Raw genomic sequence first — 57,671 nt, 5'->3', positions numbered from 1 at the left:
AAATCCGCTCGGCCTATCTGATGACCGAGCCTGATGTCGCCTCGTCCGACGCCACCAACATTTCGATGCGCTGCGAGAGGCAGGGCGACGATTATGTGCTCAACGGCGAGAAATGGTGGGCCTCGGGCGCCGGCGACCCGCGCTGCGCTATCTACATCGTCATGGTGCGGACCGGCGGCGACGACGAGCCTGAGCACCGCCGCCATTCGATGATCCTGGTGCCTTCCGACACAAAGGGCGCGACCAAGGTCCGCGCCATGCAGGTCTATGGCGACGACGACGCGCCGCATGGCCATATGCACCTGCGCTTCGACAATGTCAGGGTACCGGCAGCGAACCTGATCCTCGGCGAGGGCAGGGGGTTCGAGATCGCGCAAGGGCGGCTCGGTCCCGGCCGCATCCATCACTGCATGCGTGCCATAGGCCAGGCCGAGATGGCGCTGGAGATGCTGTGCCAGCGCTCCGTGCGCCGCGAGGCCTTCGGCCAGAAGCTGGCGAAACTCGGCGCTAATTTCGACATCATCGCCGAATGCCGCATGGAGATCGAGATGGCCCGGCTGCTCTGCCTCAAGGCGGCGTGGATGATCGACCAAGGCGATGCGCGCGCCGCTGCGCCCTGGATCAGCCAGATCAAGGTCATCGCGCCGCGCGTCGCGCTGAGGATCACCGACGAGGCGGTACAGATGTTCGGCGCGCAAGGCATCAGCCAGGACACGCCGCTGGCGCGGTCGTGGACGCATCTGAGGACATTGCGCCTTGCCGACGGCCCTGACGCCGTGCATCGCCGGCAGGTGGCGCGGTCGGAGCTGAAAAAGTACACGCAGGAGAAGCTGTGAGCAGCAGCCGCTAGACCATGAGTGTTCTGTCAACAACCAAGGAGTGTCGCCGATGACCATTCCCTCCGAAATGAACGCGTTGCTCCTGGTCGGCGACGGCTACACCAAGACGCCAAGCGGCAGTGCGCTTGAGGCGATGGAGCCCTATCTCGTGCCGGGCCGCATCGCGGTGCCGGTGCCCGGACCGAGCCAGGTGCTGATCAAGGTCAGCCTGGCCTCGATCAACCCCTCCGATGTCGCCTTCATCAAGGGTCAGTACGGCCAGCCGCGCGCCAAAGGCCGGCCGGCCGGCTTTGAGGGTGTCGGCACGATCGTCGCCGGCGGTGACGAGCCCTATGCCAAGAGCCTCGTCGGCAAGCGCGTCGCCTTCGCCACCGGCCTCAGCAACTGGGGCTCGTGGGCTGAATATGCCGTCGCCGAGGCGGCAGCCTGCATTCCGCTGCTCGATACGGTGCGCGACGAGGACGGCGCGGCGATGATCGTCAATCCGATTACCGCCATCGCCATGTTCGACATCGTCAAGCAGGACGGCGAAAAGGCCTTCGTCATGACCGCCGGCGCCAGTCAGCTTTGCAAGCTGATCATCGGCCTGGCCAAGGAGGAAGGGTACCGGCCTATCGTCACCGTGCGCCGCGATGAGCAGATCGCGCTGCTGAAGGAGATCGGCGCTGCCCATGTGCTCAACGAGAAGGCGCCGGATTTCGAGGTCACGCTGCGCGAGGTGATGAAGGCGGAGCAACCGCGCATCTTCCTCGATGCGGTCACCGGGCCGCTGGCCTCGGCCATTTTCAATGCGATGCCGAAACGGGCGCGCTGGATCATCTATGGCCGGCTCGACCCTGACGCCACCATCATCCGCGAGCCCGGCCAACTGATCTTCCAACACAAGCATATAGAGGGTTTCTGGCTGAGCGAATGGATGCGGCAATCTAGGGAGCGGCGCGGTCCGGCGATCCTTGAAGCGCAGAAGCGCTTTTCCGACGGGCGCTGGTCGACCGACGTGACGGCCGTCGTGCCGCTCGCCGAGGCGATCGCGCGGGTGCCGGCGGAACTGGCGAAGCCCAACGGCAAGGTTTTCATCCGGCCTTGATGCTATTCGAAGCCACGCCGGAAGCCCGAATACGAGGCTTTCGGCGCGTCTTTCCTGTTAGGACGCCCGCGCGTCCGGCCATCCGCAGCGGCCCGCCGAGATCACAACCGCGCTCTTCAGCCCCCTATGCCTCGCCGCTTTGTCCGTGATATGCCGCCGCCATCGAATGCCGGGACGGTGCTGGACTGAGCCTGTTCCGGGTGTTGTGGGGTGTCTTGATGACGATATCCAAGCCGGTTTTCGACCGTTTGGGATTTGGCCTGTGGATCGGGGCGTTCCTGATCGTCCTTGTCCTGGTCTTGTGGTCTCCCCACACGCGGACGGTCTGGCAAGCCTACATAGACGGCAGCGAGGCGTTGCTGGCCCGACAGCCGCTCTACAATATCCAGTCCGAGATGGGATATCTCTACGCGCCGGCCTTTGCCGCGCTCTACGTTCCGTTGGTGAAACTCGGTCCGCATCTGGGCGGCCTGGTATGGCATACTATCGGCTTCGCGGTGCTGACCTTTGCCGCGATACGGCAGGTGCGCAAGCTCGGCGGCGGGGAATTGCCGTGGCTGCTTTCCTTCGGGCTGTTTCTCGCCCTGCCGATGGCTTTGGCGGCGATCCGCAACGGCCAGGCGACGATCCTTTTGACTGGCGCCTGCTGGCTTCTCACTTTGTCGGCGCTGGAAGGACGGCGTGCCGAAACCTTCTTCTGGGCCTCGGTCGCCATCATCGCCAAGCCGACCGCGATCATCATGCTTTTGTTGGTCGGCGCCCTGCGCCTGCGGCTGATACCGGTGCTGGTGCTGGCGGTGCTGTTCGTGCTCGCCTTGCCCTATGCGTTCGCACCCGCTAGCTATCTCAACGACCAGTATCGTGTTTTTGGCGGGATGCTGACCTCGATGGCCGTCGACAACACCAGCCACTTTGTTCCCACCGATTTCACGGCCCCCTTCACCAAAATCGGGCTGCCCGTGCCGGAATCCGGCGCAACCATCGTGCGCGTCGTCATGGCCCTGTTCACGCTCTCATTCGTCATCTGGTTCGATCGCAAGCTTGAACGCGGGACGGCTGGTCTCGCCATCTTCCTGACGGCGACATTTTACATGTGCGTCTTCAACCCGCGCGTCGAGCCCAACACCTATGCCATGATCGCCGTGCCTGCCGGTCTCGCTATTGCCTTGTTGTGGCGCGAGGAACGAGGCGGTGTCCTGGCTTCGGTGCTGTCCGTGATGCTGTTCCTGACAGGATTGACCGGAGTCGAGCGTCATATCCAAGATTTAACGTACCCCTGGTTCCGGCCGATTGCGGTCACCGTTATCGCTGGCTTCCTGATCTGGTGGTTCTGGGCCAAGGCGGGAGGCAAGGTCATGAATGAAAGGCCTGTCGCAAATGGCTGAGTCGCGGCCCGTTCTCGATATTGTCGCGCCGTTCTTGAACGAGGCGCAGTCCGCATCGGCCTTTGCCGCATTGCTTGACAAGCTCGAAGCCGAGGTGTCGCAGCGCTTCGGCATGGAAGTCCACAAGATCCTCGTGGATGATGGCAGCAGCGACAATGGCGCCGAGCGGTTTTCACAGGCGCTGTCGGGTTCCTGGGAGATCGTCCGGCTCAGTCGCAATTTCGGCAAGGAGGTCGCGGTGCTCGCCGGTCTCGACCAGTCGCGCGGCGACATGGCGCTGGTCATGGACGCCGACCTCCAGCATTCCATGGACACCAGCCTGAAGATGATCGCCGAACTGGTGGAAAATCCCGATATCGATGTCGTCTACGCACAGAACGACCGCCGCGAAGCCAGTTGGCGGCGCAGCCAGCTGGCGAAGCTGTTCTACAGCCTGATCAACAGCAGCCAGCGGTTCGACATCCCAGAAAATGCCGGCGACTTCCGCGTCATGCGCGGCGCCGTAGTGCGCGCGCTGACCAGCCTGCGTGACAAAAGGCGCTTCAACAAGGGCCTGTTCGCCTGGGCCGGCTTCCGCCAGAAAGCCATAGCCTATTCACCGGAGAACCGTGTCACCGGCAAGTCGAAATGGAGCCGGCTCAACCTGATCGCGTTCTCGCTGGAAGGGTTTACGTCCTTCTCCGTCATCCCGCTGCGCATCATCAGCCTGAGCGGGATGCTGGCGGCGTTGGCGGGCATCTTCTACGGAGCCAAGGTGTTCTTCGAGGTGCTGTTCTACGGCATCGCCGTCCCCGGCTATCCCAGCCTCATGGTCGCCGTCGTCCTCCTCGGCGGCCTCAATCTCACCTTGCTTGGCCTGATCGGTGAATATGTCTGGGTCACGCTTTCGGAAAGCAAGGATCGGCCTGTCTATATCGTGCGCGACGTCGTGCGCGGCGTTCCGGACAGGCCGCCAGGCGCATCCGGCGCATGACGCGGCGCATTCGCCTGATCGCCGACGATTACGGCCTGGCGCCCGGGGTTTCCGCTGGAATTCTCGACTTGCTCGATCGCGGCCGCCTGACCGGCACCAGCTGCATGACCGGCTTTCCGGAATGGCCCGATGCGGCGGCGCGTATCAAGCCGCTATGCGGCCGCGCGGCGGTGGGGCTGCACCTGACCCTCACCGACCAGCCGGCCGTCACCGGCCGGTCGAGCCTGGCGCCGCAAGGCCGGCTGCCGCCGCTGCGTTCGCTGGCACTGCCGGTCCTGCGCGGCAGCATTGACGAGCGGGATGTCCGTGCCGAGCTCGACGCGCAGTACAGCCGCTTCGTCACGGCGCTTGGCCGCCGACCTGACTTCATCGACGGGCACCAGCACGTGCATTTCCTGCCTGTCGTGCGCAAATGGCTGCGGGCGCATTTTTCCGAAGCCGGCGGCCAGCCGGCGCTGCGTGGCGCTCCGGCGTTGGGCGATGCCGTCGTCGCGCCGAAGGTCGCGGCAATTGCCGCCGTGGCCGCCGGCTTCAACCGCTCTATGGCGCGCGCCGGCTTCACTCTTTTCGAGCCGCTCGCCGGCATCTATGACTGGCGGCAGCCCGAACGGTTCGCGCCGGTTCTGCAGGCCGCCCTCGAGGCGCTGCCGGAACGGGGCCTGTTCATGTGCCATCCCGGCCATGTCGACGAGACTCTGCGGGCGCGCGACCCGATGCAAGGCGTGCGCGAGGTGGAATACGCGGTGCTGGCCTCCGACGCGTTTGGTGCAAGCCTCGCCCGCGCCGGCGTCGAGATCATGGACGGCAAGGGATGAGCGGCGCCGACCAGCCTCGCCGTTCGACCGGCAGCAAGATCGTGCGCTTCGCTATAGTCGGGCTGGCGAACACGGCCATCGACCTCGCTGGCTTTTTCCTGCTGCTCAAACTGCATGTTGCGCCGCTGCCGGCCAACGTCATCTCATGGTCGATCGCCGTCATCTTCTCTTTCGTGGCGAATGGCTTCTGGTCGTTCGAGCGCAACCAGGCCATCCGGCTGCATGACGCCTTCCTGCGTTTCGTCTCGCTCGGGGCGTTGATTTCGCTCGGCGTCTCCAGCCTGTCGATCGCCCTCTTCGCCGGTGTTGCCGGCGTGTGGCCGGCGAAGATCGGCGGTGTCATCGTGGCGGCGGTGCTGAATTTCCTTGCCGCGCGCTGGTCGATCGAAGGCCGGTTGCTGAAATAGCAGCTACTGCGCCGGCTCCACACCGACATAGGCGGCTTCCTCGAGCTCACGCTTGAGGCGTGTTTCCTCATGGGTCTTCGGGGTGACGAAGCGGCCAAGCAGGAGATAGGCGACCGGCGTCAGGAACAGTGTCGAGACGGTGGCCAGCCCCAGTCCGCCGACGATGACCCAGCCGAGCGCCACGCGTGCCTCGGCTCCCGCGCCCGCCGCCAGCACCAGCGGCACGCCGCCAAGTATGGTGCAGATCATCGTCATCATCACCGGCCGCAGGCGGATGGTCGAGGCCTGCTCGATCGCCTCGCGCACGCCAAGCCCGCGATCGCGCAGCTGGTTGGCAAACTCGACGATCAGGATGCCGTTCTTGGCCATGACGCCGACCAGCAGCACCAGGCCGATCTGGCTATAGGCATTGAGGCTGGTGCCTGACAGCAGCAAGGCGAAGATGGCGCAGGCCAGCCCAAGCGGCACCGTCGCCATGATGATGACGGCGCTGACGAAGCTTTCGAACTGGGCGGCCAGCACCAGGAGGATGATGACCAGCGCGAAGCCGAAGATGGTGACCATGGCGCTGTTGGTTTCGCCCAGCGTGGCGGCTTCGGCCAGCGGCAGGATGCGGCTGCCCGGCGGCAAGAGCGGCGTGGCGATCTCCTCGGCGCGGCTCAGCGCGTCGCCAAGCGCGAAATTACCCGAGAGGTTGGAGGTGATGGCAACCGATGGCTGCTGCTGTTCGCGCGACAGCGATGGCGGCACGGCGCGCTCGGTCAGCGTGGCTATGGTCGACATCGGCACGAAGCGGCCGTCTCCCGTCTTCAGGAAGACGTTTTCCAGATCGGTCGGATCGTTGATGGGATTGGTGGTCGAGACCAGTTTTACGCCATAGCTGCGGTCGGCGATGTAGACGTCGACGACATCGTTGCCGTCGAGCATGGCCTGCATGGTGTTGGCGAGCCCCGTGATGTCGATGCCGAGGTCGGAGGCGCGCTCGCGGTCGATGGCGACGGCCAGCTGCGGCTGCGTCGGGTCGATCGACAGGCGCGGCGTCTGGAAGCGCGGGTCCTTCTGCATCTCGGCGATGATCTTCACCGCCGCGTCGCCGAGCGCCTTGCGGTCGTTGCCGACCAGCGCGAATTGCAGGCCGTTGCCGGCGCCACGGATGCCGAGGCTGTTGGGCTGCACCGGGAAGATGCGCACACTCGGCACCTGCTTGGTGAGCTGGCTGATCTCGGCCATGATCTCCTGCTGGCTGCGGCTGCGCTCGTTCCAGGGCGCCAGCGTCATCACCATGAAGCCGGAATTGTAGGAGCCGTTCTGGCCGGCATTCTCGAAGGTCGAGCGGATCTCGCCGGAATCGCGCATCGGCTGGATCAGCTTCTCGATCTTCTGCATCTGCTGCGTCGTATAGTCGAGGCTGACGCCTTGCGGCGCATTGATGCGCAACAGCACGGCCGCGCGGTCCTCGGTCGGCGTCAGTTCCTGGCGGATGGTGCCGAACAGGGTGAAGGCGGTGCCGGCAAACAGCACCGCGACCAGAACCACGATCCAGGGCGCATCGAGGCAAGCGTGCAGGGCGCGCTTGTACGCGGTATTCAGGACGCCGCCGATACGGGCGCCGATGCCGTGGCCGCCCTCGTGGTGAAGCGAGGCGCCGGTCAGCATGCGCGAGGCGAGCATCGGGCATAGCGTAAGCGCCACCACGCAGGACAGCAGCACCGACATGGCAAGCACGAAGCCGAATTCGCGGAACAGGCCGCCGGTTTGGCCGGGCAGGAAGGAGATCGGCACGAAGACGGCGACCAGCGTCAGCGTCGTGGCGACGACGGCGAAGAACACTTCCTGCGCGCCGAGCACGGCGGCCGCACGCGGCCCCATGCCCTCGTTGCGCCGTCGCACGATGTTTTCAAGCACCACGATGGCGTCGTCGACGACAAGGCCCGTCGCCAGCACCATGGCAAGCAGCGTCAGGATGTTGACGGAGAAGCCGGCCAGATAGATGGCGGCGATGGTGCCGATCATGGCGACCGGCATCGACAGGCCCGGGATCAGCGTGGCGCGCCAGTCGAGCAGGAAGATGTAGATGACGATCAGCACCATGGTCACCGACAGGCCGAGCGCGATCTCGACCTCGTGGACCGCGCCCTTGACGAAGACGGCGTCGTCGCTGGTGATCTTGATCGCCATGCCCTTGGGCAGGTTTTCCTGCAGTTTGGCGACGGCTGCCTGAACGCCGGTCGAAATATCAAGCGTGTTGGATTCCGCCTGGCGGATGATGCCGATGCCGATGCCGGTCTTGCCATCGGAGCGCAGCGTGGTCTGGCCGACATCGGGACCGAGCGTGACGGTGGCGACGTCGCGTATGCGCGTCGTGCCGCCGATGATGATGTTTTCGAACTCCTCGGGCGTGGTCACGTCGGCCGTGGTGCGGACGATCAAGTCCTGGTTGGTCGTGGTGATCGACCCGGCAGGGGAATCGAAGGCGACCGAGGCCAGGGCTGTCCTGAGGTCGGCCACGGTGAAGCCGAGGCTGGCGAGCTTGTTCTGGTCGACGTCGATGCGGAAGATCTTGTCGCGGTCGCCATAGACCTGAACGTCGGCGACGCCGGGCACGGCTGCCAGTTCGTCCTCGATCTGGTCCTGCACCACCACGGTCATGTCCTGGACCGACATGTTGTCGGACGTCACAGCCAGCCGCATCACCGCATCGGAATTGGCATCGGCCTTGACGATGCGCGGCGGATCGGCGGTGTCCGGTATCTGGTTGGCGACGCGGCCGACGGCATCGCGCACGTCGGAGGCCGCGACGTTGAGGTCGACGCCGTCGTTGAACTCGATGGTGACGCGGCTCTGGCCGAAGGAGGAGGAAGACGAGATCGACTTGACGCCGGAGACGCGTGCCACCGCACCTTCGATCGTGTCGGTCAGCTCGCGGTCGACGGTTTCGGCCGCGGCGCCCTGGAACGTGGTGGAAACGGTGACCACGGCGCGGTCGACGTCCGGAAGTTCGCGGATCTCGACGCCGTAGAAGGCGGCGAGGCCGGCAACCGCGATGAGGACGTTGAGCACGAAGGCCATGACCGGCCTGCGGATGAACAGCGCGGTGAAGCCGGTATCGCTGGCGGCGTTGACGGATCCGGTCATGAGCCTTCGGCGGTGTTGGCGGCGCGCTGCTCCTGGCCGGCGATGCGGACCTCGCCGCCCTCGCTGACGCTCTGCGTGCCTTCGGTGACCACCATGTCGCCGCTGTCGATCTCGGCATCGATCAGCACGGTCTCGGTGTTGCGCTGGATGATGCGCACCGGCACGCGCTTGGCCTTGCCGTCCTCGATCTGCCAGACATAGGCGCCGTCCGAGCCCCACAGGATCGCCAGCGGGCTGACGGCGGGATAGGTCTCGCCGGGGAATTTCATGGTGATGGAGAACGACATGCCGGCGCGCAGCGAATCGGCGGGATTGGCGATCTTGGCCTTGACCAGCAGCGTGCGGCTCTTCTCGTCGATGTGGTTGTCGATGGCCGACACCGTGCCGGTATAGGAGCTGCTCGGATTGGCGATCGGCGTCGCCGTCAGTTGCGCGCCGACCTTGACGGCGGCGGCAAAGCGCTCGGGCACCTGGAAATCAACCAGGATCGAGGAGCGGTCATCGAGCGTGGCGATGGCCGACTGGTTTGTCACATAGTTGCCGGCGGAGATCGGCAGGATGCCGACAGTGCCTGATATCGGTGCCAGGATCGACCGGCGCTGCAGCGCAAGCTCGGCGTCCTGCAGCGCCAGCTTGGCGCCCGCCAGAACCACCTCTGCATCGGCCACCGCTACCGGCGTCGCGGCATTGGAGGCGCGCAGCGATTTGACGCGGTCGAGCTTGGACTGCGCATCCTGCAAAGCGAGCTTGGCCCGGTTCTGCGCGATGATTTCGGTCTCGGAATCGAGCGTCGCAATGATCTGTCCCTTGTCGACATGGCTGCCGGATTCGACCAGCAATTCGGCAAGGCGGCCGGAACTGTAGGGATTGACGGTCACGGAAGCGTTGGCGCGGCCAGTGCCGATCGCCTGGAGGCGGTCGTTGATGACAGCCGAGGCGGCCGGCGATGCAACGATGGTGGCAATCCGGGCGCCGTTGCGCGCCGCCTGACGGGAGCCAGCCGCCGCCGTGTCCTTGGCAGGAGGTGTGGCGCCATAGGCCCAGTCGATGCCCCAGCGCGCCAGCACTTGCGGAGCGCCGGGGTAGAAGCGCGCCCACGCCGCCGTGGCGGCGACCACGATCACAAACGCAAGGACAATCTGTTTCCAGCTCGGCATCGACACTCCAGCGGCAAGAATCGCCCGCCGGTTCCAGGTGGAAGCGGATGCAGCGACGATACGGGCTGGCGGCGAAAACCGGCCACGCCACATCCCGGTATCACCGGTTTATGGCAATTATCACGCAATCGTGCACATTAAATCTCGGTAACGTGAATTCGAGATGCCCGCCTAGCGCGGATGCGATTGGCTGGTGACTAGCGCAGGCCTTCCATTTCACGGATGCGCCGGGCGCCGTCGGCCTCGAGCTGTCTGGTGACGGCGCCGATCAGCGTTTCGACGACGACGAAGAGCGCGGCCGAGGAATCCCACGCGGACGGCACCGCGGTTCGTCCGGCGATGACATGGCGGGCAAACCGGGCGATCGGCGAAAGCCACTGGTCGGTGAACAGCACGATCTGGACGCCGCGCTGATGCGCCTTCTCGGCGAAACGGACGAGGCTGTCCTGGTAGCGCCGGATGTCGAAGATCACCAGTACGTCGCGCTTGCCCATGTCGATCAGCCGGTCGCGCCACATGCTCTCCTGGCCGGCGAGGTGAAAGACATCGGGCTGGATGACGGCAAGGTGGGCGGCCATGTAGCGCGCCAGCGGATCGGTGAAGCGGCCGCCGATGAGGAATGTCTTGCCACGCCGGTCGGCAAGCCGTGCCGCGATGTCCGTCAGCTGCTTGTCGGAGAGGTGGCGGAACGTCTCGCGCATATTGTCGAGCGTCGCTTCCAGCATTGGCGAGACCGTGCCGCCGCCGGGCGAGGGCGGGTTGAGCGTTCGTATGGCCGGAGACTGCAGCTGCGCCGCCAATTCGTCCTGCAGGCTCGACTGGAACTCCGGATAGTTCTGGAAGCCGAGCCGGGCCACGAAGCGCAGGATCGTTGGCGAGGAGACGCCGGCCGCGGTCGAGAATTCGGCGACCGTCTTCAGGCCGATCATCGGATAGCTGGCGATCAGCGTCTGCGCCGCTCGCCGCTCGCCGGCCGGCATCGTGCCGATGCGGTCGGCGATCAGTTCGGCAATGCTGGAAATCATCTTTTCCCCCACCCCTTGGCTTGGCCCATGAGATCGCATTTGACAAAGCCGGGTAAACTGTATGAAATCATCCATAGGGACGCAATGAGGCAAAATACGTAACATACGATACAGCGCTCCCCGGGGACGGCAGACTATGGAGAAAGCACGGCCCGCCAGCCTTGCATCGTCCGATACCGTGAGGGTGACGAACCCGGGCGGATCGAGCCCTTTCGTGCTGACCTGCGACCACGCCTCCAATTTCCTGCCCGCCGAATTCGGCACGCTCGGCCTTGCCGCTGAAGACCTGTCCCGCCACATCGCCTGGGATCCAGGTGCGCTGCCGGTGGCAACGCGCATGGCGCAAGCGCTCGATGCGACGCTGGTCGAAACCCGCATTTCGCGCCTCGTCATCGACTGCAACCGGCCGCTCGACGCGCCGGACCTCGTGCCGCCGATCAGCGAGACGACATCCATACCGGGCAATGCCGGCCTGTCGGAAAAGCAGCGCGCGGAACGGATCGCCCTGTCATGGCAGCCGTTTCACGGCACCATCGAACGCATCGTCGAGGAACGGCTGGCGCGCGGCCAGGAGACCCGCCTGGTGTCCGTGCATTCTTTCACGCCGGTCTACAAGGGTCACGACCGGCCCTGGCATATCGGCATCATCCATGACGACGATCGCCGGCTGGCGTCGCCGCTGATATCGGCGCTCAAGCGACTTGCCGGCATCACCGTCGGTGTCAACGAACCCTATTCGCCGGCCGATCGCGTCTATTTCACGCTGGAGCGGCATGCGCGCTCGCGCGGGTTGCCCTGCGCGATGATCGAAATCCGCAACGATGAAATCTCCGGTGAGACCGGGCAGCGGAAATGGGCGGATCTGCTCACAGGCATTTTTTCGGATCTGGAACCAGAGGAGGCCACGCGGCCCAGATCGCATTCAGTCAGAAAGTCAGTCCAATCGGCCAGCTGAGAAACAAACAGGGGACTTCCAATGGCAGCACCGGGTTATACAGACGTTGACAAGGCGGAGGACGTAAAGCACCTCCACAGCATGGGCTATGCCCAGGAACTGGAGCGGCGTCTCAGCCGCTTTTCGAATTTCGCGGTTTCCTTCTCCATCATCTGCATCCTGTCGGGCGGCATCAATTCGCTGGCGCAAGGCACGTCGGGCGCGGGCGGCATCGGCATCGGCATCGGCTGGCTGGTCGGCTGCTTCGTGTCACTGACCTTCGCTGTTGCCATGTCGCAGATCAGCTCGGCCTATCCGACGGCCGGCGGCCTCTATCACTGGGGTTCGATCCTTGGCAACCGCGGCACCGGCTGGGTGACGGCCTGGCTCAACCTGCTCGGCCTGATCACCGTGCTCGGCGCCATCAACGTCGGCACCTGGACGTTCTTCGTCGGCGCCTTCGGGCCGGCACTCGGCATCGAGGGCACGCTGACCAACCAGATGATCTTCCTGGTCGTGGTCACCGGCCTGCAGGCGCTGATCAATCATCTCGGCATCAAGCTGACGGCAAAGCTGACCGACTTCTCGGGTTATTTGATCTTCTTCGGCGCGATCCTGATCGCGGTGGTCTGCCTGATCTCGGCCGAACATTGGGATTTTAGCCGCCTGTTCACGTTCCACAACTACTCGGGTGACGCAGGCGGCGGTGTCTGGCCGTCGGTTTCGAATGCCTGGGTGTTCGCACTTGGCCTGTTGCTGCCGATCTATACGATCACCGGCTACGACGCTTCGGCACACACGTCCGAAGAAACCATCAAGGCGGCGTCTTCCGTGCCGCGCGCCATGGTGATGTCGGTCGTCTGGTCGGCGCTCTTCGGCTATCTGTTCCTGGTCGCTTTCGTGCTGATGATCCCGAACATGGACGACGCCGCCAAGCAGGGCTGGAACGTGTTCTTCTGGGCTTTCGACCAGCGCGTCAGCCCCGGCGTCAAGGAATTCGTCTATCTCGTCGTGTTCGTGTCGCAGTTGCTGTGCGGTCTGGCCACAGTGACGTCGGCATCGCGCATGATCTTCGCCTTCTCGCGTGACGGCGGCCTGCCCGGCTCGGCGGCACTCGCCAAGGTCAGCCCGACCTATCGCACGCCGGTGGCGGCGATCTGGACGGCGTCGATCCTGTCGGTGCTGTTCGTCTGGGGCTCGACGCTGGTTTCGGTCGCCGGTACCTCGGCCTACACCATCGTGGTGTCCTGCACCGTCATCTTCCTGTTCCTTTCCTTCACCGTGCCGATCGTGCTCGGCATGCTGGCCTGGGGCACGCCGAAGTGGGACAAGATGGGGCCGTGGAACATGGGGCGCGGCGTGTTCATGCTGTTTGCCTTCCTGTCGATCGTGTCGATGATCCTGATCTTCGTCATCGGTATCCAGCCGCCGAACGACTGGGCGCTCTACATCACCGTCGGCTTCTTCATCCTGACGGCGATCGTCTGGTTCGGCTTCGAGCGCAACCGCTTCCAGGGCCCGCCGCTCGGCGACATCATCGCGGCACGCCAGGCAGCGATCAAGGCAGCGGAACAGGCGGTCGGCGAAACCGGTCACTGACATCTCCCATCAAGGCCATGGCCGGCACGTGCCGGCCATGGTTTCATTTATCCCTTTCAATGACCAAGCGCTGGAGTGCCACAGGAATGGCCGGAAATTTCTCGTTCGATCAGTTGAAGAAGGCGGTCTCCAGCGGTGAGATCGACACGGTGCTGGCCTGCATCGTCGACATGCAGGGGCGGCTGGCGGGAAAGCGGTTCCTGGCGCAGTACTTCGTCGATTCCGCGCATGACGAAACGCATGGCTGCAACTATCTGCTGGCCGCCGACATCGATATGGAACCGGTGCCCGGCTACAAGGCGGCAAGCTGGTCGAAGGGCTATGGTGACTTCGTCATGAAGCCGGATCTGGCGACGCTGCGGCGCATTCCGTGGCTGGAGAAGACAGCGCTCGTGATCTGCGACGTGCTCGATCACCACACCCATGACGACCTGCCGCATTCGCCGCGCGCCATCCTGAAGAAGCAGGTCAAGCGGCTCTCCGAGCGCGGCTATATCGGCTATTTCGCTTCCGAACTCGAATTCTATCTGTTCAACGAGACCTATGATTCCGCCCGCAAGAAGCACTGGCAGGGCCTAGATACCGCCTCGCCCTATATCGGCGACTATCAGATCGGCATCACTACCAAGGAAGAAGGCGTCATGCGCCGGCTTCGCAACGAGATGGAAGCCGCCGGCATCCCGATCGAGAATTCCAAGGGGGAATGGGGCCCGGGCCAGGAAGAGATCAATGTGCGCTATGCCGAGGCGCTCGACATGGCCGACCGCCACGTCATCCTGAAGAACGGCGCCAAGGAAATCGCCGAGTCCGAAGGCAAGGCGATCTCCTTCATGTCCAAATACAATTACGGGCTCGCCGGCAACTCCAGCCACATCCACAATTCGCTGTGGAGCGCCGACGGCAAGACGCCATTGTTCTTCGACAAGAAGGCGGACTGGACGCTGTCGACGCTCGGCCAGCAATGGGCGGCGGGGCAGTTGAAATACGCCAAGGAGTTCACCTGGTTCCTGGCGCCCTACATCAATTCCTACAAGCGCTTCCAGGCCGGCACCTTCGCGCCGACCAAGATCATGTGGAGCGAGGACAACCGCACCGCCGGCTTCCGCCTGTGCGGCGAGGGCACCAAGGGCATCCGCATGGAATGCCGCATCGGCGGCGCCGACCTCAACCCCTATCTCGCCTTCGCGGCGCTGATCGCCGCCGGGCTCGCAGGCATCGACGAGAAGCTCGAACTGCAAAAGCCGTTCGTCGGCGATGCCTACCAGGCGTCTCGTCTGCCTGAGATTCCGAAGACGCTGCGCGACGCCACCGAGACGCTGGCCAAGTCGAAGATGCTGAAACAGGCGCTCGGCGAGGACGTGCTCGAGCATTATGTCCACACCGCCAAATGGGAGCAGTTCGAATACGACCGCCGCATTACGGATTGGGAACTGCACAGGGGGTTTGAGCGGTACTAAGCAATGTCGGCGCCGCCCCCTGGCCATCGCAGGATGGCGGGCGGCGTCAAAACCAAGATTTCATGAAGTGCGAGGACTGAAGGAATGACCGAAACGGTCAAGTTGAAATCCCCCATCGATGGCAAGATCTACGCCGAGCGGCCCGTGGCAACGGACCAGGCGGTCAATGCCGCGGTCGAGCGCGCCAAGGCGGCGCAGGAGAAGTGGGCCCAGGTACCGATCGTCGAGCGCGGCAAGTACATGCTGGCGATGCTCGAAGCGCTGGTGGCGATGACCGACGAGATCGTGCCGGAGATCGCCTGGCAGATGGGGCGGCCGGTGCGCTATGGCGGCGAGTTCGGCGGCGTCAAGGAACGTACCAATTACATGGTCGAGATCGCCGAACAGGCGCTGAAATCCGTGCCGGCCTCAAACCCGAAGGATGGGTTTCGCCGCTATGTGAAGAAGGATGCGCTCGGCGTCGTCATGGTGATCGCGCCGTGGAATTATCCTTACCTGACCGCCGTCAACACCATCGTGCCGGCGCTGATGGCCGGCAACGCCGTCATCCTCAAGCACGCGGCGCAGACGCTGCTCGTCGGCGAGCGTTTTCAACAGGCCTTCGACAAAGCGGGCCTGCCAAAGGGCGTGTTCCAGAATGTCGTGCTCAACCATGCGCAGACCGAAAAGCTGCTCGGTTCCGGCAAGATCGACCATGTGAACTTTACCGGTTCGGTCGGCGGGGGCCGCGCCATCGAAAAGGCGGCGGCAGGCACTTTCATGACGCTCGGCCTCGAGCTTGGCGGCAAGGACCCGGCCTATGTGCTGCCCGACGCCAAGATGGACCATGCGGTTGCCAATCTGGTCGACGGTGCCTTCTACAATTCCGGCCAGTGCTGTTGCGGCATCGAACGCGTCTATGTGCACGAGAAGGTCTATGACGAATTCGTCGAAGGCTTCATCGCCGAGACGAAGAACTATGTCGTCGGTAATCCGCTGGAACAGGCAACGACGATGGGGCCGATGGCGCAGGCGCGCTTTGCCGACCTGATCCGCGAGCAAAAGGCCGAAGCGCTGCGCAAGGGCGCCAAGGCGCACATCAACATGAAGGTGGCTGACGACAAGGCCGGTTCGCCCTATCTCGCGCCGGAAGTGCTGACCGAAGTCGACCACCAGATGAGCGTCATGCGCGAGGAAAGCTTTGGCCCGATCGTCGGCATCATGAAGGTGCGCAATGACGAGGAGGCGATCGCGCTGATGAACGACAGCGCCTATGGGTTGACCGCCTCGATCTGGACCCGCGATACCGAACACGCCGTGGCGATCGGCAACCGCGTCGAAACCGGCACGGTGTTCATGAACCGCTGCGACTATCTCGATCCGGCGCTGGTCTGGACCGGCGTCAAGGACACCGGCAAGGGCGCGGGACTGTCGGCCATCGGCTATGACAATCTGACCCGGCCGAAATCCTTCCACCTGCGCGAAGCCATCTGATTTATCGAAAGACAAAAATGTCCAAGCTCATCTCCAAATGGAACTACCCCACCACCGTCCGCTTCGGCGCCGGGCGCATTCAGGAACTGCCTGAGGTGCTCGCGGCCGCCGGTATCAAGCGGCCGCTCTTCGTCACCGATCCGGGCCTGGCGAAACTGCCGGTCGTCGCTTCGACGCTGAAAATCCTCGACGATGCCAAGGTGCCTTACGGCGTGTTTTCCGAGGTGAAGCCCAACCCGGTCGATTCCAACCTCACCGCCGGCATCGCCGTGTACAAGAAGGGCAAGCATGACGGCGTCATCGCCTTCGGCGGCGGCTCGGCGCTCGATCTCGGCAAGCTGATCGCCTTCCAGGCCGGCCAGACGCGGCCGGTGTGGGATTTCGAGGATGTCGGCGATTGGTGGACGCGCGCCAATTCGGATGCGATCGCGCCGATCATCGCCGTGCCGACCACGGCCGGCACCGGCTCGGAAGTCGGCCGCGCCGGCGTCATCACCAATGAGGAGACGCACACCAAGAAGGTCATCTTCCATCCGAAGCTCCTGCCGGCGATCGTCATCGCCGATCCGGAACTGTCGGTCGGCATGCCCGCCTTCATCACCGCCGGCACCGGCATGGATGCGCTTGCCCACTGCCTCGAGGCCTATTGCGCGCCGGGTTACCATCCGATGGCCGACGGCATCGCGGTGGAAGGCATCCGGCTGGTGTTCGAGAACCTGCCGAAGGCCTATGCCAACGGCAAGGACTTGGTCGCGCGCGCCCATATGATGAGCGCGGCCGCCATGGGCGCGGCCGCTTTCCAGAAGGGACTGGGTGCCATCCACTCGCTGTCGCACCCGATCGGCGCGCTCTACGACACCCATCACGGCATGACCAATGCGGTGTTCATGCCCTATGTGCTCGCCTTCAACCGTGACTCCATCGAGGAGCGTATCGCCCGGCTCGCCGCCTATTGCGGCATCAAGGGCGGCTTCGACGGGTTCGCCAAGGCGATCATCAAGCTGCGCAAGGAGTTGAAGGTGCCGCACGCGCTGCCGGGCCTGATCAAGGGGCTCGACATGGACAAGAAGCGCAAGGCGCTGATCGCCGACATGGCGGTGGTCGATCCGACGGCTGGCGGCAACCCGGTCAAGCTGACCAAGAAGGCAGCGCTGACGCTGCTGGAAAACGCTATCGCCGGCACGATCTGACGGCATCGTCATTGCCGAAAATTGATTTGGAAATCAGGGCTAACCAAGGGGGAAAGGATGAAATGCAAGGCGGAAAGTGATTAGCCGGAAAAATAAGTGATGGCTAATTGCTACAGCCCGTTAAAAAGAGTTAACTTTTTCTGCTGCCGGCCAATGGTTTCATAAAGCTTTCATCTGGCTGTCACATGAAAACGATACCGCATCGCAGGCGTCCAACGGCGTCAGTTCAACGGAGAGAACACATGTTCAAATTCACGGGGAAGGTGCTTTCCCTCTCGGCCGCGACCCTTATAGTGTCGTCGGTGATTTCGTCCGCGGCTTCGCTGGACGATCTCGTCAAGGCCGCGAAGGCTGAAGGCCAGCTCACCACCATCGCGCTGCCGCATGACTGGTGCGGTTACGGCGACGTCATCGCCGGCTTCAAGGCGAAGTATCCGGAAATCACCATCAACGAGCTCAACCCCGATGCCGGCTCCGGCGACGAGGTCGAGGCGATCAAGGCCAACAAGGACAACAAGGGCCCGCAGGCTCCCGACGTCATCGACGTCGGCCTGTCCTTCGGCCCGACCGCCAAGGCCGACGGCCTGCTGATGCCTTACAAGGTATCGACCTGGGACTCGATCCCAGACAGCGCCAAGGATGCCGATGGCGCCTGGTACGGCGACTATTACGGCGTTCTGTCGTTCATGGTGAACAAGGACCTGATCAAGGAATCGCCGAAGGACTGGGCCGATCTCCTGAAGCCGGAATTCGCCAACGCCGTAGCCGTCGCCGGTGATCCGCGTGCTTCGAACCAGGCCATCCAGGCGGTGTACGCCTCCGGCCTGTCGACGGGCGCCGCTGCCGGTGAAGCCGCCGGCAAGGCTGGCCTCGACTTCTTCAAGAAGCTCAACGCCGCCGGTAACTTCGTCCCGGTCGTCGGCAAGCCGGCAACACTCGCCCAGGGCCAGACGCCGATCCTGATCAACTGGGACTACAACGCGCTTGCTGGCCGCGACACGCTGAAGGGCAACCCGCCCGTCGACGTCATCGTGCCGAAGACGGGCGTCGTCGCCGGTGTCTACGTGCAGGCGATCAGCGCCTTCGCGCCGCACCCGAACGCTGCCAAGCTGTGGATGGAATACCTCTATTCCGACGAAGGCCAGATCGGCTGGCTGAAGGGCTATTGCCACCCGATCCGCTTCAACGATCTCGCCAAGAACGGCAAGATCCCGGCGGATGTGCTGGCCAAGTTGCCGCCGGCGGAATCCTATGCCGCCGCCGCGTTCCCGACGCTCGACGAGCAGGGCAAGGCCAAGGAAGCCATCAGCAAGAACTGGGACGCCGTTGTCGGCGCCAACGTCAAGTAGCACTTGAAATCCACCGGGCGGTCGCAAGGCCGCCCGGCCTTTCCTCGAAGACGGTAGCCGGCGCATGACCGATCTTACGCTTTCAAATCGAACGATTGCCTCCAAGCCCGCGCCGCCCAACGAGGCGACCGCATTTCGTCTGCCGACGCAATGGATCGGCGTGGCGCCCTTCTTCATCTTCGCGCTGATGTTCCTGATCCTGCCCACGATCTATCTCGTGATCGGGGCTTTCCAGAACAGTGATGGTCAGCTTACGTTCGACAACATTCTGCAGCTGGTCAGCGATCCGTCGATCAGCAGTTCCTACTGGGTTTCGATCAAGATCAGTTTCTGGTCGGCCATCATCGGCGCGTTTGCCGGGCTGGCAATAGCCATCGCCATCGTGCGCGGCGGACTGCCAAGCTGGACGCGCTCCGCGACCCTGACTTTCTCCGGAGTCGCCTCGAATTTCGCCGGCCTGCCGCTGGCCTTCGCCTTCCTGGCCACGCTCGGCCGCGTCGGCATCGTCACGACGCTTCTGCGTGATGTCCTCAACATCAACATCTACGCAATGGGCTTCAATTTCCTCACCACATCGGGCCTGATCGCGGTCTACCTGTTCTTCCAGATCCCGCTGATGGTGGTCATCATCGTGCCGGCCATCGACGGGTTGAAGAAGGAATGGGGCGAGGCGGCGGCCACGCTCGGCGCTACGCAGGCGCAGTATTGGCGCATGGTGGTCATCCCGGTGATATGGCCGAGCTTCCTCGGCACCGTCATTCTTCTCTTCGCCAATGCCTTTGGCGCCATTGCCACGGCCTACGCGTTTGCCGGCCCGGCGCTCAACATCGTCCCCATCAAGCTCTACTCGCAGATCAATGGCGACGTGTTGCACAATCCGCAGCTCGGCTACGCCATCGCCTTCGGCATGATCGTCATCACCGGCCTGGCCAATGTCTTCTACATCTGGTTCCGGACTCGCTCCGAAAGGTGGCTGAAATGAAGTCGGGAAAATTCTGGGCCTGGGTCGTCTTCATCGTGGGTGCGGCGTATTTCTTCATCCCGCTGGCGGCGACGGTCGAATTCTCGCTGCGCATGCGCCGCGGCGTCCATTCCTTCGATGCCTATCAGATCGTGCTGGGCGACGCGCGCTTCCAGTCGACCTTCCTGTATTCGGTGGTCGCCGCGATCTTCACCATCATCCTTGGTGTGCTGGTCGTCGTGCCGGCGGCCTACTGGATCCGGCTGCGTCTGCCGCAGCTCAGGCCGGTCGTCGAATTCATCACGCTCTTGCCGCTGGTCATTCCGGCCATCGTCATCGTTTTCGGCTATATCAGGATGTACGGCTCGAATTCGCCGCTGCCGTTCCTTGGTAGCAACATGGGCGCCAATGCCTTGCTGGTGATCGGCTATGCAACGCTGGCACTGCCTTACATGTATCGTGCCGTCGATACCGGGCTGCGCACCATCGACGTGCGGACCTTGACGGAAGCAGCGCAGATCCTGGGCGCCGGCTGGGGCACGATCATCGGCCGCGTCATCCTGCCCAATGTGCTGATCGCCGTGCTGTCGGGTGCCTTCCTGACCTTCGCAATCGTCATTGGCGAGTTCACCATGGCCAGCCTGCTCAACCGCCCGGCCTTTGGGCCGTACCTGCAGAACATCGGCGCGAACCGCGCCTATGAACCGGCAGCCCTTGCCATCATCGCCTTCGCCATTACCTGGGGCTGTATGTCGCTCATCCAGATCCTGTCCCGGTTCGCGCCGAAGTCGTCGAACCGCCCGAATTGACCTGAGAGAAAAGCCATGGCCGAGCCATTCCTGTCCATCCAGCACGTGCGAAAGTCCTACGGTTCCAACACCGTGGTCCAGGACTTCAGCCTCGATGTCGAGCCGGGCGAGTTCGTCTCGTTCCTCGGACCGTCCGGTTGCGGCAAGACCACCGTCCTGCGCATGGTTGCCGGCTTCGAGGATCCGTCGGCCGGCAAGATCGTCGTCGCCGGCAAGGACATTACGCGGCTGAAGCCCAACCAGCGCAATGTCGGCATGGTCTTCCAGGCCTACGCGCTGTTTCCCAACCTGACCGTGGCGCAGAACATCGCCTTCGGGCTGAAGGTTGCCGGCATGAACAAGGCCGATGCCGACAAGCGCGTCGCCGAGATGCTCGACATGATCAAGCTGCCGCAGATGGCCGACCGCTATCCCTACCAGCTCTCGGGCGGCCAGCAGCAGCGCATCGCGCTGGCGCGTGCGATCGCGCCGAAGCCGAAGCTGCTTTTGCTCGACGAGCCGCTGTCGGCGCTGGATGCCAAGGTGCGCGTGTCTCTGCGCGAGGAAATCCGTTCGATCCAGAAGAAGCTCGGCATCACCACCATCTTCGTCACGCATGACCAGGAAGAGGCGCTGTCGATCTCCGACCGCATCGCCGTCATGTATGGCGGCAAGGCCGAGCAGGTCGCCACGCCGTTCGAGATCTACAACCGGCCGGCGACCAAATTCGTCGCCAATTTCGTCGGCACGCTCAACGTGCTCGAAGGCAAGGTCACCGATGCCGCGGCCGGCACGGTTCAGGTCAACACGCAGGAAGTCTCGCTCAAGGGCAAGCTCAACGGCTCGAAGTCCGGCGACACGCTGTCGCTGGCGCTGCGGCCCGAGGCGATTTCGCTCGGCCGCCAGCCCGGCCGTGACTCCAGCCTGACCGGAGAGATATCCGAAGTGCACTTCCTCGGCTCGGTGATCCGGGTCCGCGTCGGCATCGGCGGCAATACGGTGTCGCTCGACACATTCAACAACTCGGCCACGCCGCCACCGGCGGTCGGCGAGAAGGCCGAGATTTCGTTCTCATCGGGCGACATGCTGGTCTTGCACTAGCGGAGCCAACGTCATTCCGCGGCGGTCTCTGATGCGCCGAACAACGCATCTTGATCGTCGATGCTCGCAACCCTCGATGCCGTGGGTTCGGTGTCTGTCATAACCAACCGTCGGCACCGCCCCTCAGTTGGTCACTTTTAAATCCCTGGGCAGGCCAAGGCTTCGACAATCAACAGTATCCTGCCTCGGGGTACTGCCAACCGTTGCTCTTCGCCGCTACGATGAGCCATGGCCCTTTTTGAACTCACCCTTGTCCTGCTTTTGACGGCTGTCGCGCTGACGGCGCTGTCGCGGCGGCTGGAGGTCCCCTATCCGTCGCTACTGGCACTGGCCGGGGTTGGCATCGCCTTCGTGCCTGGCGCACCGATGATCGAGATCGATCCGGAACTGGCGCTTGCCCTGTTCATCGCGCCGGTGCTTCTCGATGCAGCCTATGACACGTCGCTGCGCGACCTGAAGCGCTACCGGCTGTCGCTGCTGCTCTTGGCGCTTGGCGCCGTCATCTTCACCACTGTCGTGGTTGCCTTCGTCGGCTGGAAGATGGCCGGCTTGCCGATCGCGGCGGCGATCGCGCTCGGCGCCATCGTCGCGCCGCCCGATGCGGTGGCGGCGAGTGCCGTTCTCGGGCAATTCAAGGTGCCGCACCGCATCACCGCCATCCTGCAAGGAGAAAGCCTGCTCAACGATGCCACCGCGCTCTTGATCTACCGGCTGGCGGTTTCGGCGGCACTCGGCTCCATCATGCTGAGCAACGCCATTCCGGTGATCCTGCTGTCGACGATCGGCAGCCTGATAGCCGGTTATCTGCTTGGCCGCCTCTCGCTGCTGACGCTAACCCGTATCGAGGATGCGGCGAGCAGCACCGTGGTGCAGTTCGCCGGGACGTTTGGCGTGTGGATACTGGCCGACAAGCTCGGTCTTTCCGCCATCATCACCATCGTCGTCTACGCCATCACGATTGCGCGCAGGGCGCCGCGCCGCATGTCGGCGAGACGTCGTGTCAGCACCTATTCGGTCTGGGAGTCGGCGGTGTTCGTTCTCAACGTGCTGGCTTTCGTGCTGATGGGCCTGCAGGCACGGTCGATCGTCGGCCGGCTTTCGGGCGAAGGGCAGGGCGAGGCCTTTCTGTTTGCCGCGACGGTGCTGGTTGTCGTCATCGTGGCGCGCCTCGTCTGGGTGGCGAGTTATGTTGCGATCATCCGATGGTTTGCCCGTCTCGGCGGCGAAGACAGCAAGCGGGATTTGCCGACATTTGGCGGCGCCGTGCTGGTCGGCTGGTGCGGCATGCGGGGGCTGGTGACGCTGGTGGTGGCCATTGCCCTGCCGGCCGGCTTTCCCGGACGCGACCCGATCGTGCTTGCCGCCTTCGCGGTGGTTCTGGGCACGCTGGTGCTGCAGGGGATGACGCTGAAGCCTCTGCTGCGGATACTCAACTTCGATCCCGACAGAACCGTCGACAATGAGGTTGCGCAGGCGCGCGTTGCCGTCATGCAGGCCGCACTCGACGTGCTGAGCCGCAAGACATCGGCCGCGGCGGCTGTCGTGCGCGAGCAGTACGAGGCTCAGCGCGTGATCGCGGAAAACCCGGAAGACGCACAGGCGGCAACCGAATACGACCGGCTGCGCCTCTACGCCATCAACCGCCAGCGCGACACGCTGGAGGAATTGCGCAGCAACGGCACGATCGGCGACGAAGCCTATCACCGGCTGGAGGAAGAGATCGACTGGGCGGAACTGGCGGCATCGCCAGCGGGCCGATTCCAGCCATTGACCACCGATTAGGACGGTTCTTCGACGGAGCTGAACCGCTTGCGTTGGTTGGATGCCTCGCGGCGTTTTCCGGCGGGCGGAGGATACCGGAGCGGTCCGGAATCGGTACATGATCGCGCGGCGGGGCATGGGGGACGCTTCTGGCACAAGCCGCTTGCATTCTCCTGCACATTGCAAGCAATCCACTGAGCGGCTACTGCCATCACCGAAGGTGAGCCGGGTAAGCAATGAAGCTGGTCAGCTACAACATCCAGTACGGGTTCGGCAGCGACGGCCGCTACGATCTTTCGCGCGCGGCGCGCATCGTCGACGGCGCCGACATCATTGCCTTGCAGGAGGTCGAGCGGCACTGGCAGCGCAGCCATTTCGACGACCAGCCGGAGCTGCTGTCGCGCCTGCTGCCGGACTATCACTGGGTCTACGGCCCGGCCTTCGACATGGACGCCAGCGAGCGACGGGATGGTCGCCTGGTCAATCGGCGCCGGCAGTTCGGCACCATGGTTCTGTCGAAACTGCCGATCGTCTGGTCGCGCCTGCATGTGCTGCCGATGCACCGGACGCTCAGGCCGCTCAACACACGCAACGCGGCGCTCGAATGCATGATCCGTACGCCGGTCGGCCCGGTGCGGGTACTGTCCTTGCATCTCGCCCATATCGCCGCCGAGGAGCGGCTGGAGCAGATCGACTATCTGCTGGCCGAGCACCGCCGTGCGCCGTCAGACAGCGGGCCGTGGAGCGGTATCGATGACGAGCCTTCGCGCAACTGGACCAGCGGCGAAGCCGAGCCGGAAAATCCGCTGGCGGCGATCTGGATGGGCGATTTCAACATGGAGCCGGGCAGCGCCGAATACCGCCGCATCGTCGGCAGCACGCCCTATCATCGGGGTGCTGCCTATCTCGACGGCTTCGTCGATGCCGCCGTCGTGGCGATCGAACCCGCTGATGACTTCCACACGCATGAGAAGATCATCGACGGCAGGCTGGCAAAGCGCCGGCTCGACCACTGTTTCGTCGGCGGGATGTTCGCGGGGCGGGTCCGCTCGGTCGCATCCGACATAGGCGAAGTGGCGTCCGACCATTTCCCGGTCCGAGTCGACATCGATCTCGAAACGCCGCTCGGCTTGGGAGGTCGATAGACCCGAATGACGCTTTTCGTCTTCTTCGCGGTGCTTGCCGCAGCCGCCATGCACGCGATCTGGAACGCGCTGGTCAAGGTGCATCTCGACCGCTTCCTGTCGATCACGCTGATGACATTGGGCATGGGGTTTGCCGCGCTGTTCGTGCTGCCTTTCGTCGAATTCCCGAAGGCCGAGGTCTGGCCATTCATTCTCGCTTCGGTGGTCTTCCACATGGGCTACCGAACCTTCCTGATCGGCGCCTACAAGGCCGGCGATTTCGCCCAGACCTATCCTCTGGCGCGCGGCACGGCACCGCTGCTGGCAGCACTTGGTGGCATCGTGGTGGTGCAGGAGGTGCCGGCACCGTTTGCCATTCTCGGCATCCTGCTTTTGTCGGCCGGCACGCTGGTGATGTCGTTTCGCGGCGGCGCGCATCTGGAGAAGCTCAACCTGCGCGCCGTCGGTTTTGCACTCGGCACGTCGATCTTCATTGCCAGCTACACACTGTCGGACGGCAGCGGCGCGCGGCTGGCGGCGACGGCGCAAAGCTACGCGGCCTGGCTGTTCGTCTGCGACGCGACATGGGCGCTGGTGCTGTGCCTCATCTTCCGCGGGCCGCAGTCACTGCCCGTGCTGGCGCGCGACTGGAAGGCCGGGCTGTTCACCGGCGTGCTCAGCGGCGCGGCCTACTGGATCGTGATGTGGGCGATGACCAAGGCGCCGATCGCCTCGGTGGCATCGCTGCGCGAAACCTCGATCCTGTTCGCCATGCTGATCTCGGTCTATGCGCTTGGCGAGAAGATGACGGGCTGGCGCGGCGCTGCCGCGCTCAGCATCGTTGCCGGGGTTATCGCGCTGCGGCTGGGTTAGGCCGCACTCAACCCAGGACTGTCATCACCTGGCCGCGTCGTTCCGGGCTGAAGCGGATGACGACGATGATGCAGACGGCGACCACGCCGGCGAAAAGCGCCAGCGCATAGCCGTAGCTGCCTCCGGCCGCCTCCGCTATGCCCGCCTGATACGGTCCGCCATAGGATGCGGCAAGGTTGCCGGCCTGATAGATGAAGCCGGGCAAGGTCGCGCGGACCGCACCCGGCGACAGTTCGTTGAGATGAACCGGGATGACGCCCCAGGCGCCCTGGACGGCCACCTGCATGACGAAAGCGCCGATGGCCAACATGAAGGGCGTGGTGCTGTAGGCCCATAGCGGGATCGACGGCAGGGCGATCAGGCAGGCAAGTGTGATGGCGTTGACGCGGCCGATCCTCTCCGACAGCGCGCCGAAGGCCAAGCCGCCGACGATGGCGCCGATATTGGCGACGATGGTGATCCAACTCACCGTGTGAGGATCGAAGCCATGCTGCTTCTTCAGGAAGGTCGGGTAGAGGTCCTGCGTGCCATGGCTGAAGAAATTGAAGAACATCATCAGCACGACGGCATAGAGCGCGACGCCCCAGTGCTTCTGCAGCGTTTCCAGGAGACCCGGTCTGACCGATTTCCGCGCCTCGACGAAGGCCGGCGATTCCGGCACGTGCGAGCGGATGAAGAGCACGATCAGCGCCGGCACGAAGGAGAGCAGGAACATGGCGCGCCAGCCGATCGTGTAGCCGCCGATCGTCTGCTGGTAGAGCAGGCCGTAGACCACCGCCGCTAGGAGGTAGCCTGCGGGATAGCCGCATTGCAGGATGCCCGATACGAAGCCGCGCGCGCTGGGCGGGATGGATTCCATGGCGAGCGAACTGCCAAGCCCCCATTCGCCGCCCATGGCTATGCCGAACAAAGCGCGCAGGGCGAGGAAAATGCCGAGATTGGGCGAGAAGGCGGCAAGCGCGCCGATCACCGAATAGCTGACGATGTTGAGCATGAGGATGGGCTTGCGCCCATATTTGTCGGCGAGCATGCCAAAGAAAAACGCGCCGATGAAGCGCGTTGCCAAGGTCAGGAACAGTGCCTTTGAGACTGCCGGGACATCGGTGTGGAATTCACTCGCAATATCGGTGAGCAGGAATGTCAGAAGGAAGAAATCAAAAGCATCGAGCGTCCAGCCCAGGAATGATGCCAGAACGGTTTTCTTCTGCTCGACGGTGAGATTCAAGGCGTCCTCCTTTGGTGCCCCCAAAGGAACGATATGTCGCCCCGCTCGCAAAAGAGAACAGCGATCAGCCGGCTTTCGAAGAACCGGCGGTCACTTTTTCGTAAGGTCGAGGTCGAAGACCATCAATCCGTCCGTGCCGCCCTCAAGTGCGGCGACCAGCCGGGCGCCGGCGCGCTGATGAGCTTCATGGACGAGATAGGCGTCGCGGGCGGCGGCATCGCGGAAATCGATGGTGAAGCCATGGCCGAAGCCGCGCGCGAAAGGCTCGGGACTGACATTGGCACTGAAGTGGACGGTGTCCATGCCGTCGATCACCTTTCGAAGCGCCTCGAGGTCGGCATGGATCGCCGCGCGCTCGCTTTCGGGGACATCGCCGCGAAACCGGGCGAACACACAGTGCCTGATCATTCTTTCATCCCCTTCAAGCAGCCCGGTTTCCGGAAAACACCGCCGGCGGCAGCGGTTCACGGCCGAGGATCAGGTCGGCACCCTTTTCACCAACCATGATGGTCGGTGCATTGGTGTTGGAGGAGGGCACGCGCGGCATCACCGAGGCGTCGCAGACGCGCAAGCCTTCGATGCCGCGCAGCCGCAGATCCGGCGTCACGACGGCCATCTCGTCATGGCCCATGCGGCAGGTGCCGACAGGATGGTGATCGGTCTTTGACGTGCGGCAGGCGTAGTCGAACAATTCGTCATCGCTGGTGAGCGATGGGCCGGGCAGCACTTCGCGCAGCACGTAGGGCTGAAGTGCCTTCTGCCGCATGATCTCGCGCGCCAGCCGCAACCCCTTGATCGACATGGCGCGGTCATAAGGATCGGACCAGTAGTTCGGATCGATCAGCGGATGGTCGGCCGGGTCGGCGCTCTTCAGCCGCACCGTGCCGCGCGAGCGCGGCCGCAGGAAGGCCGAGTTCAAGGTGACGCCGGGATTGTTCAGCTTCTCGACGCCGGCCTCGATGCCGGAGCCCAGGCCGAGGTGGAACTGGATGTCGGGCGAGGCGGCTGTGGGGTCGGCGTACCAGAAGCCGCCGGTCTCGAACAGGCTGGAGGCGACCGGCCCCTTCTTCAGCAGCAGATATTGCAGGCCCGCCCAGGCCGTGCGGTGCAGCTTGGCGTAATTGTCATAGGTGTGGTCGCCGGTGCATTCGGCGATGACGAACAGATCGAGATGGTCCTGCATGTTGGAGCCGACGCCGGGCAGGTCATGCATCGGCGTGACGCCCACCGATTTCAGGTGGTCGGCCGGGCCGATGCCCGATTGCATCAACAGCTTCGGCGAGCCGATGGCGCCGGACGAGACGATCACCTCGCGCCCGGCGCGCAGGATATTCTTCTCGCCGCCCGGCCGGTCAACGACTTCAACGCCGACGGCGCGGCCTTTCTCGACGACTATGCGGGTCACCAGCACATCGGTTCTGACCGTCAGGTTCTTGCGCGGGCGGATCGGCTTGAGATAGGCCACCGAGGCCGAGGAGCGGCGGGCGTCCTTCTGGGTGAGCTGGTAATAGCCGACGCCTTCCTGGTTGGCGCCGTTGAAGTCCGGGTTGAAGGGGATGCCCATCTCCTGGCCGGCACGGAAATAGGCTTCGCAGATCGGTAGCGGCGAGATCGGGTTCGACACGCCGAGCGGCCCCTGGTCGCCGTGAAAATCGTTGGCGAAACGCTGGTTGTTCTCGGCGCGCTTGAAATAGGGCAGCACGTCGCGATAGCCCCAGCCGGCGAGACCCTCTTCCTTCTCCCAGGCGTCGTAGTCGCGGGCATTGCCGCGCGTGTAGATCTGGGCGTTGATGGAGGAGCCGCCGCCGACCACCTTGGCCTGCGTGTACCAGAAGACGCGGTCCTTCATGTTTTTCTGCGGCACGGTGGACCAGCCCCAGGACGCAATGCCCTTGGTCATCTTGGCGAAGCCCGCCGGCATATGGATGTAGGGATGCCAGTCCTTGCCGCCGGCTTCCAGCAGCAGCACGGAATTCAAGGGATCCTCGCTCAGCCGGTTGGCCAGAACACAGCCGGCCGGGCCGGCGCCCACGATGATGTAGTCGGTCATGTCGTTTCCACCTATAGCCGCGGCACGGAGAGCGCGCCGTCGACATTGATGATCGAGCCGGTCGAAAAGCCGAGCCTGCCGGCGGCAAGCGTCGCCACCACCGCGCCTATGTCTGACGCTTCGCCCCAGCGTTTGGCCGGCACCAGCCCGCTGTCGATCAAGGCATCGTATTTGGCGGTCACGCCTGCCGTCATGTCGGTGCGGATGATGCCTGGACGCAACTCGAACACGCCGATGTTCTCGGGCGCGAGCCTGAGCGCCAGGTTCTTCACCCACATGGAAAGCCCGGCCTTCGATATGCAGTATTCGGAGCGCTCCGGCGAAGCCATCTCGGCACTGACCGAGGTGACGGTGATGATCGATCTTGTGTGGCCTCCGGGTGTGGCCAGCATTGCCTTGGCGACGGCCTGGCTGAGGAAGACCGTGCCGCGCAGGTTGATGCCCAGCGTGCGGTCGAAATTTTCGGGCTTCAGTTCCAGCAGATCGCCGCGCACCACGGCGCCGACGCCGGCATTGTTGACGAGGCAGTCGATGCGGCCGAAGACGCGCATCGCGGCATCGATCAACACGGCGTGGCTGTCGAGGTTGGCGACGTCACAACTGACATAGGCGAGTTTTGCGCCGCGCGCCGAGATGTCTGCGTCGAGCCCGTCAGGCGCCTGTTCGGCAAGGTCGGCAACCAGGATGTCAAAGCCGGCATCGGCTAAAGCCTCGGTGCAGGCCAGCCCAATGCCGCGCGCGCCGCCGGTGACGATGGCCGCGGGGCGGGTCATTGGACGCTAGCCTTGCGGAGGTCAGCGCTGCCCCTCATCGCCCTGCCGGGCACTTCTCCCCGTATAGTGACGGGGAGAAGGAAGATGCGATCGGCGATTTCGCCAATTGTTGGCGTGGTAGAAGAGGTACCAGCGTTGAGGCCAAGCCCCTTCTCCCCGTTTCTTACGGGGAGAAGGTGCCGGCAGGCGGATGAGGGGCGGCACCGACCGATCATGCGGCAAGCTCCACCGTGCGAATATGGTCAGCCACCCGCAACGCCTGCGCGGCGATCGACAGCGCGGGATTCACCGCAGCCGAGTTCGGCAAAAAACTGCCGTCGACGACGAACAGGTTCCGGTGGTCGAACGACCGGCAGAACGGGTCGAGCGGCGATGTCGCCGGATCGTCACCCATCTTCACCGTGCCGCATTGGTGCGATGGCGTGCGCTTGTCGAAGGGACGTGACAGCACGATGGGGTAGCCGCAGGCGCGGAAGTTTTCGCGCATCACCTTGGTCAGGCCGTCGAGCGACTGCATGTTGGAGCGCCGCCACTGCATGACGATATCCTTGCCGTCGACCATGATGCGGCTTTCGGGATCGGGCAGGTCCTCGCACATCAGGTACCAGTCGACGGCGTGGCCGGCCATGTAATCGAGCGCGAATTTGGGCATCGTCTTCACATTGGCCTTGAGCATGTTGCCGTCGATCTTGCCGAGCAGCTGGACATTGCCGAGCGGTTTGCCGCCCTTGCCGTCCGACAGATAATAGTCGTTCAGCATCAGCGTCTTCTGGTAGACGGCATCGTTCCTGCGGCGCGGATCGATGGCCAGCATGGCGCTGGAATTGTGGTTCATGAAATTGCGGCCGACCTGGTCGGAGCGGTTGGCGAGGCCCTTGCCATCGGGTGAGGGCGAGCGCAGCAGGATGACGGCGGAATTGACCGCGCCGGCGGAGAGGATGACCAGCTTCGGCGACACTTTCTTCGCCTCGCCGTTCTGCCGGTAGTGGATCGCGACGATGCTTTTGCCATCAGGTGCCGCCTCGAGATACTCGACGTAGCAGCCGGTCTCGAGCCGGATGTTGCTATCCCTAAGCGCCGCCGCCAGTGGCGCTGTCTGGGCGTCCATCTTGCCTTGGCCGGTGTTGGGGAAAGCGTCCCAGCCGGTTCTGCCTTCCTTCAGCCAGGTATCGATGTCGACGCCGAGCGGCAGTGAGGCCGGATGCAGGCCGAGGCCCTTCAGTTCAGCGCGCGCGCGCGCGATCGGCGCTTCGTCGGGCACCGGCTTGAAGGCGTAGGGGATCGAGTGGAACGGTTCGGTCGGGTCCTCGCCCAGCGCGCCGCGCACGCGAAACAGCTGCTCCGCCTTGGAATACCAGGGCTCGAACGCATCATAGGAAAACGGCCAGGCGGGCGAGACGCCGCCGAAATGCTCCATGGCCGAAAAATCTTGCCTGCGGTAGCGGATCAGCACCGCGCCGTAGAATTTTGAATTGCCGCCGACATAGTAGTAGTTGCCGGGATTGAAGGCGGCACCGCCGGCTTCGCGCCACATCTCCTTCGGCCGGTAGTGGCCGTCGACGAAGATCGAGCGGGTGTCGCGGGCATGCGGGGTTGCCGGCAAGGGCTCGCCACGCTCCAGCATCAGGATCGAGGCGCCGCCGCCGGCCAGGCCGGAGGCGATCGTGGCGCCGCCAATGCCGGAGCCGATGATGACGATGTCCGGATTTGCCATGGCCGTCAGCGGATGCGGTTCTCGGTCGCCGGATCGAAGAACACCGCCTTGGTCAGGTTGAAGGCGAGCGGCGTGCTGGTGCCAGGCTGAATGTTGGCGTCGGCGCGCAGCCGCGCCACCACGCCCTTGCCGCCGAGATTGGTGACGGCGAAGGTGTCGGAACCTGCCGGCTCGACGACCTCGATATGCAGGTCGGCGGTGGCGATGTTCGAGGCGTTGCGTTCGGCGCCCTCCGGATCGGTCAACGCTTCCGGCCGCACGCCGAAAATGATCGGCTTGCCCTGGAATGCCGAGAGACCCGCCGGCGCATTGGCCATCGGCAGCGTGATCGGCTCGCGCGCCTCGCGCTGCAGCACGACAGACAGCGCATTGCCCGATGTGGCGATGGTCGCCGGGATCAGGTTCATGGCCGGCGAGCCCATGAAGTCGGCGACGAACAGGTTGGTGGGGTTGTTGTAGATCTCGGCCGGGGTGCCGAACTGCTGCACCTCGCCGTCGCGCATGACGGCGATCTTGGTCGCCAGCGTCATCGCCTCGATCTGGTCGTGGGTGACGTAGACGATGGTGGTGCCGGTCGTGGCGTGCAGGCGCTTGATCTCGATGCGCATGTCGACGCGCAGCTTGGCGTCGAGGTTGGACAAAGGCTCGTCGAACAGGAAGAGTTTGGGGTCGCGCACCAGCGCCCGGCCCATGGCGACGCGCTGGCGCTGGCCGCCCGAAAGCTGGCTAGGCTTGCGCTGCAGGAGATGGCCGATCTGCAGCACCTTGGCCACCTTGTCGATCGCCTTCTGGCGCTCGTCGGCCGGCACACCGCGCATTTCCATGCCGAAGGAGATGTTCCCGGCCACCGTCATGTTCGGGTACAGCGCGTAGCTCTGGAACACCATGGCGATGTCGCGCTTCGAAGGATGAAGATCGTTGATGGCGCGGCCGTCGACGCGAATCTCGCCCTCGGTGATCTGCTCCAGGCCGGCGATGGTGTTGAGCAGGGTTGACTTGCCGCAGCCGGACGGGCCGACCAGCACCAGGAAGCCGCCCTTTTCGAGCTCGACATCGATGCCCTTCAGGATCTCAACATTCCCGAAGCGCTTCTTCAGCCCATCAATTTCCAGAAAAGCCATGGTCGTTCCTTCTGAATTGGTCAGCCTTTGACCGCGCCCGCCATCAGCCCGCGCACGAAATAGCGGCCGGCGACGACATAGACGATCAGGGTGGGCAGAGCCGCGATCATCGCGGCCGCCATATTGACGTTGTATTCGACGACGCCGGTCGAGGTGTTGACGACATTGTTCAGCGCCACCGTCATCGGCATGGCGTCGCCGGTGCCGGCATAGGCGGAAGCGAACAGGAAGTCGTTCCAGATGTTGGTGAACTGGTAGATCACCGTGACGACGAAGATCGGCATAGAGTTCGGCAGCATGATGCGGCGGAAGATCTGGAAGAAGGAGGCGCCGTCGACCTGTGCCGCCTTGATCAATTCGGTGGGGAAGGCCTCGTAATAGTTGCGGAAGAACAGCGTGGTGAAGCCGATGCCGTAGACGACGTGGACGAAGACGAGATTGACCGTCGAATTGCCGAGGCCGAAGCTGGTTCCGACGGAGTTCTGCAAGGTCACCCCGAAGCGGCCGACGCTGCCAAGGATCGTCGCCATCGGCAGCAGCACCGACTGGAACGGAATGAAGCAGGCGAACAGCATCAGCCCGAACACCAGCGTCGCGCCGCGAAAGCGCCATTTGGTCAGCACGTAGCCGTTGAGGGCGCCGAGCATGGTCGAGATCAGCACGGCCGGAACCACCATCTTGATGGAGTTCCAGAAATAGCCCTTGATGCCGGCGCAGGTGAGGCCGACGCAGGTCTCGCCCCAGGCCTTCAGCCACGGGTCGAAGGTCGGCGCCTTGGGCAGCGCCAGCATGTTGCCGTTCTGGATCTCGTCCATGGTCTTGAACGAGGTGACCAGCATGACGAACAGCGGCATCAGGTAGAACAGCGCGAAGAGCGCCAGAAGCCCGTAGATGACGATACGGTTGACGAGCTTGGTGTTGATGCCGCCGGAGGCCTGGCGGGCAGGGGTGGCGACAGCGCTCATCGCGGCTTCTCCCTGAGTTCCGAATAGAGATAGGGCACGATGATGGCGACGATGGTCATCAGCATGATCACCGCACTGGCCGATCCGACAGCCATCTCGTTGCGCTTGAAGGTGTATTCGTACATGAAATTCGAAGGCAGCCAGGCCGAGCCGCCGGGGCCGCCGGAGGTCAGCGCCACGACAAGGTCGTATGACTTGATGGCGAGGTGGGCGAGCACGATGAAGGCCGACAGGAAGATTGGCCGCAGCAGCGGGATGACGATGCGGCGGTAGAGCTGGAAGGTTGTGGCGCCATCGATCTGCGCTGCCTTCATGATCTCGCCGTCAATGCCGCGCAGGCCGGCCAGGAACATCGCCATGATGAAGCCGGAGGCCTGCCAGACGCCGGCGATGACCACCGTGTAGATGACGAAATCCTTGTTCTTGATCCAGTCGAAATGGAAGCTCGTCCATCCCCATTGATGCAGCGTCTGCTCGAGGCCGAGACCGGGATCGAGGAACCATTTCCAGGCGACGCCGGTGACGATGAAGGACAGCGCCATCGGATAGAGGTAGATCGGCCGCAGCACGCCTTCGCCGCGGATCTTCTGGTCGAGCAGGATGGCCAGGAACAGGCCGAGCGCCAGGCAGATCAGGATGTAGAGAAAGCCGAAAATACCCATATTGGTTATCGACGTGTACCAGCTCGATGGCGGGTCGGTGTCGAAGGTCCAGCCCCACAGCCGCTGATAGGCGCGCGAACCTGTGATGACGTAGGACGGGAAGGTCTTGGAATTGGTGAAGGACAGATAGATCGTCCACAGGATGAAGCCGTAGACGAAGACGATGGTGATGGCGAAGCTCGGCGCCAGAACGATCTTCGGCAAGGCGTCCTGCAGGCGCGAGCGCACAGAGGTGCGTGACCGCTCCGGCGTCAGCTTGATCTGGCTTGTTGCTACTGTGCTCATGAGCTCCTCCCGTTTCGGGTCGTCCGTGCTGCGCCGTCAGGCGGCAAGGCGGCCCCGTGTATACGGGTCTTGGGTCGGCATGGTGTCGAGCCGGCCAATCCTGAGATAAAACCTTCCCCGCCGAGGCGGGGAAGGTGATTTCGAGCGTTGCGCTTACTTGGCGTCGTCGATCGCCTTGACCAGTTCGGTCACGGCCTCGTCCGAGGTCTTGATCTGACCATGGACGAACTTCGAGACCACGTCCTTGTAGGCATTGGCGACAGCCGGCGGGGCGCCATAGCCCTGGGCCAGCGAGCCGAACAGCGTGCCGCCTTCATTGGCCTTCTTCAGGTCGGCGATGCCCTTCTTGCCGCAAGCGTCGAAGTCGGTGTCCGGAACGTCGGTACGGGCCGGAACCGAACCCTTGACGACGTTGAAGGCCGACTGGAAGCTCTTCGACAGGGTGGCGGTGGCCAATGCGACCTGGGCGGCCTTACGGTCGTCCGGAACGTTGAACATGCCGAACATGTCGGAGTTGTAGATCACGGAGCCGTCGGTGCCCGGGAAGCGATAGCACAGGAAGTCGGTGCCCGGGGTCTTCTTAGCGGCGTGGAATTCACCCTTGGCCCAGTCGCCCATGACCTGCACCAGGGCATCGCCCTTGATGACCATGGCGGTGGCAAGGTTCCAGTCGCGGCCCGAGAAGTTCGGGTCGACATAGGTGACGAGCTTGGCGAGGTTGTCGAACGACTTCTTCATCGTGTCGGACTTGAGCGAAGCGTCGTCGAGGTCGTTGAAGGCCTTTTTGTAGAACTCGGGTCCGCCGGTCGACAGGACGACCGAATCGAACATGGTGGCTTCCTGCCAGTTCTGGCCGCCGAGAGCGAGCGGGATCACACCCGCGGCCTTGGCCTTGTCGAGCAGGGCGACGAAGTCGTCGAAGGTCTTCGGCTCGGTGCCGCCGATCTTGTCCATGACGGCCTTGTTGATCCACAGCCAGTTGACCGAGTGGACGTTGACCGGAGCCGCGACCCACTTGCCGTCATAGACCGAGAATTTCTGCAGGGCCGCCGGAACCGACTTGTCCCAGCCTTCCTTCTTCGCCGTCTCGGTCAGGTCGCCCATGACGCCGGCCGCGGCATAATCGAGCACGGTGTAGCCGAGCATCTGCGAGGCGGTCGGATAGTTGCCGGCCGCGACCATCGCCTTCAGCGCGGTCATGGCAGCATCACCGCCGCCGCCGGCGACAGGAACGTCCTTCCAGGCATAGCCTTCCTTGGCCAGGTCGCCCTTCAGCACGTTGAGGGCAGCCGCTTCGCCGCCCGACGTCCACCAATGCAGCATCTGCACTTCCTTGACGTCCGCGGCGTGCGCCGAGAAGGCAAAGCTCGTCGCAAGAGCCGTTCCGATAAGCAGTTTGCGCAACATGTACTTCCTCCCTTGTTGCATTACACGACCGGTGGAAGCCCACCGGGTTCTTCCCAACTCAGCCGACCCACCATCCGGTGCGCTGGCCGCGATGAAACTGGATTGTCTTTTCCTCGGTATAGTCCTCAACGGCGCGTTTGCCGAGTTCGCGTCCGAGACCGGACTGCTTGTAGCCCCCGAAAGGCAGCTCGGGATAACCTTCCATGAATGTGTTCACCCAAACCGTCCCCGAACGCACCCCACGCGCCACCGACATACAAGTGTCGATGCTGGCGCTCCACACGCCTGCAGACAGACCATAGGGCGTGTTGTTGGCGATGTGCAACGCCTTTTCAATCGATTCAAAAGTGAGCACGGAGAGCACCGGGCCGAACACTTCCTCGCGCGCAATCGCCATGTCCTCGGTGACGTAGCGTAAGATGGTCGGGTCGAGATATTGGCCGGCATTAGAGGCCAACTGCTTGCCGCCGCTGAAGACATTGCTGCCTTCGCCTGCCGCTGCCGCAACGTAATCCGTCACCTTGGCCAGATGGTCGGACGAGATCATTGCGCCGACCTTGGTTTGCTCGTCGAGCGGGTCGCCGACTTTCACCCTGGCGGTGAGCGCCTTGACGGCATTGAGAAAATCGTCGGCGATCGCCTCGTGCACGATCAGCCGGCTGCCGGCATTGCAACACTCGCCGGCGTTGAAGAAGCCGCCGAACACCGCCGCGTCGGCGGCGGCCTGGAGGTCGGCATCGGGAAAGACGATCTGGCCGTTCTTGCCGCCAAGTTCCATCGAGACCTTCTTCAGCGACTGCGCGGCGGACGCCATGGTCATCTTGCCGACGCGGGTCGAGCCGGTGAACGACACCATCTCGACCAGGGGATGGCTGACCATCGGTGCGCCGACATCGGCGCCCAGACCGGCGAGGATGTTGACGACGCCGGCGGGCAGGCCGGCTTCGAGCAGGATGTCGCCCAGCACGAAGGTCGAGGCCGAGGTCATTTCGCTGGGCTTGACCACCGCCGTGCAGCCGGCGGCGAGCGCGAAAGGCAGTTTCTGGCTGACGATGAGGAACGGGAAATTCCACGGCGTGATGATCGACACGACGCCGATCGGCTCGCGCACGACCACGCCCAGCATGGCGTCGCCGAGATTGGCGTAGCTCTCGCCATGCAGCGTGCGGGCGAGCGAGGCGGCATAGCGCCAGATGTCGACGGCGCCGCCGATCTCACCGCGCGCCTGGGCAATCGGCTTGCCGGATTCGAGCGCGTCGAGCCGGGCGATGTCTTCCAGCCGTGCCTCGATCAGGTCGGCCGCCTTGAAGAGGATCGCGGCGCGCTCGCCGGCCTTCATGCGTGGCCACGGCCCGGTCTCGAACGCCTTGTGCGCGGCCTGCACGGCCGCTTCCACCTCGGCTTGGCCGGCTTGCGCATAGCGCGAAACGGTGAAGCCGTGGCCGGGGCTCTTGCGTTCCAGCGTGCGGCCGTCGCGAGCATCGACGTGCTTGCCGTCGATCAGCAGCCGATAATTTTTCGGCGCGGTTGAGGCCTCGGCGGGCATGGCGATGTTGAGGGGTGCGTTCATCAGGACTGTTTTCTCTAGCTTCTTGAAAATGCTGGCTTCTGCTTGGCCTTGAAGGCGTCGACGCCGGCCTTGAGGTCGCCGGTGAGCGCGATAAAGCCGCTGGCCAGCGCTTCGGTGGCGGCCGCACTTTCCTCGCCCTCGGCCACCGCGATCATCAGCTTGGCCGCTTCCGTCGCCAGCGGGCCACGTTCGGCGATCTTTTCCCCCCAGCTCTTGGCTTCGTCGAATGCCTTGCCGGTTTCGGTCACCCGATCCACCACGCCAAGGGCCAGCGCTTCGGGAGCGAGAAGTATCTCACCACCCAAGGCCATGCGCCGGACCGTCTGCGTGCCGAAGCGGCGCACGGCGCGCTGCGTTCCGGACCAGCCGGGGACGACGCCGATCGAGGTTTCGGGGAAGCCCAATTTCACATGCGCCTCGGCGACCCGGAAATCGCAGGCGACCGCCAGTTCGAGCCCGCCGCCCAGCGCATGACCGGACAGCACGGCGATCGTCGGTTGCCGCAGCCGCGCCAGCCGGTCGAACACGCGGTGACCATAGCGCACCCATTGCACCTGGAAATCGGCGGCGCTCATCGCACCCCAGGCCTCGACATCGCCGCCGGCGCAAAAGCCCTTGCCTTCGCCGCGCAAGAGCACGACGCGCACGCCTTCGGCCATCTCTGCCTCGTCGAGCGCGGCTTCCAGCGCCCTCAGCATCGGAATGTCCAGCGCGTTGAACTTTTCCGGGCGGCGCAGCGTGACGATGCCGATGGCGCCGTCCCTTTCGAATATGACGAGGCGCTCAGCCATGCGCGTCTCCGAGCGAGGCGCCGCCATTCAGCGACAGGCCGATCGGCCGATCCTGGTAGAGTGCCGCCGGCGTTACCTTGAGGTCGTTGGCGACACCGAGCGGCATCTCGGCCTGCGCCAGGACATCGCGCTCGAGGTCGATGCCCGGCGCCAGCTCGGTGACCATCAGGCCGTCGGGCGTCAGCTTCATCACGCAGCGCTCTGTAACATAGGTGATGTCCTGGCCTTGGGCGACGGCGCGCTTGCCGGAAAACGAGATGTGCTCGACCTCGTTGACCACCTTCTTGACCTTGCCCTCCTGGTCGATGCGGATGCCGCCATCGGCCAGCGAAAGCTTGGCGCCGGCATTGAAGAAGCCGGAGAAGACGATCTTCTTCGCCCGCGCGGTGATGTCGACAAAGCCGCCGGCGCCGGCGGTGACATGCGGCCGCGCCGACAGTTTCGACACGTTGACCGAGCCGTGGCGGTCGATTTGCAGGAAGGACAGCAGCGAGGCGTCGAAACCACCGGCCTGGAAATAGATGAACTGGTGCGGTGAGGGCATGATCGCTTCGGCATTGGAGGCGCAGCCGAACTTGAAGTCGAGCAGCGGCACGCCGCCGACCGCGCCCTGCTCGATCACCCAGGTGACCTTGCCGTGCTGGCCTTCTTCCAGAAGGATGCGCGGCACGTTGGCCGAGATGCCGAAGCCGATGTTGACGGCCATGCCGTCGCGCAATTCCATGGCGACGCGGCGCGCGATCACCTTCTGCACGTTCATCTCGGCGTTGCGGAAGGTCGACAGCGGCCGGAAGATCTCGCCCGAAATCGCCGGGTCGTAAGGCGTCAGCGTCGTCTGCAACTGGTCGGGCGCGACAACGATATGGTCGACCAGCACGCCGGGCACGCGCACATCATGCGGCTTTAGCGTGCCGTTCTCGACGACGCGCTTGACCTGTGCGATCACGACGCCGCCATTGTTGCGGGCCGCAAGCGCCTGTTCGAGGCCGCCGAGATAGGCGCCTTCATGTTCATAGGTGAGGTTGCCGCGCTCGTCCGCCGTGGTGGCGCGGATGATCGAAATGTTGGGCACGATCGAGCGGAAATAGAGCCATTCCTCGCCGTCAAACTGCTGTACCGAGACGATCGGCTCGCTGGCCGCCGCGTTCATGGCGCAGCCCTGATGGCGCGGGTCGGCGAAGGTGTCGAGACCGACCTTGGTCAGCACGCCCGGCCGTTTGGCGGCGGCCTCGCGGTGCATGTCGAACAGGATGCCGGACGGCACGTTGTAGGCGGCGACCGAATTGTCGCCGATCATTTTCCAGATCTGCGGCGGCTCGGCGGAGGAGGGGCCGGACGGGTACGAACCGCACAGCGTGCGCTTCAACAGGCCGGGCTTGGCCAGATGATCGATGCCCTTGATGCCGTACATGTCGCCCGCGGCGATCGGGTGCAGCGTGGTGATGCTCTTGGGATGACCTTCGCTATCGAAGCGCTCGCCGATGGCGGCCAGCACCGCGTCCGGACAGCCGAGTCCGCTCGACGACGACACGGATACCGTCATGCCATCCTTGATCAGGCTGGCTGCCTGCGCTGCGGAAACGACCTTGCTCACTTCATGCTCCCGAGTTTCGGGTCGATCTTGACGGCCTTGCCGGAGCTGGCCGATTGCAATGCCGCCTCGGCTGCAGTGAGCGACCAGACGCCGTCCTCGCCGGTGGCGGCAGGCTGGCCCTTGCCGAGGATCGCGGCATGCAACTGACGCACCGATCTGACGTAGAGGTCCTCGCGATCGAAGCTCAGCTGCTCCTCGCCCTTGGCCGTGCGCAGCAGCACCGAGCCGTCCGGTTTCTGGGTCATCACATCGCTGGCGATCAGCGAGCCTTCCGAACCATGCACCTCGAAGCCGGTGCCGGCGAATTTGGTGGTGAAGCCTTCATGCGACTGGGCGATGAGGCCCGACTTGAAGCGCCAGATGCACATGGCGCCGTCTTCCAGTCCGCCGCCGGCCATGCCGGCCGATTGCGTGAAGGCCGAGACCTCGACCGGATCGTCGCCGAGCACGAAGCGCAGCGTGTCGGCATCGTGCACCGTGATGTCGAGCACCACGCCGCCGCCGGCTTCCGGCTTGGTGATGCGCCAGCCCTGCAGGGTCTCCGGCAGATAGACGGAATGGAAGACGCGTGCGGCGATCGGCTTGCCGATGCGCCCCGATGCGATGGCCTCACGCATGGCGCGATGCGCGCCGGCGTTGCGCAGATGATGGTTGGTGCCGAGCAGGATGCCGGCCGCCCTGGCTGCCGCCACCATTTTTCGGGCGTCGGCGCTGGTCAGCGCCAGCGGCTTCTCGCACAGCACATGCTTGCCCGCCTTGATGGCGGCTAGCGCCTGGTCGAGATGCAGCTCGTTGGTGGTCGAGATGTAGACCGCGTCGATGTCGGACTTCAGCAAGGCATCCAAGGTCGACACGGCGGATGGAATGCCGTTTTCCCTGGCATAGGCCGTGGCGCGTTCCGGATTGGAACTCATCACCGCCGCGATCTCGCCACCCTCTTGCGCGCGGATGGCGTTGATCATGAACTGCCTGGCGATCGTGCTGGCGCCGATCAACCCCCATTTGACACTCACGCGGCGCCTCCCGTTCCCGTCGGCCTGTTTCGCGTGCGGAGATCCGGACCGCAGCTTTCCCTGACCACGAGATTGACCGCGCCGATATGGTCTTCGGCCCGCGTGGTGCGCGACTGGATCAGCTTGAGCATGACGTGAGCGGCGCGCTCGCCGAGGCCGGCTGTGTCCACCGCGACGCTGGTCAGCGCCGGCATGTAGTGTTCGGCCTCGACCACGTCGTCGAAGCCGACGACGGCGAAATCCGGTCCCGGCTCAAGCCGGCGCTTGCGCAACGCCAGCATCACGCCAAAGGCGACGGCGTCGTTGAAGCAGAGAGCCGCGGTCGGCGGTTCAGCCATCGTGAGAGCGGTATCCAGGCAGGCGAGGCCGCCTCTGCGGTTGGTTTCGCCCTCGACGACCAGCACGTCGCGGGCGGAGATGCCCAGCGTCTCGCAGGCCTCGCGAAAGCCGCCCAGCCGTTCCTGATAAACCACCAGATCCGAGGTGCCGCCGAAGAAGGCGAGCCGGCGATGTCCTTTGGCGATCAGATGAGCCGCGGCAAGATAGGCACCGCGATGATTGTCGGGCGCGATCACAGGGATGCGGCTTTCGGGCAGGCGGCGCATGGCGAAGACCACCGGCACGCCCGCCAATTCCAGCCGCCGGAAAGCGCCTGGCGTGGTGCCGCGCGCCGGTGACACGATGAGCCCGGCGACGCCTTGTTCCATCAGCGACTTCAGCACCTCTTCCTGGCGCACCGGATTCTCCGCCGTATTGGCGATGAATGGCACGATGCCGGCCGACTGGAAGACGCGTTCCATGCCGACGGCCAGTTCGGCGAAGAATGGGTTGGTGAGGTCGTTGATGACCATGCCGATGACGTTGGAATGGGCCTTGCGCAGATTGGCGGCGCCGCGGTTGTAGACATAGCCTACATCCTCGATCGCCTTGCGCACCTTGACCGCGGTTTCAGGCCGGATCAGCCCGCTGCCCTGGAGCACGAGCGATACCGTCGATTTGGACACGCCCGCCTCGCGGGCAATGTCGAATATCGTGGCCTTGGCCCGGCTGGCCATCTCGATGCGTCCTCCCAGTTTTCCCAACCGAATTTTATTGGAACGTTCTAATCACTGGTTCAATCTTGAGTCAATCGCGAATTTTTCTCAGCCGCAAAAACTGATTGTTCGTACTCAAATGGCCCAGCAGGAATGGCTTCCTGTGCTGCAGCGCAGCATTTGCAGCCAACTTCGCCCCGAATCTTAAAGGTTCTTGATTTATTGGAACGTTCCATTTAATACGCGCTGCGAAGGGAGAGGTCGATGGATATTGTCTTGCCTGCCGAAGGTGGCCGCAACGCCCGCTACGCGCTTGTTGGACAGCCGGTGCAGCCGGCGATCGGCGCACGGTTTTCACGCGTCGCCTATGCCGCCGCGCATGTCGTTGCCGATCCCCTCGAAATGACCGATCCATGGTCGCGGCCCGCGGTCGACTGGGACAGGACGATGGCGTTCCGCCATCATTTGTGGCGGCTCGGCTTCCGCATTGCCGAGGCGATGGACACCTCGCAGCGCGGCATGGGTTTCGACTGGGCCAATGCGAAGGAATTGATCCGCCGCTCGATCGCCGAGGCGCGCACCGTCGAAGGCGCCGATCTTGCCTCGGGTGCGGGAACCGATCATCTGGCGCCGGCCGCTGCCGGGACGCTCGACGATGTGATCGCGGCCTATGACGAGCAGTTCGCCTTCATCGAAGGGCAGGGCGGCAAGGCGATCATGATGGCCAGCCGCGCATTGGCGGCTGTCGCGAAGGCTCCGGACGATTATGCGCGCGTCTATGACCGCATCTTGAGCCAGGCCTCCGGCAAGGTCATCCTGCACTGGCTGGGTGACATGTTCGACCCTGCCTTGAAGGGCTATTGGGGCAGCCGCGATTTCGAGACAGCGCTCGATACGGTGGTCGCCATCATCGAACGCCACGCAGACAAGGTCGAGGGCATAAAGATATCGCTTCTCGATGCCGGCAAGGAAGTCGCGCTGCGTAACCGGTTGCCGGACGGCGTCGTGATGTTCACCGGTGACGACTTCAACTACCCCGAACTGATCGCCGGCGACGGCAACAGGCATTCGCACGCGCTGCTTGGCATTTTCGACGCCATCGCGCCGGTCGCCAACGCCGCCCTGGCAAGGCTCGCCGTGGGCGACCGCGCCGGCTATGACGCGCTGATGGCGCCGACGGTGCCGCTATCGCGAAAAATCTTCGAGGCGCCGACCGAATATTACAAGGCCGGCATCGTCTTCATGGCCTGGCTGAACGGCCACCAGGACCATTTCACCATGGTCGGGGGCATGCAGTCGGCGCGCGGCATCCGCCACTACGCCGAAATCTTTCGCCTTGCCGACCAGGCAGGCCTGCTGGCCGATCCTGACCTTGCCGTATCACGGATGAAGAACCTGTGTGTCGTCGCAGGCATCTAAGCCGAACGAGACGTTTTCGATCACCATCGAGCGAAGGCAGAGCTACGTGGCGCTGCGGGGGAGCCGCAGTTGCGTGCGTGATACCGAAAGTCTGAGATTGGATGGTGGGCGTGACAGGGATTGAACCTGTGACCCCTGCAATGTCAATGCAGTGCTCTCCCGCTGAGCTACACGCCCATCCGAAGCCGCGCATACACCATTTTTGGTCGGGCGCGTCAATAGCGAGAAAAAGGAAAGAAGGCGTCGTCTCGCCGCACCGGCAAACAGATGCCGATGCCTCGGTTGAAGGCGGCTCAGGCCGCCTGCAGCATCTTCTCGACCTCGTTGACGAGATCGCGCAGGTGGAAGGGCTTCGACAGCACCTTGGCGTCTTTCGGCGCCTTGGAATCCGGGTTCAGCGCAACGGCGGCGAAACCGGTGATGAACATGACCTTGAGGTCGGGATCGATCTCGGTGGCGCGACGCGCCAGTTCGATGCCGTCCATCTCCGGCATGACGATGTCGGTCAACAGCAGCGAGAACGGCTCCTCGCGCAGCCGCTCATAGGCGCTGGCGCCATTGTCGAAATCGCTGACCTGGTAGCCGGCGCGTTCCAGCGCCTTGACGAGGAAACGACGCATATCGTCGTCGTCTTCCGCCAGAAGAATGCGTGCCATGATATCCCGTCCGAATCACCCGCCCGAGACTGCCGCCCAGGCAGCCCGTTAACCATCCTGTATATGAGGCGGTGACGGTAAACATCAAGTGAATGCTGCGAAGCATTATCCGCATTCGGCGGGGCGATGCGGATGGCGAAATGCTGGACATGCGGCCAGCAAGGTGGCACTTTCATATCATGATGCATCGGTGTTTTCGGGTTCGTGCAAATTGAAGACGGCAGCCGAGGATTTTTCGGTCGTTCAACCCTTCGAAATCCGATCGGGCGTCGAACAGCGCGTCCCCTTCCTGTTCAACTCACCACATAGCGGCCGCTACTATCCGGAACGCTTCCTCGCCATGGCGAGGCTCGACCGCAACGCCATCCGCCGCTCGGAAGATTGCTACGTCGATGAATTGTTCGGCGGCGCCGTGGCGCTTGGCGCGCCGATGCTGGCGGCGAATTTCCCGCGCGCCTATCTCGACGTCAATCGCGAGCCTTGGGAACTCGACCCGCGCATGTTCGCCGAGCCGGTGCCGTCCTTCTGCAACATCCGCTCGGCGCGGGTGGCCGGCGGACTTGGCACGGTGCCGAAGCTGGTGGGCGAGGGGCTCGACATCTATTCCGGTCGCCTGCCGCTCGCCGAAGCCGTCGCCCGCATCGAGGCCGTTTACAAGCCCTATCATGAAACGCTGAAGCGGCTTTTGACCAGGACCCATGCCCGTTTCGGCTTTGCCGTGCTGATCGACTGCCATTCGATGCCGGCAAGCATCCGTGTCGGCGACAGCGGTCTGCGGCCGGACTTCATCATCGGCGACCGTTTCGGCATCTCGGCCACCGCTGCCCTGACCGAGACGGCGATCGGCCTGTTGACCGCGATGGGCTATACCGTTGCCCACAACAAGCCCTATGCCGGCGGCTTCATCACGGAGCACTATGGCCGCCCGGCGCGTCATCTGCATGCGCTGCAGATCGAGGTCAATCGCGGGCTCTACATGAATGAACGGACGTTCGAGAAGACTGCCGGCTTCGACGCGCTGGCCGATGATCTGACGCGATTTTCAGCGGATCTCATGGCGATGCCCGACCATCACTTCATCGACCTGCCGCTGGCCGCGGAGTGAAATAGCCGGCCCGAGGCGCAGGCGTAAAAAAAGACCGCATCGTTTGCACGATACGGTCGAAGTCTAGGGAGGAAACGCCCAAGGAGGGCATGGACAGGAAACCCTGTCCGAGGTTGAGGGTATTGTGCGGTGCACAAATGTCAAGCGATCTTCAGGCTTTTTTAATTCAGAGTGATGTGGAAATTGCGTTTCGATGACGCAGATGTGACATTCGGGCAACAGATGTCGCCGCGAATAAATCGATAAACAGGCTTGTTTTGGCGGGAAAGTGTCGGCAGAGCCCGGTGAGGCACTCGGCAATGCGGGAGAATCAGTTGGACATCAGCATCGATTTCATGCGCCGCATCGCGCAGGCGGCAGCGGTCGAGACCTTGCCGCGCTTTCGCGCCCAGGGTGCCGTCGCCAACAAGGAAAAAGGCAGTTTTGACCCGGTCACGGAAGCCGACCGCGAGACCGAACGCGCCATCCGGGCGCTGATATCGGCGCAGTATCCCGACCATGGCATTCTCGGCGAGGAGCATGGCAGCGAAAACACCTCCAGCCGGCATGTCTGGGTGATCGATCCGATCGACGGCACGCGCGCCTTCATCTCCGGCCTGCCGGTGTGGGGGACGCTGGTCGGGCTGACCGTCGACGGCGACGCGGTCGCCGGCATGATGGCGCAGCCTTTCACCGGCGAGCTGTTCTACGCCAACGCCTCGGGCTCGCACTATGAGGGGCCGGGCGGTCCGCGCAAGCTTTCGACCCGCAAGACGACAAGGCTCGACGAGGCGACGCTGTTCACCACCACGCCGGCACTGTTCAAGGGCGAGGCGCGCACGCGCTATGACGCGTTCGAGAAACAGGTGCAGCTGGCCCGCTACGGCGCCGATTGCTATGCCTTCGCCATGATCGCCTCGGGGAGCGTCGACATCGTCGCCGATCCCGGCCTGAAACCCTACGACATCGTGGCGCTGATCCCGATCATCGAGAAGGCGGGCGGCGTCGTCACCACCTTCGATGGCGGACCGGCGGAAAAGGGCGGCGATGTGCTAGCGGCGGCGACGCCGGAGCTTCACGCGGCGGCCATGGCTGCCCTTCGCGGCTGATATCTCCGCGCTTTCTTTGAAGCCGTTGCTTCAGCGCGATCTGATCGAGCGCTGGAATTCCGCCGGTGTGCGTCCATAGGCCTGTCTGAACGACGCGCTGAAATGGCTGTGGCTGGAAAAGCCGAGGTCCATGCCCAAAGCGGTCAGATTGTCGTAGCGGCCAAGCAGGTCGAGCGCGCGCGCCAGCCGCAGGCGCAGATGATAGCGATAGAGCGGGATGGCCTCGACCTGCTGGAATATTTGCGTCAGATAGACCGGTGAGACTCCGACCTCGGCGGCAATCTCGGCCAGCGTCCAGCGCCGCGACAGATCCGACGCCAGCACCAGCTTGGCGCGGTCGACCAGCTTCTGCCGTCCGGGGCTGGCGCCCGCGACGTGCGAAGTGCGCTCGCCGAGCGAGCGCCGCACCAGCGTTAGCGCCAGCGTCTCGGCCTCCAGCGTTTCGGCGACATTGCGGCTCAGGCTGTGGCGCAACAGCGCCACCAAGGCCTGCGCGCGCGGATCGATGCGCCGGCGCTGGCGGCGAAACGCCAGGACGCCGCTGGCGCGCAACTGCTCCTGCGGCGCCAGTTCCCGCAAGTGGCCTTCCTCGATGACGAGGTCGAGGCAGGCGTCGCCGCCCTCAATTGGATGGCTGACCTGGTAGGTCTCGGCCTCATTGAAGAAAAGCAACTGATTGGCTTCCGCGACCGCATCATTGCGGCCGACATGACGCACAAAGATGCCGCGATAGGCAAACACCAGATGCGTCGCCGACGTGCACTCCTCATCGCTCCTGTGACGGCATTCGCCGCTGCAGACGACATCCCGCACCCTGACAGTGCCGGTGTCCAGAAGGAGCTGAACCTTGAATTGCGACATGGCCGTTGCGCTCATCCCTCGTGCCGGAAACTGATTCCGGCATTGCGATGGGCACTTTAGGCAAGCGGCCTGCCCAATCTTGTCAGGAGACTTTCTCGCTGGGGCTGCTCAATCCCATGAGCGGCGCCTGAACTCCGAATAGGCTTGGCCGCGTGACAGACCGATGTCCTTGAGCTGTTCGTCGGTCATTTCCAGCAAGGCAAGCCGGCTTCGGCGCTTCTCCATCTGGCGGGCGAGCCATCTCGCCGCCGCGATGCATTGGGCGTGCAAGGCGTGCAGGGTGGTTACGGTGTGGACTGGCGGCACCTGGGCCTGGCCAGCCAGGCGTTGTGCCGCTGCGTGATCGGTGCGCATGGCTCATTCCTCGCTCACGCCGGCCGCCGAGGCGCCGGCCTCGTTCAGCGCCGTCGCGCATTCCTCGCAGCAGACCTCGACGGTCTTGCCGCCGACCTTGACGCGGATCGGGTTGGCATCCAGCTGGCAATCGCAGGCGGCGCAGGTTTTCTCGGTCATGATCTCATCTCCATGGCTTTCAATTCGACGCATTGAGATGAGCATTTCGGGGTGGGGGCGGGCTGTCATAATCTTTAGCGGTTTGCCCGCCGCGAGGGGCGGCTGGCCAATTATCCTGACAACGGTATGTCAGCTATGCCAGCCTTCGAAGGAACCGCGGTGCCGGTCAGGCCGTCGGATCGTCCGAGCCAGGAATGAAGGCGTCGAAGGCGGCAAGGAATTGTTCGCGGTAGAGGTCGACCTCCTGCAGGATCTCGTGCTTGGAGCCGTCGATCATCAGCAGCGAGCCGAGCCTCAGGCTTCTGGCGTAGGCCTCGACCGCCCTGGTCGAGACGACCTGGTCGGCGCCAGCGGCGATGATCAGCAGAGGCACCTGTATCCGCGCCATGAAGTCGGGGTCGCTCACCGCTTCCGACGCCTTTGCCGCTGCCTGCAGCCAGCGGATCGTCGGACCGCCAAGCGCCATTCGCGGATACTCTTCGTAGATGCGCGTGTTGCGACGATAGCGGCGCGGATCCGACGTTACCTTATTGGCCTCGAAAGGCAGCGTGTGTCTGGGCCGCGGACCCCAGGCGGCATAGAGCCGGCCAAGGCCCAGAATGCAGAGGACCGAACAGATACGGCGGACCGTCCGGATCGAGACCGGCAGGTCGGGCAGGGTCAGGAACGGCGCGATCAGCACCATGCGCCGCACGCGATTGACCATGGACGGCGCGGCAAGAAGCGCGATCACGGCGCCGGCTGAATGGGCGAGGATGTAATACGGCCCGCGGCAATCGGGCAGCACGATCCCCTCGAAGAACTGCTCCAGATCGGCCGTGTAGTCGCGGAAGGACCTGACATAGCCGCGCTGGCGATCGCGGATCAGCCGGTCGGAATCGCCTTGGCCGCGCCAATCGAGCGTGGCGACGCCAAAGCCGCGGGCGGCAAGGTCGCGGATGGTTTCGAAATATTTCTCGATGCACTCGTTGCGGCCGGACAGCAGCACCACGGTGCCCCGCATCGGGCGCGCCACCGCCGCGAACAGGCCGTAGCGGATCTTCTTGCGGTCGCGCGTGATGAAAAAGCCACCGGCGGCGTTTTCCGGCCGCGGATTGCCTTCGGTTTCGTGGAAAAGCGGCGTGTCTTGGAGAAGGTCCGTCATGCGGCGCTTTTGTGCTCGGCGTCCTCGGGTGCCAGCCTGTCGCGGCTGGCCTCGTCAAGGTGATAGACGCCAATGCGCTAAAAGCAAAGCAAATCCCGGTCGTGCCGGGATTGTAGCGGGGAAGGCCGGAAGCCGCTCGAGGGCGTGCTTCCGGCCCCTGTCGATCCGGGAGGAAGGGACGTTAACACCCGGTTCGGCCTCGTTGCGGCGCTTCTGCAAAATCCGGCGCCACCAATCCTTGATCTTGAGGTCACTTTAGCGGCGGCTGTCTGAACGGGCGCCGAAGCGCCGGTTCATCTGCCGTTCATCAAGGGGGCAGGCGGTTCGTTTTTTGCCATCCGGCGAAATCTTGAAATGCCTTCGAGCGCTCCCCAAATGTGGAATGCGGCCGCCAATGTCGGGGCCGCTGGTCCTCCCGAAACGCCGCTTACGGGTTTCGCACCGGCCATACGCAAACCATGTTGCTCAACAGGAGAACACCTCATGCGTCACGTTGATTTTTCCCCGCTCTACCGTTCGACCGTCGGCTTCGACCGTCTCTTCACCATGCTGGATTCGCTTGCGCAGCCCGATGGCGCGCAGACCTATCCGCCCTACAATATCGAGCGCACCGGTGAGGATTCCTACCGGATCTCCATGGCGGTTGCTGGCTTCTCGGACGAGGAAATCTCGATCGAAGCCCATCGCAACGTGCTGACCGTGAAGGGCGAGCGCAAGGACGAGGGTAACGGCGAAGGCTCCGAGCTGCTCTATCGCGGCATTGCCTCCAGGGCCTTCGAGCGCCGCTTCCAGCTTGCCGACCACGTTGAAGTCGTCGGCGCCACGCTGAAGAACGGCCTGCTCTTCGTCGACCTCAAGCGCAACATTCCCGAGGAACTGAAGCCGCGCAAGATCGCGATCACCTCGGCTCCGGCCAAGGCCAAGCAGATCGAGGCCAAGACCGCTGCATAATATAGCTTAGGAATAGAAGCGTCTCCTCCCGAGACGAAAGCGGCGCCGAAAGGCGCCGCTTTTTTGTTGTTCGAGGGGCGATTATCCGGTGATCAGCTGGCCAAAGCGGTCGACCTCATCGGCCGTCGTGGCGAAGCTGGTGACGAAGCGGTAGAGCAGTTCGTCCTCGCCGATGTGGCCGTCAAAGCCGTGCGGCTTGTGCCAATCGTAGAAGGCGGCGCCCGCCGCCTGCAGTCTCTCGGCTTCGGCCTTCTTGATCACGGCGAACACCTCGTTGGCCTGCGGCAGCCAGGCCAGCTTCGCATGCGCCGAATCCTCGATCGCCGCGGCAAGGCGCGCGGCCATGGCGTTGGCGTGGCGCGCGGTGTCGAGCCACTGGCCGTCCTTGAAATAGGCTTCGAACTGTGCCGCGACGAAGCGCGACTTCGAAAACAGCTGGGCGGCGCGCTTGCGCAGGAAGGCCAGTTCCTTGGCGCGGTCGAGGTCGAACAGCACGATCGCCTCGGCGCACCAGCAGCCATTCTTGGTGCCGCCGAAGGACAGGATGTCGACACCGCGCCTCCAGGTCATTTCGGCCGGCGTCGTGTCGAGCGCGACCAGCGCATTGGCAAAGCGGGCGCCATCCATGTGCAGCGGCACGGAATGCCGTTTGGCGATGGCCGAAATCGTCTCGATCTCGTTCAGGCCGTAGATGGTGCCAACCTCGGTCGACTGGGTGATCGAAACCGCCATCGGCCGCCCCCAGTGGACGATTTCGGGCGCGAAGCGGCCGATGGTCCGCTCCAGATTGTGCGGGTCGATCTTGCCCAGTGCGCCGTCGACGGCGTGCAGGCGCGCGCCGCCGGAAAAATATTCCGGCGCACCGCATTCGTCTTCGATGACATGCGATTCGCGGTGCGCGAAGGAAATGCCGCCGGGTTTGTTGAAGGTGGTCAGCGACAGCGCGTTGGCTGCGGTGCCGGTCGCCACGAAGAACACCGCGACCTCGCGCTCGAAAATCTCATTGAAACGCTGGTAGACCGCCTGGTCGAGCGCGCTGTCGCCATAGGCGGTGGCAAAGCCGCCGGCCGCGGCCGACAGGCCGGCAACGATATTGGGATGGGCGCCTGCCCAATTGTCGGAAGCGAAGAACATGCATCTGCCTATGTCTGGGGAAGATCGGGTTTTGGGGAAAATCAGCCCGGAGTTGAACGGTTCCGCGCGCCAACCGCAAGAGCCAGACGCCGGAAAACCGTTAAAGCCAGCCAAGCCGGCAGGGCAGGGATCGGCGACTGAAGCTTACGTTTTCTCTCAACATCACGTAATTTTATGTCGCGGAAGGCTCAAGTTTTTTGTGAATCGGTCTTGTGTGCGTCGGGGAATTCTGCCATAAAAATTTAGGACAGTAGTGCTGTCTTATTTTGTCGCACAAAACAGGCTGGATTGGCGTAACATATTGGCCTCTCCGGCTGTTGCTGCGAGCGACAGGTGGACGGCCAGACTCTGGCCTGTACGATACCAGACGCGAACCATGCGGAAAGCCGCCTGGTTCGGCAAGGATTTCGCAAGACGTGCCGCAAGGATCAGGGTGAGCCAAGCGCTTGCCGAGGCAAACCAGCGCCTGAAGGGCTGGAACGGAGGACAGGACAATGACGGACATGACGCTCTCTGCGACGAACGGCCAGGCCGCGCAGACGAAAGCGGCTGCCGTCAAAAATACGTCTCGAACCGACATCGGCCGAACCGGTTTTGCCCCTCGGGGCCTCTACGATCCGCGCAATGAACATGATGCCTGCGGCGTCGGTTTCATCGTCAACATGAAGGGCGTGAAGTCGCATCAGATCGTCACGGACGGCCTTGCCGTGCTCGAAAACCTGACGCATCGCGGCGCCGTCGGCGCCGACCCGCTGGTCGGCGACGGCGCGGGCGTGCTGGTGCAGCTTCCCGACCGGTTCTTCCGTGAGGAGATGGCGGCCCAGGGCATCGAACTGCCGCCGGCGGGCCAGTACGGCGTCGGCCACTGGTTCATGCCGCAGGACGCAGCACTGCGCGCCCATATCGAGGACATCATCGCCGAATCGGCGCAGTCCGAAGGGCTGCCGCTCATCGGCTTCCGTGACGTGCCCGTCGACAATTCGTCGCTGTCGAAGGCGCCCGACATCGTCGCGTCCGAGCCGTTCCATCGCCAGGTCTTCATCGGCCGCACGGCCGATATTCCCGATGACGAGGAATATGAGGCCCGGCTCTATCTGCTGCGCAAGGTCATTTCGGGCCGCATCTATGCCGAGAACGACAACAAGGACATCGGCGCCTATTGCGTGTCGCTGTCGGCGCGCACCATCGTCTACAAGGGCATGTTCCTGGCCTATCAGGTCGGCGCTTATTACAAGGATCTCAAGGACCCGCGCTTCGAGACCGCGCTGATCCTCGTCCACCAGCGTTTCTCGACCAACACCTTCCCGTCATGGAAGCTGGCGCATCCCTACCGCATGGTCGCGCACAATGGCGAGATCAACACGGTGCGCGGCAACAACAACTGGATGGCGGCGCGCCAGGCTTCGGTCGATTCCGAACTGTTCGGCAACAACATCTCGAAGCTCTGGCCGATCTCCTATGACGGCCAGTCGGACACGGCGTGCTTCGACAATGCGCTCGAATTCCTGTTCCAGGGCGGCTACAGCCTCAGCCACGCCATGATGATGCTGATCCCGGAAGCCTGGGCCGGCAACAAGCTCATGGATGCCGACCGCAAGGCTTTCTACGAATACCATGCCGCCCTGATGGAGCCGTGGGACGGGCCGGCGGCGGTCGCCTTCACCGATGGTCGCCAGATCGGCGCCACGCTCGACCGCAACGGCCTGCGCCCGGCACGTTACATCGTCACCGACGATGACCGCGTCATCATGGCTTCCGAGGCCGGCGTGCTGCCGGTGCCGGAAGAGAGGATCGTCAAGAAGTGGCGGCTGCAGCCTGGCCGCATGCTGTTGATCGACCTTGCCAAGGGCCGCATCGTGCCCGACGAGGAGATCAAGTCGGAGATCGCCACCAGGCACCCCTACAAGACCTGGCTCGCCAACACGCAGCTCATCCTGGAGGATCTGAAGCCGGTCGAACCGCGCGCGCTGCGCAAGGATGTGAGCCTGCTCGATCGCCAGCAGGCGTTCGGCTACACCCAGGAAGACACCAAGCTGTTGATGTCGCCGATGGCGACCACCGGCCAGGAAGCCGTTGGTTCGATGGGCACCGACACGCCGATCTCGGCGATGTCGGACAAGTCGAAGCTGCTCTACACCTATTTCAAGCAGAACTTCGCCCAGGTCACCAACCCGCCGATCGACCCGATCCGCGAGGAACTGGTGATGAGCCTGGTGTCCTTCATCGGGCCGCGGCCGAACATCTTCGACCTGGTCGGCAATTCGCGGCGCAAGCGGCTCGAAGTGCGCCAGCCGATCCTGACCAATGGCGATCTGGAGAAGATCCGTTCCATCGGCCACACCGAGGACCGTTTCGACACCAAGACCATCGACATCACCTATGGTTCGAACGAGGGCGCCGCCGGCATGCAGGGCGCCATCGACCGCCTGTGCGAGCGCGCCGAGGCGGCAGTCGCCGGCGGCTACAACATCATCATCCTGTCCGACCGCCAGCTCGGCCCGGATCGCATAGCCATCCCGGCGCTGCTCGCAACAGCAGCAGTCCACCATCATTTGATCCGCAAGGGGCTGCGTACCTCCGTCGGCCTCGTCGTCGAATCCGGCGAGCCGCGCGAAGTGCATCATTTCTGCTGCCTTGCCGGCTACGGCGCCGAGGCGATCAATCCTTATCTCGCCTTCGACACGCTCACCGACATGCACAAGCGCGGTGAGCTGCCGGAAGAGGTCGACGCCTACGAAGTCGTGTCGCGCTACATCAAGTCGATCGGCAAGGGCATCCTCAAGGTGATGTCCAAGATGGGCATCTCGACCTATCAGTCCTATTGCGGCGCGCAGATCTTCGACGCCATCGGGCTCAAGTCCGACTTCGTCGAGAAGTATTTCACCGGCACGGCGACGCTGATCGAAGGCGTCGGGCTGGATGAGGTCGCGGGCGAAACCGTCAGCCGTCACACGGACGGTTTCGGTAATGACCCGGTGCTGCGCAACAGCCTCGAAGTCGGCGGCGAATATCTCTTCCGCATGCGCGGCGAGGCGCATATGTGGTCGCCCGACGCGGTCGCCACCTTGCAGCACGCCGTGCGCCAGGGTTCGTGGGAAACGTTCAAGGAATATTCCGCGCAGATCGACAGCGAGACGGCGCGCGCGCAGACCATCCGTGGCCTGTTCAAGATCAGGCTGGCGGAGGAGACCGGCCGCAAGAAGGTCGCGCTCGACGACGTCATGCCGGCGGCCGAAATCGTCAAGCGCTTCTCTACCGGGGCGATGTCGTTCGGCTCGATCTCCAGGGAAGCGCACACCACGCTGGCGCGCGCCATGAACCAGATCGGCGGCAAGTCGAACACCGGCGAGGGCGGCGAAGAGGCCGACCGCTATCTGCCGCTGCCCGGCGGCGGCAAGAACCCCGAACGCTCGGCGATCAAGCAAGTCGCCTCGGGGCGGTTCGGCGTGACGGCTGAATATCTGGTCAATTCCGATGTCATGCAGATCAAGGTGGCGCAGGGCGCCAAGCCCGGCGAGGGCGGCCAGCTGCCCGGCCACAAGGTCGACGCGACCATCGCCAAGGTCCGGCATTCGACGCCCGGCGTCGGCCTGATCTCGCCGCCGCCGCATCACGACATCTATTCGATCGAGGATCTGGCGCAGCTGATCTACGATCTGAAGAACGTCAATCCGGCGGCCGACGTGTCGGTCAAGCTGGTGTCCGAAGTCGGTGTCGGCACGGTCGCGGCGGGCGTCGCCAAGGCGCGCGCCGACCACATCACCATCTCGGGCTATGATGGCGGCACCGGTGCCTCGCCGCTGACCTCGCTCAAGCACGCCGGCAGCCCGTGGGAAATGGGCCTTGCCGAGACGCACCAGACGCTGGTGCTGAACGGCTTGCGTTCGCGCGTCGCGCTGCAGGTCGACGGCGGCTTGCGCACCGGGCGCGACGTCATCATCGGCGCGCTGCTCGGCGCCGACGAGTTCGGCTTCTCGACCGCGCCGCTGATCGCGGCCGGGTGCATCATGATGCGCAAGTGCCACCTGAACACCTGTCCGGTTGGCGTCGCCACCCAGGACCCGGTGCTGCGCAAGCGCTTCAAGGGCACGCCCGAGCACGTCATCAACTTCTTCTTCTACGTGGCGGAAGAGGTAAGGGCGCTGCTCGCCGAAATGGGCTACACCCATATCGACCAGATCATCGGCGATGCCGACCTGTTGGAAAAGCGTGACGTGATCCAGCACTGGAAGGCGCGCGGCCTCGACTTCTCGAAAATGTTCTACAAGCCCGATGCGCCGCACGAAGCGGTGCACTGGACCGAGCGGCAGAAGCACCCGATCGACGACGTGCTCGACCGCAAGCTGATCGAGCTCGCCAAGCCCGCGCTTGAGGCCAAGCAACCGGTCAAGATCGAGGTGGACATCCGCAATGTCGACCGTTCGACCGGTGCGATGCTATCGGGTGAAGTGGCCAAGCGCTTCAAGCACAAGGGCCTGCGCGAGGACACGATCCAGGTGAAGCTGACCGGCACCGCCGGGCAGTCCTTCGGCGCCTTCCTGGCGCGCGGTGTCTCGTTCGAGCTTGTCGGCGCCGGCAACGACTATGTCGGCAAGGGCCTGTCGGGCGGGCGCATTGTCATCCGGCCGCCGGAAGAGGCCAGGATCGTGGCGGCCGACTCCATCATCGTCGGCAACACGGTGCTCTATGGCGCGACCGAGGGCGAGGCCTATTTCGCGGGTGTCGCCGGCGAGCGTTTCGCGGTGCGCAATTCGGGCGTCGCCGCCGTCGTCGAAGGCGTCGGCGACCATGGCTGCGAATACATGACCGGCGGTGTCGTCGTCGTCATCGGCAAGACCGGCCGCAACTTCGCCGCCGGCATGTCGGGTGGCGTCGCCTATGTGCTGGACGAAGCCGGCGATTTCGCCGAGCGCTGCAACATGGCCATGGTCGAGCTGGAGCCGGTGCCGGAGGAAGACGACCTGATGGAAAGGTTGCTGCACCATGGCGGCGATCTCGACCACAAGGGCCGCGTCGACGTGTCGGGCGATATGACCAGCCATGACGAGGAACGGCTCTACCAGCTGATCTCGAACCACGTGCACTATACGGGTTCGGTGCGCGGCCGCGAGATCCTCGACGACTGGACGACGTTCCGGCCGAAATTCCGCAAGATCATGCCGGTCGAATACCGCCGCGCGCTGATCGAGATGGAACGCATGCGCATGGGCGTCGCGGCCGAATAGATTTTAAGAGAATTGCCGGGGAGCCCAGGCTTCCCGGCCCCTTTCATCGACAGTTTGACCTCGGGCGCAAGGTTGCCATGGCTGCCTCAAGAGGTTAACGGGTGCGGCGAAAACCGCACCATCTGGACAGCAGGAACTGGACTATGGGCAAGGTAACAGGCTTTCTCGAAATCGACCGGCAGGTGCACAAGTACCAGCCGGCCTCCGACCGCATCCGGCATTTCCGCGAGTTCACGCTGCCGATGTCGGACAAGGAGGTCGAGAAACAGGCCGCGCGCTGCATGGATTGCGGCATTCCGTTCTGTCACGGGCCTACCGGCTGCCCGATCCACAACCAGATCCCGGACTGGAACGACCTCGTCTACAACAGGGACTGGGACAACGCGATCCGCAACCTGCATTCGACCAACAATTTCCCGGAGTTCACCGGCCGCATCTGTCCCGCGCCCTGCGAGGAAGCCTGCACGCTGAACCTCGAGGACATTCCGGTCGCCATCAAGACGGTGGAACAGGCGATCGCCGACAAGGCCTACGAGACCGGCCATATCCGGCCCTATCCGCCGGAGAAGAAGACCGGCAAGCGGGTCGCCATCATCGGCTCCGGCCCAGCCGGCATGGCCGCCGCGCAGCAGCTCGGCCGCGCCGGCCACGACGTCCATGTCTATGAGCGCGAGAGCCGCCCGGGCGGGCTGATGCGCTACGGCATTCCCGACTTCAAGATCGAGAAGCACTATATCGACCGGCGCATCGAACAGATGCAGGGCGAGGGCGTGACCTTCCATTGCGGCGTCAATGTCGGTGTCGACAAGCCCGTTGCCGAACTGCTCGCCGAACATGATGCCGTGCTCTATTGCGGCGGCTCGGAGACGCCGCGCGCGGCCAACATTCCAGGCGACGATCTCGGTGGCGTGCACGACGCCATGCCCTATCTGGTGCAGCAGAACCGCCGCGTCGGTGGCGAGCCGATCCAGTCGGTGGCATGGCCCTCGCACCCGATCATCGCCGGCGGTCAGCATGTCGTCGTCGTCGGCGGCGGTGATACCGCGTCCGACTGCGTCGGCACCGCCTTCCGCCAGGGCGCGGTACGCGTCACCCAGCTCGACATCCGCCCGCAGCCGCCCGAAAAGGAAGACAAGCTCGCGGTGTGGCCCTACTGGGCGACCAAGATGCGCACCTCGTCCTCGCAGGCCGAGGGCGCCGAGCGGGAATTCCAGGTGGCGACGCTCGAATTCATCGGTGAGGACGGCCAGCTGACCGGCGTCAAATGCTGCGAGGTCGACGAGAAGCGCAAGCCGATATCAGGCACCGAATTCGTCATCCGCGCCGATCTCGCTTTCATTGCCATCGGCTTTGCCGGACCGGCGATGGTTGGCGTGGCGAAGGAACTCGAGGGCGAGATGAAGATCGTCACCGACAGCCGCCGCTCCCGGAATGTCGAGGCCAATGACCGCGACTACAAGACCAGTGTCGACCGGCTCTATGCGGCGGGCGATGTGCGCCGCGGCCAGTCGCTGGTCGTCTGGGCGATCCGCGAAGGCCGCCAGGCGGCGCGCTCGATCGACGAGGCATTGATGGGGTCGAGCGTCCTTCCTCGCTGAGCCCGTTTGGAGACTCTACTCCTGCGGCCATCTCAGGAGCGAGTTTCGAAACGGTCTCAAGAGTTCAGTGATTAAGGGGTGATCGCCGTCGTCGTGTCGGTCGCCGCGGCTGTCGCAGGCGGCTCCGCCTTCGGCGGCCAGGAGAAATCGTCGGCGCGTCCGGGCGAGGCCTCCGGCGCCTTGCCTTCGATCACCAGTTTTTCGCCGGGAAGAGCCGGATTGGCGTTTGCCGGCGGGGCGGCGCCGAGCAGCTCGGTGCCGCCGTCGAGCGCCGGGTCGCTGAGCAGCATGGGTGCGGTGCGGTCGATGACGATGGGTGCGGCGGCCGGCGCCGGTGCCT

At 63.9% G+C, this 57,671-nt stretch carries 47 protein-coding genes, 1 tRNA gene and 1 pseudogene (1 of these 49 running past the window's edge); 24 read left to right on the top strand and 25 right to left on the bottom strand.

Annotated elements, in window-relative coordinates; genetic code table 11:
• The 6 genes from QQK95_RS28825 to QQK95_RS28800 form a co-directional block, all read left to right on the top strand.
• A protein-coding gene (locus tag QQK95_RS28825; RefSeq protein WP_284277814.1) for an acyl-CoA dehydrogenase family protein crosses the window boundary here: on the top strand, nt 1-836 show its 3' portion. Its footprint begins 406 nt before the window's first position; only the last 836 of its 1,242 coding nucleotides appear in the window; the start codon falls outside the window, past its left edge; the stop codon is at nt 834-836.
• A 52-nt stretch (nt 837-888) separates the two neighbouring features.
• Entirely contained in the window at nt 889-1,926 is a 1,038-nt protein-coding gene (locus QQK95_RS28820) for a zinc-binding dehydrogenase (RefSeq protein WP_284277813.1), read from the top strand.
• Nucleotides 1,927-2,144: 218 nt separating this feature from the next.
• A complete protein-coding gene (locus QQK95_RS28815) occupies nt 2,145-3,311 on the top strand; it encodes a glycosyltransferase family 87 protein (RefSeq protein ID WP_032920747.1) in 1,167 nt (388 codons plus the stop codon).
• Entirely contained in the window at nt 3,304-4,284 is a 981-nt protein-coding gene (locus tag QQK95_RS28810) for a glycosyltransferase family 2 protein (protein ID WP_019861105.1), read from the top strand. The genes QQK95_RS28815 and QQK95_RS28810 overlap by 8 nt, the downstream gene beginning before the upstream one ends.
• Nucleotides 4,281-5,099, top strand: coding sequence for a ChbG/HpnK family deacetylase (locus QQK95_RS28805; protein ID WP_019861104.1), 819 nt, complete (start codon nt 4,281-4,283; stop codon nt 5,097-5,099). Before QQK95_RS28810 ends, QQK95_RS28805 begins: the two co-directional genes overlap by 4 nt.
• Nucleotides 5,096-5,506, top strand: coding sequence for a GtrA family protein (locus tag QQK95_RS28800; RefSeq protein WP_019861103.1), 411 nt, complete (start codon nt 5,096-5,098; stop codon nt 5,504-5,506). The genes QQK95_RS28805 and QQK95_RS28800 overlap by 4 nt, the downstream gene beginning before the upstream one ends.
• 3 nt (nt 5,507-5,509) lie before the next feature.
• On the opposite strand, the gene QQK95_RS28795 is transcribed toward QQK95_RS28800, so the two are convergent.
• From QQK95_RS28795 to QQK95_RS28785, 3 genes are all read right to left on the bottom strand, one after another.
• Nucleotides 5,510-8,641: an efflux RND transporter permease subunit gene (locus QQK95_RS28795; protein WP_019861102.1), complete on the bottom strand. Its 3,132-nt coding sequence runs from the start codon at nt 8,639-8,641 to the stop codon at nt 5,510-5,512.
• On the bottom strand, nt 8,638-9,798 hold the full coding sequence (locus QQK95_RS28790) for an efflux RND transporter periplasmic adaptor subunit (RefSeq protein WP_019861100.1): 1,161 nt from the start codon (nt 9,796-9,798) through the stop codon (nt 8,638-8,640). The genes QQK95_RS28795 and QQK95_RS28790 overlap by 4 nt, the downstream gene beginning before the upstream one ends.
• Nucleotides 9,799-9,995: 197 nt before the next feature.
• Nucleotides 9,996-10,823, bottom strand: a complete 828-nt coding sequence (locus QQK95_RS28785) for a MurR/RpiR family transcriptional regulator (RefSeq protein WP_020629035.1) — start codon at nt 10,821-10,823, stop codon at nt 9,996-9,998.
• 136 nt (nt 10,824-10,959) lie between these two features.
• On the opposite strand from QQK95_RS28785, the gene QQK95_RS28780 reads away from it, so the two are divergent.
• The 12 genes from QQK95_RS28780 (at nt 10,960) to QQK95_RS28725 (ending at nt 25,433) form a co-directional block, all read left to right on the top strand.
• Entirely contained in the window at nt 10,960-11,778 is an 819-nt protein-coding gene (locus QQK95_RS28780; protein ID WP_019861097.1) for an N-formylglutamate amidohydrolase, read from the top strand.
• 21 nt (nt 11,779-11,799) lie between these two features.
• A complete protein-coding gene (locus tag QQK95_RS28775) occupies nt 11,800-13,356 on the top strand; it encodes an amino acid permease (RefSeq protein WP_019861096.1) in 1,557 nt (518 codons plus the stop codon).
• 86 nt (nt 13,357-13,442) lie between these two features.
• Nucleotides 13,443-14,813, top strand: a complete 1,371-nt coding sequence (locus QQK95_RS28770) for a glutamine synthetase family protein (protein WP_027047383.1) — start codon at nt 13,443-13,445, stop codon at nt 14,811-14,813.
• 84 nt (nt 14,814-14,897) lie between these two features.
• Nucleotides 14,898-16,286 carry an aldehyde dehydrogenase family protein gene (locus QQK95_RS28765; protein ID WP_019861094.1) on the top strand — a complete coding sequence of 463 codons (1,389 nt, stop codon included), beginning with the start codon at nt 14,898-14,900 and terminating at the stop codon, nt 16,284-16,286.
• Between the two features lie 17 nt (nt 16,287-16,303).
• On the top strand, nt 16,304-17,476 hold the full coding sequence (locus QQK95_RS28760) for an iron-containing alcohol dehydrogenase (protein WP_284277812.1): 1,173 nt from the start codon (nt 16,304-16,306) through the stop codon (nt 17,474-17,476).
• Between the two features lie 242 nt (nt 17,477-17,718).
• Nucleotides 17,719-18,825 carry an ABC transporter substrate-binding protein gene (locus QQK95_RS28755; protein WP_284277811.1) on the top strand — a complete coding sequence of 369 codons (1,107 nt, stop codon included), beginning with the start codon at nt 17,719-17,721 and terminating at the stop codon, nt 18,823-18,825.
• A 64-nt stretch (nt 18,826-18,889) separates the two neighbouring features.
• Complete coding sequence (locus QQK95_RS28750) at nt 18,890-19,807, top strand: ABC transporter permease (protein WP_019861091.1); 918 nt, start codon at nt 18,890-18,892, stop codon at nt 19,805-19,807.
• Nucleotides 19,804-20,595 carry an ABC transporter permease gene (locus tag QQK95_RS28745; protein WP_027047382.1) on the top strand — a complete coding sequence of 264 codons (792 nt, stop codon included), beginning with the start codon at nt 19,804-19,806 and terminating at the stop codon, nt 20,593-20,595. Before QQK95_RS28750 ends, QQK95_RS28745 begins: the two co-directional genes overlap by 4 nt.
• Before the next feature lie 15 nt (nt 20,596-20,610).
• Entirely contained in the window at nt 20,611-21,675 is a 1,065-nt protein-coding gene (locus tag QQK95_RS28740) for an ABC transporter ATP-binding protein (protein WP_019861088.1), read from the top strand.
• Nucleotides 21,676-21,903: 228 nt separating this feature from the next.
• Nucleotides 21,904-23,457: a cation:proton antiporter gene (locus QQK95_RS28735; protein ID WP_069093092.1), complete on the top strand. Its 1,554-nt coding sequence runs from the start codon at nt 21,904-21,906 to the stop codon at nt 23,455-23,457.
• A gap of 215 nt (nt 23,458-23,672) precedes the next feature.
• The gene (locus tag QQK95_RS28730; RefSeq protein ID WP_064980820.1) at nt 23,673-24,581 is read left to right on the top strand and encodes an endonuclease/exonuclease/phosphatase family protein; all 909 of its coding nucleotides are present in this window, start codon (nt 23,673-23,675) and stop codon (nt 24,579-24,581) included.
• A 6-nt stretch (nt 24,582-24,587) separates the two neighbouring features.
• The gene (locus QQK95_RS28725) at nt 24,588-25,433 is read left to right on the top strand and encodes an EamA family transporter (protein WP_019861084.1); all 846 of its coding nucleotides are present in this window, start codon (nt 24,588-24,590) and stop codon (nt 25,431-25,433) included.
• Between the two features lie 7 nt (nt 25,434-25,440).
• Here the strand turns inward: QQK95_RS28725 and QQK95_RS28720 are convergent, their stop codons facing one another.
• The 14 genes from QQK95_RS28720 to QQK95_RS28655 form a co-directional block, all read right to left on the bottom strand.
• On the bottom strand, nt 25,441-26,658 hold the full coding sequence (locus QQK95_RS28720) for an MFS transporter (RefSeq protein WP_064980818.1): 1,218 nt from the start codon (nt 26,656-26,658) through the stop codon (nt 25,441-25,443).
• A gap of 90 nt (nt 26,659-26,748) precedes the next feature.
• Nucleotides 26,749-27,066 carry a Dabb family protein gene (locus QQK95_RS28715; protein WP_038649472.1) on the bottom strand — a complete coding sequence of 106 codons (318 nt, stop codon included), beginning with the start codon at nt 27,064-27,066 and terminating at the stop codon, nt 26,749-26,751.
• 13 nt (nt 27,067-27,079) lie between these two features.
• Nucleotides 27,080-28,708: a GMC family oxidoreductase gene (locus QQK95_RS28710; RefSeq protein ID WP_284277808.1), complete on the bottom strand. Its 1,629-nt coding sequence runs from the start codon at nt 28,706-28,708 to the stop codon at nt 27,080-27,082.
• A gap of 11 nt (nt 28,709-28,719) precedes the next feature.
• Nucleotides 28,720-29,481 carry a 3-ketoacyl-ACP reductase gene (locus QQK95_RS28705; protein ID WP_284277807.1) on the bottom strand — a complete coding sequence of 254 codons (762 nt, stop codon included), beginning with the start codon at nt 29,479-29,481 and terminating at the stop codon, nt 28,720-28,722.
• A 211-nt stretch (nt 29,482-29,692) separates the two neighbouring features.
• Nucleotides 29,693-31,195 carry an FAD-dependent oxidoreductase gene (locus tag QQK95_RS28700; protein WP_019861076.1) on the bottom strand — a complete coding sequence of 501 codons (1,503 nt, stop codon included), beginning with the start codon at nt 31,193-31,195 and terminating at the stop codon, nt 29,693-29,695.
• Between the two features lie 5 nt (nt 31,196-31,200).
• Nucleotides 31,201-32,316, bottom strand: a complete 1,116-nt coding sequence (locus QQK95_RS28695; RefSeq protein ID WP_019861075.1) for an ABC transporter ATP-binding protein — start codon at nt 32,314-32,316, stop codon at nt 31,201-31,203.
• Between the two features lie 20 nt (nt 32,317-32,336).
• Complete coding sequence (locus QQK95_RS28690) at nt 32,337-33,281, bottom strand: carbohydrate ABC transporter permease (RefSeq protein ID WP_064980812.1); 945 nt, start codon at nt 33,279-33,281, stop codon at nt 32,337-32,339.
• Entirely contained in the window at nt 33,278-34,228 is a 951-nt protein-coding gene (locus tag QQK95_RS28685) for a carbohydrate ABC transporter permease (protein WP_027047381.1), read from the bottom strand. Before QQK95_RS28685 ends, QQK95_RS28690 begins: the two co-directional genes overlap by 4 nt.
• Before the next feature lie 153 nt (nt 34,229-34,381).
• Nucleotides 34,382-35,635 carry an ABC transporter substrate-binding protein gene (locus QQK95_RS28680; protein WP_027047380.1) on the bottom strand — a complete coding sequence of 418 codons (1,254 nt, stop codon included), beginning with the start codon at nt 35,633-35,635 and terminating at the stop codon, nt 34,382-34,384.
• Nucleotides 35,636-35,693: 58 nt separating this feature from the next.
• A complete protein-coding gene (locus tag QQK95_RS28675; protein WP_284277806.1) occupies nt 35,694-37,205 on the bottom strand; it encodes an aldehyde dehydrogenase family protein in 1,512 nt (503 codons plus the stop codon).
• A 14-nt stretch (nt 37,206-37,219) separates the two neighbouring features.
• Nucleotides 37,220-37,996: an enoyl-CoA hydratase/isomerase family protein gene (locus QQK95_RS28670; RefSeq protein ID WP_027047378.1), complete on the bottom strand. Its 777-nt coding sequence runs from the start codon at nt 37,994-37,996 to the stop codon at nt 37,220-37,222.
• Nucleotides 37,989-39,590, bottom strand: a complete 1,602-nt coding sequence (locus QQK95_RS28665) for an acyl CoA:acetate/3-ketoacid CoA transferase (protein WP_284277805.1) — start codon at nt 39,588-39,590, stop codon at nt 37,989-37,991. The genes QQK95_RS28670 and QQK95_RS28665 overlap by 8 nt, the downstream gene beginning before the upstream one ends.
• On the bottom strand, nt 39,587-40,603 hold the full coding sequence (locus tag QQK95_RS28660; protein ID WP_284277804.1) for a Gfo/Idh/MocA family protein: 1,017 nt from the start codon (nt 40,601-40,603) through the stop codon (nt 39,587-39,589). The genes QQK95_RS28665 and QQK95_RS28660 overlap by 4 nt, the downstream gene beginning before the upstream one ends.
• The gene (locus tag QQK95_RS28655; RefSeq protein ID WP_019861068.1) at nt 40,600-41,658 is read right to left on the bottom strand and encodes a LacI family DNA-binding transcriptional regulator; all 1,059 of its coding nucleotides are present in this window, start codon (nt 41,656-41,658) and stop codon (nt 40,600-40,602) included. The genes QQK95_RS28660 and QQK95_RS28655 overlap by 4 nt, the downstream gene beginning before the upstream one ends.
• A 243-nt stretch (nt 41,659-41,901) precedes the next feature.
• Here QQK95_RS28655 and QQK95_RS28650 point away from each other — a divergent pair, with 243 nt between their 5' ends.
• Entirely contained in the window at nt 41,902-43,056 is a 1,155-nt protein-coding gene (locus tag QQK95_RS28650) for a dihydrodipicolinate synthase family protein (protein ID WP_019861067.1), read from the top strand.
• A gap of 102 nt (nt 43,057-43,158) precedes the next feature.
• Here QQK95_RS28650 and QQK95_RS28645 read toward each other — a convergent pair.
• Together QQK95_RS28645 and cpdR are read right to left on the bottom strand one after the other, a co-directional pair.
• Nucleotides 43,159-43,233: transfer RNA gene (locus tag QQK95_RS28645), tRNA-Val, on the bottom strand.
• Nucleotides 43,234-43,349: 116 nt separating this feature from the next.
• Nucleotides 43,350-43,712 (bottom strand): cell cycle two-component system response regulator CpdR, encoded by a 363-nt coding sequence (gene cpdR, locus QQK95_RS28640; protein WP_006199474.1) that lies wholly within the window; start codon nt 43,710-43,712, stop codon nt 43,350-43,352.
• A gap of 163 nt (nt 43,713-43,875) precedes the next feature.
• Here cpdR and QQK95_RS28635 point away from each other — a divergent pair, with 163 nt between their 5' ends.
• Together QQK95_RS28635 and hisN are read left to right on the top strand one after the other, a co-directional pair.
• Nucleotides 43,876-44,817, top strand: coding sequence for an N-formylglutamate amidohydrolase (locus QQK95_RS28635; protein ID WP_027047377.1), 942 nt, complete (start codon nt 43,876-43,878; stop codon nt 44,815-44,817).
• A gap of 314 nt (nt 44,818-45,131) precedes the next feature.
• Nucleotides 45,132-45,905 carry a histidinol-phosphatase gene (gene hisN / locus QQK95_RS28630; RefSeq protein ID WP_027047376.1) on the top strand — a complete coding sequence of 258 codons (774 nt, stop codon included), beginning with the start codon at nt 45,132-45,134 and terminating at the stop codon, nt 45,903-45,905.
• A 30-nt stretch (nt 45,906-45,935) separates the two neighbouring features.
• Here hisN and QQK95_RS28625 read toward each other — a convergent pair whose 3' ends face one another.
• The 4 genes from QQK95_RS28625 to QQK95_RS28610 form a co-directional block, all read right to left on the bottom strand.
• Nucleotides 45,936-46,766 carry a helix-turn-helix transcriptional regulator gene (locus tag QQK95_RS28625; RefSeq protein ID WP_027047375.1) on the bottom strand — a complete coding sequence of 277 codons (831 nt, stop codon included), beginning with the start codon at nt 46,764-46,766 and terminating at the stop codon, nt 45,936-45,938.
• A gap of 108 nt (nt 46,767-46,874) precedes the next feature.
• Entirely contained in the window at nt 46,875-47,120 is a 246-nt protein-coding gene (locus QQK95_RS28620; RefSeq protein ID WP_019861063.1) for a DUF1127 domain-containing protein, read from the bottom strand.
• A 3-nt stretch (nt 47,121-47,123) separates the two neighbouring features.
• A complete protein-coding gene (locus QQK95_RS28615; RefSeq protein WP_019861062.1) occupies nt 47,124-47,279 on the bottom strand; it encodes a hypothetical protein in 156 nt (51 codons plus the stop codon).
• 166 nt (nt 47,280-47,445) lie between these two features.
• Nucleotides 47,446-48,423, bottom strand: a complete 978-nt coding sequence (locus QQK95_RS28610; RefSeq protein ID WP_284277801.1) for an alpha/beta fold hydrolase — start codon at nt 48,421-48,423, stop codon at nt 47,446-47,448.
• A 483-nt stretch (nt 48,424-48,906) separates the two neighbouring features.
• Here QQK95_RS28610 and QQK95_RS28605 point away from each other — a divergent pair, with 483 nt between their 5' ends.
• Nucleotides 48,907-49,374, top strand: a complete 468-nt coding sequence (locus tag QQK95_RS28605) for an Hsp20 family protein (protein ID WP_010911365.1) — start codon at nt 48,907-48,909, stop codon at nt 49,372-49,374.
• Between the two features lie 81 nt (nt 49,375-49,455).
• Here QQK95_RS28605 and QQK95_RS28600 read toward each other — a convergent pair whose 3' ends face one another.
• Entirely contained in the window at nt 49,456-50,508 is a 1,053-nt protein-coding gene (locus QQK95_RS28600) for a threonine aldolase family protein (protein WP_284277797.1), read from the bottom strand.
• 494 nt (nt 50,509-51,002) lie between these two features.
• On the opposite strand from QQK95_RS28600, the gene gltB reads away from it, so the two are divergent.
• Nucleotides 51,003-55,733: a glutamate synthase large subunit gene (gene gltB / locus QQK95_RS28595; RefSeq protein ID WP_284277795.1), complete on the top strand. Its 4,731-nt coding sequence runs from the start codon at nt 51,003-51,005 to the stop codon at nt 55,731-55,733.
• A gap of 143 nt (nt 55,734-55,876) precedes the next feature.
• Nucleotides 55,877-57,331: a glutamate synthase subunit beta gene (locus tag QQK95_RS28590; RefSeq protein WP_284277794.1), complete on the top strand. Its 1,455-nt coding sequence runs from the start codon at nt 55,877-55,879 to the stop codon at nt 57,329-57,331.
• Between the two features lie 71 nt (nt 57,332-57,402).
• On the opposite strand, the pseudogene QQK95_RS28585 reads toward QQK95_RS28590, so the two are convergent.
• A pseudogene (locus QQK95_RS28585) lies at nt 57,403-57,671 on the bottom strand (DUF459 domain-containing protein); the annotation flags it as partial.

This window comes from Mesorhizobium huakuii (assembly GCF_030160235.1).
Classification (GTDB): Bacteria; Pseudomonadota; Alphaproteobacteria; order Rhizobiales; family Rhizobiaceae; genus Mesorhizobium; species Mesorhizobium huakuii.
Note: the sequence above shows the minus strand (reverse complement) of the source record. Positions and strands in the feature narration are given on the sequence as shown.

Bases quoted from the DNA above. Each gene is read 5' to 3' on its own strand.
- QQK95_RS28610 (WP_284277801.1), bottom strand. From the start codon at position 48,423: ATGACGGACCTTCTCCAAGACACGCCGCTTTTCCACGAAACCGAAGGC.
- QQK95_RS28780 (WP_019861097.1), top strand. From the start codon at position 10,960: ATGGAGAAAGCACGGCCCGCCAGCCTTGCATCGTCCGATACCGTGAGG.
- QQK95_RS28730 (WP_064980820.1), top strand. From the start codon at position 23,673: ATGAAGCTGGTCAGCTACAACATCCAGTACGGGTTCGGCAGCGACGGC.
- QQK95_RS28670 (WP_027047378.1), bottom strand. From the start codon at position 37,996: ATGGCTGAGCGCCTCGTCATATTCGAAAGGGACGGCGCCATCGGCATC.
- QQK95_RS28755 (WP_284277811.1), top strand. From the start codon at position 17,719: ATGTTCAAATTCACGGGGAAGGTGCTTTCCCTCTCGGCCGCGACCCTT.
- QQK95_RS28775 (WP_019861096.1), top strand. From the start codon at position 11,800: ATGGCAGCACCGGGTTATACAGACGTTGACAAGGCGGAGGACGTAAAG.
- QQK95_RS28770 (WP_027047383.1), top strand. From the start codon at position 13,443: ATGGCCGGAAATTTCTCGTTCGATCAGTTGAAGAAGGCGGTCTCCAGC.
- QQK95_RS28795 (WP_019861102.1), bottom strand. From the start codon at position 8,641: ATGACCGGATCCGTCAACGCCGCCAGCGATACCGGCTTCACCGCGCTG.
- QQK95_RS28745 (WP_027047382.1), top strand. From the start codon at position 19,804: ATGAAGTCGGGAAAATTCTGGGCCTGGGTCGTCTTCATCGTGGGTGCG.
- gltB (WP_284277795.1), top strand. From the start codon at position 51,003: ATGACGGACATGACGCTCTCTGCGACGAACGGCCAGGCCGCGCAGACG.
- QQK95_RS28605 (WP_010911365.1), top strand. From the start codon at position 48,907: ATGCGTCACGTTGATTTTTCCCCGCTCTACCGTTCGACCGTCGGCTTC.
- QQK95_RS28800 (WP_019861103.1), top strand. From the start codon at position 5,096: ATGAGCGGCGCCGACCAGCCTCGCCGTTCGACCGGCAGCAAGATCGTG.
- QQK95_RS28810 (WP_019861105.1), top strand. From the start codon at position 3,304: ATGGCTGAGTCGCGGCCCGTTCTCGATATTGTCGCGCCGTTCTTGAAC.
- QQK95_RS28725 (WP_019861084.1), top strand. From the start codon at position 24,588: ATGACGCTTTTCGTCTTCTTCGCGGTGCTTGCCGCAGCCGCCATGCAC.
- QQK95_RS28600 (WP_284277797.1), bottom strand. From the start codon at position 50,508: ATGTTCTTCGCTTCCGACAATTGGGCAGGCGCCCATCCCAATATCGTT.
- QQK95_RS28615 (WP_019861062.1), bottom strand. From the start codon at position 47,279: ATGACCGAGAAAACCTGCGCCGCCTGCGATTGCCAGCTGGATGCCAAC.
- cpdR (WP_006199474.1), bottom strand. From the start codon at position 43,712: ATGGCACGCATTCTTCTGGCGGAAGACGACGACGATATGCGTCGTTTC.
- QQK95_RS28650 (WP_019861067.1), top strand. From the start codon at position 41,902: ATGGATATTGTCTTGCCTGCCGAAGGTGGCCGCAACGCCCGCTACGCG.
- QQK95_RS28680 (WP_027047380.1), bottom strand. From the start codon at position 35,635: ATGTTGCGCAAACTGCTTATCGGAACGGCTCTTGCGACGAGCTTTGCC.
- QQK95_RS28695 (WP_019861075.1), bottom strand. From the start codon at position 32,316: ATGGCTTTTCTGGAAATTGATGGGCTGAAGAAGCGCTTCGGGAATGTT.
- QQK95_RS28815 (WP_032920747.1), top strand. From the start codon at position 2,145: ATGACGATATCCAAGCCGGTTTTCGACCGTTTGGGATTTGGCCTGTGG.
- QQK95_RS28590 (WP_284277794.1), top strand. From the start codon at position 55,877: ATGGGCAAGGTAACAGGCTTTCTCGAAATCGACCGGCAGGTGCACAAG.
- QQK95_RS28715 (WP_038649472.1), bottom strand. From the start codon at position 27,066: ATGATCAGGCACTGTGTGTTCGCCCGGTTTCGCGGCGATGTCCCCGAA.
- QQK95_RS28685 (WP_027047381.1), bottom strand. From the start codon at position 34,228: ATGAGCACAGTAGCAACAAGCCAGATCAAGCTGACGCCGGAGCGGTCA.
- QQK95_RS28820 (WP_284277813.1), top strand. From the start codon at position 889: ATGACCATTCCCTCCGAAATGAACGCGTTGCTCCTGGTCGGCGACGGC.
- QQK95_RS28705 (WP_284277807.1), bottom strand. From the start codon at position 29,481: ATGACCCGCCCCGCGGCCATCGTCACCGGCGGCGCGCGCGGCATTGGG.
- QQK95_RS28655 (WP_019861068.1), bottom strand. From the start codon at position 41,658: ATGGCCAGCCGGGCCAAGGCCACGATATTCGACATTGCCCGCGAGGCG.
- QQK95_RS28805 (WP_019861104.1), top strand. From the start codon at position 4,281: ATGACGCGGCGCATTCGCCTGATCGCCGACGATTACGGCCTGGCGCCC.
- QQK95_RS28620 (WP_019861063.1), bottom strand. From the start codon at position 47,120: ATGCGCACCGATCACGCAGCGGCACAACGCCTGGCTGGCCAGGCCCAG.
- QQK95_RS28790 (WP_019861100.1), bottom strand. From the start codon at position 9,798: ATGCCGAGCTGGAAACAGATTGTCCTTGCGTTTGTGATCGTGGTCGCC.
- QQK95_RS28740 (WP_019861088.1), top strand. From the start codon at position 20,611: ATGGCCGAGCCATTCCTGTCCATCCAGCACGTGCGAAAGTCCTACGGT.
- QQK95_RS28710 (WP_284277808.1), bottom strand. From the start codon at position 28,708: ATGACCGACTACATCATCGTGGGCGCCGGCCCGGCCGGCTGTGTTCTG.
- QQK95_RS28735 (WP_069093092.1), top strand. From the start codon at position 21,904: ATGGCCCTTTTTGAACTCACCCTTGTCCTGCTTTTGACGGCTGTCGCG.
- QQK95_RS28760 (WP_284277812.1), top strand. From the start codon at position 16,304: ATGTCCAAGCTCATCTCCAAATGGAACTACCCCACCACCGTCCGCTTC.
- QQK95_RS28690 (WP_064980812.1), bottom strand. From the start codon at position 33,281: ATGAGCGCTGTCGCCACCCCTGCCCGCCAGGCCTCCGGCGGCATCAAC.
- QQK95_RS28700 (WP_019861076.1), bottom strand. From the start codon at position 31,195: ATGGCAAATCCGGACATCGTCATCATCGGCTCCGGCATTGGCGGCGCC.
- QQK95_RS28625 (WP_027047375.1), bottom strand. From the start codon at position 46,766: ATGTCGCAATTCAAGGTTCAGCTCCTTCTGGACACCGGCACTGTCAGG.
- QQK95_RS28675 (WP_284277806.1), bottom strand. From the start codon at position 37,205: ATGAACGCACCCCTCAACATCGCCATGCCCGCCGAGGCCTCAACCGCG.
- QQK95_RS28785 (WP_020629035.1), bottom strand. From the start codon at position 10,823: ATGATTTCCAGCATTGCCGAACTGATCGCCGACCGCATCGGCACGATG.
- QQK95_RS28750 (WP_019861091.1), top strand. From the start codon at position 18,890: ATGACCGATCTTACGCTTTCAAATCGAACGATTGCCTCCAAGCCCGCG.
- QQK95_RS28765 (WP_019861094.1), top strand. From the start codon at position 14,898: ATGACCGAAACGGTCAAGTTGAAATCCCCCATCGATGGCAAGATCTAC.